The organism is uncultured Clostridium sp. (assembly GCF_934754915.1).
Lineage (GTDB): Bacteria > Bacillota > Clostridia > Clostridiales > Clostridiaceae > Clostridium.
In genome coordinates this window covers 1-47039 of the sequence record NZ_CAKVKB010000014.1, presented here as the reverse complement: position 1 = coordinate 47039, position 47039 = coordinate 1, and the positions used below count along the sequence as shown (strand labels likewise).

Below are 47039 nucleotides of genomic sequence, written 5' to 3'. Positions count from 1 at the left end.
ATCTAAGACTCATATCATCATCTACAAATAAAACATTATACATTATTAATCACCTGCTTTTCAAAATCTTTAGTGCATTTTCCATATCATAAGATTCAAGGAATTCCTCCATGCTTTTGAATTCTTCTTCTTTAAAATATTTCTGCAGATTTTCCTTATTATTTTGAAATATGTCTACAGCCTCTATATCTCCATTCTCTATAGCCTCCTTAAGTTTACATATAATATTCTCCGTATCTTTAATTTCATTGTCTGTTTCATTTGAATTATCCTTACTTTCATTTGCTATAATCTTATTTATTTCATCTAAAGTACTTTTATATATAGATGAAAATTCATAAATATTTTTACTTATATCATCATACTGTTCATGTTTTATGTACTCTCTAAATTTAATTATTGTATCATAGAGTTTTTCTGCTCCTATAGAACCGCTAATACCTTTTAATGTATGAAGAATATCATCCATTTTTTCATATTCTTTATTATCAAATATTTTCTTTATTTCATCTGCTGATTCACTATAATTTTTTACAAATCTTTTCAATATATCCACATATAGATTTTTATTGTTTCCAAGATTAACAATTGCTTTTTTCATATTTATATAATCATATAAATTGTCTTCTCTATTATCAAACAAATTTAAATTTTTGCTCTTTTCATTATCACAGACCCTATATTGAAATACCTCTTTTAATTTTGATATCATGACATCAATATCTAAAGGCTTTGTTAAAAAATCATCAATTCCTAAATTCTTTTCCTTATTTTTCATAAAACCTATCCCATCTGCACTAAGAGCCATTATATATGATTCTTTGCACAATCCATTTTTCCTTATCCTTTTTGTAGTTTCATAACCATCCATTTCTTCCATACGTATATCCATTAATATAAGATTAAAAAATCTCTTTCTGCACAATTCCACTGCTTCAAATCCACTATTTACAATCCATATATCAAATCCATAATCTTTAAGAAGTTCCTTTTCCATAATGCTGTTTATCTCATTATCATCTACAATTAATACTGTAATATCATCAAAATAAACCTTTTCTTCCATATATTCTTGCAATTCAATTTCTTCTTTTTCTTCATTAGTTGCTCTTTGAAGAACTACAGTTACATAAAAAGTGCTTCCAACACCATACGTACTCTCAACAGTAACATCTCCATCAAATAACTTAGCAAGTTTTTTACATATAGCAAGTCCTAATCCTGTTCCACCATATTTTCTTGTTATAGAAGCGTTGGATTGTTCAAATGGTTCAAATATATTCTTGATTTTATCCGGCTTTATTCCTATTCCAGTATCTTGAATTTCAAATATAAATTTTATTCTGCGAAAATTTATATTCTTCCATGAAACTTTAAGAGTTATTCCTCCTGTATTCATAAATTTTAATCCATTAGATATAATATTCATTAAAATCTGATTGAGTTTTGTAACATCTCCATAAACAAATTTAGGTGTATCTTCTTCCATAAAAAGATTAAAATATAAACCTCTTTTTTGTGATTCATTTAGAAATACTTTTCTAAAATTAGTCATATAATTATGAAAATCAAATACAACATTTTCAATTTCAAACTTGTTATTTTCAAGTTTTGAAAAGTCCAATATGTTATTTATTATATTCATCAGGTTCTTTGCTGCAAATTTAGACATATTTACTGCATTCATCTGCTTATCAGTAAGAGTTGTATTTGAAAGAATCTGATTATATCCTATTATAGTATTTAATGGTGTTCTTATTTCATGACTCATAGTAGCTAAAAATTCACTTTTAGCATTATCAGCTTTTACAAGATTTTCATATAGTGTATTAAACTGCTCTGCTAGTATACGAAGTTCTTTTGAACCTTCAGGTTTTAGATTATATTTTTTTGTTCTAGAATAAGTATCATTGAGTATTTTAATATAATTTGTTATTGGAAACATAAATGCTTTATAAAAAACAATAAGTACAATTATTACCAATACAAAACTTAATGACAAAAGACATGTTTGCACTGTTAATGCTTCAGTTGTACTTTTAATAGATTTATTCATCTCCATTGTTAATCTGTCATTAATACTTGTTTGGAAATTTTTTATTGAACCTGAAATTACTTTTTTACCTTGAAGATATTCTTCATTAAAAAGAATTTCCAATGCCTTTTGCTTTTTTTCTTCCTCATTCAGTTTTTCATCAGACACATTAAGTTTATATTTTAATAATTTATCAGGTAAATTTAAATTCTCTATCTTTAAACTTTCTATTATAAGTTTCATAGCTCTCAATTCTGTATCCATCAAATAATCTGAATATTCCTTTGCAAGACTTACATTACGCTTTTCACTTTCTGATAGTTTCATTGTATTCAGCTTTTCAATTACTTTTTCTCTATTCTTATTTATCTCAACTTCTTCCCAATAATCATCAAGATACCGAAAATCTTTAGTTACAACAAAATTTCTAACTTCTTCTGTCATATAATCTGATGTCTGAACTAAAGTCTGACTTATCTGCTCATATTCATATCTCAAGGTCTCTTCATTTTGCTCATTTTTTATGCATATGTGTATGTACATAACACTGTATATTATTGAATATATAATCAAAAATAACAGACATGAGATTAAAAGATTAATCCATTTCTGACTTATAGCAAATTTTTTCACATTACCACTCCCCTATTATTTTTATTGAAATATATATTTCAATTGACAATGAAGAATAAAATCATTTCAAGATTTCTTTAATTTTTATATATATTAAACAATTTGCAATGTAATTTTAATATTGAAACATATATATACAAAATTCTATAATATATCTATAAAACAGCTATAAAATTCCAACAAGAAAGGATTGCTTTTATGAATAATAAAAATGAAGATATTAACATATTGATAGTAGATGATACTCCAGAACACATACATATTGCCAGTTCAATATTAAAATCACTAAACTATTCTATAAGAGCTGCTAATAATGGTACTACTGCCCTTAAGCTTATTGAAAAGAAAATCCCTACTTTAATTCTTCTTGATGTAAATATGCCAGATATTAATGGTTTTGAAATATGCAGCATGCTAAAATCAAATCCTCTTTATGAAGATATTGCAATAATATTTATCACTGCTTCAGAAGATGAATACAGCATAAGTAAAGGATTTTCATTAGGTGCACAGGACTACGTCGTTAAACCTTACAATTCCTCTGAACTCCTTGCAAGAGTAAATACACATATAAAATTAATCTTACAGAAAAGAGAACTTAAAAAAGCATATGATGAACTCAATAAATTCTGTCATACTGTTTCTCATGATTTAAAATCACCACTTCTTGTTATAATTCAACTCATAAATCTTTTATGTTCAGAGCTTGAGCCTAATCAATCTGAAGACGTAAAAAACATACTTCACCAGCTTACTTCTAAATCAGAAGATACCATTCTAATGATTGAAAGATTGCTAGAACTATCAAAAATAAATCAGTTTCAATGCAATTTTGAATCTGTTAATCTTACAGAAATAGCTGAAACAATTTATAATGAATTATCTTCTTTAGAACATTCACGTAATATTAAATTTAACTGTTCAAATCTTCCTGTTATAAAAGGAGATAAAACTTTAATTAAGCTTCTATTTCAAAATATACTTTCAAATGCATTAAAATTTTCACGTAATTCAAACCCATCTATCATAGATATAACCTGTAAAAAGACTTCCAAATTTATTTACATATATATTGAAGATAATGGAGTAGGTTTTAATATGAAATATTCAAATAAACTGTTTCATGTGTTTGAGCGTCTTCACAATAAAGAAGATTTTGAAGGCTCTGGAGTAGGACTTAGTATAATAAAACGAATCATGGAACATCATGATGGACAAGTTGAAATATATAGTGAATTGAATAAAGGCACTAAAATAACTCTTGCTTTTCCATTATATTCATTAATTGCTGATAAATTTTAATACAATAACATTATTTATATGGTGATTTTTTTTCATTAAAATCTCATTTTCACAGCCAGCCATAATTATTATTACTATAAATTATCTGATTAAACAAAAAACGTGCTACGGAAATAAATCCGTAACACGTCTTCGCATTACCTCTAATAAAATTATTATAAATCTATATTATTTGAAGGTCAAACAATTTTTAACAACCGGCTATTAATCCCAGCCTAATTTTTTTCTTGCTTCTTTAAAATCTTCTACTATCTTATTCGCAAGCCCCTTAGGATCAACAACAACATTCATGGTAGATCCCAAAATGTCTTTTGTTCCAGTCTTAAGGAATTCAGATACTTTTTCTGATCCTTGTACTGGTGCCTCAACACAATGATAAGAATTTACACCAAATAACCTGAATGCTAATGCTGCACCTATTCCTTTTTCATTAGACCATTCAGGACTTGCTAATGCATAAGGCATGTCCTTAATATCATGTCCACTTGCTGCTGCCACTCCAGCAAATACTCCTGATGCTCTTGTATTATCTATACATTCACCCATATGCCATACTGGTGGAAGATCTGTTTCTAAGAATTCTTTTAAACCATCTCCACACTTATTTACAGCATCTAAATTACAGAATCCTAGTTTTAATAATGGGAATGATGCACATCCATTAGTCAATACTAAAACATTATTTTTAAGAAGAATTTCTGTAACATCCACTATAGCTCTTTCATAAATAACTCTTGGATTATTACATCCAACAAGATTTACTATTCCAAGTATTTTTCCTGATTTTAACGCATCAGCTAATGGCTGCATGCTTCCAAATCTCTTATTTATGTATTCTACTGAAAATCCTATTTCAGCAGTTGTTTCATATGGTGGAATAAATACAGGCATTCCCTGTCTATCCTTAAAACTTTCTATTGCTCTATCTACAATCTTTCTAGCTAATGCATTAGTTTGATCCATATTTGAATGATAATGATCATATGCATAATGTTCTGCTCCTGGAAGTCTAGCACTATCACTTGTTGTTACAACTGTAGTTTTGTGACATCTAGCAACATCCATTATTGAAGGGAATACATCTTGTACATCTGCAACCCATAAATCCAAAGCACCTGTTCCTAAAACAAGTTCTGCTCCAACAGCATTAGATAATGGAATTACTCCTGCATATCTGTACATTGCAGAAAGTCCACTGCAGCATATTCCATAAAATTGTATTCCTTTTGCACCTGCTTCTTTTGCTTTATTGATAAATTCTTCTGTTTGTCCAACCTTTACTATCTCACTTACTAATGTAGGAAGATGTCCATGAACTGCAATATTAACATATCCTTTTTTCAAAGCCCCAACATTTACTTTAGAAGTAGCTCTGCCTCCTATTCCAAATAGACCATCTGTAGCGATTGCTGAACCTACAACTCCTGAAAATACAAATGTTAACCCACATCTTAAAAATTGTTCCATTACATTTTTCCAGTCTCCATCAGTGGCTGCACCTGTTCTATGATATGCTTCAAAAACTTCATGATAAGCACTTATAGGAAGTATACCCAAATCACTCCATACTTTTTGTCTTTCTGGTGGAGCACATGCAGTTATTGTTTTATATTCCCCGGGTACTGTTCTTGATAAATCTTCAAGAAGAACATCAGCAAGCTGAGAAGCTATCTTTTTTATGCTCTTTCCTTTTGTTTTGATTCCAAATTGTTCTGCAGTTGCTTTAACCTTTTCCTTTCCTATTATAGGAAGATCTAAAGTTCCTTCTCCTGCTTTTTTTAATGATAGCATTACTTCTCTTGCATGCATACCATGCTGAGCAACTCCAGCTGCTAAATTTCTTAATAAATTTCTTGCAACTATTAAATCTGCATCAGCCCCACAAACTCCTCTTGAACTTTTAGGAGTTATCTTACAAGGCCCCATATTACATATTTTACAGCACACACCTGCAAGACCAAATGTACATTGAGGTTTCTGTTTATCAAATCTGTCAAATGTTGTATCAAAACCTAATTGATTCATATTCAAAATCATCTGTTTTACTGCTGGATCTGGGGTCTTATCTAATACATCCTGTTTACTTGCAAATGTCTTCCTATATTCATTTACAGCCTGTATATAGTCCTTAACTTCATGACCCTTTTCATGATGATGGTTGTGAGGATCATCCCCTTCTATAAGTTCATGGTGATATCTTACTTTTCCAAATAAATCAGTTATGTTTTTATTTTCCATAAATTCCTCCACACATTATAGTTATAATTAACAGTTGAATATTCAACTGTTTAATTTATCAATTTTTATTAATTATTAAACAAATACACACAATATTTTTCAATTTATTTTAAAACATTTAACTTTTTTATCCTTATAATATATAATATACATTATTTTTGATACAATAACAAATATTCCACTTAAAAATTGACAATTCCAATAATTTTATTCAATACAGATTTCATATCTCTTCTCTGTTCTTATTTCATTTTGCTTTTTGAAACATATAATAATTTTCTTCACCAATATTTCAAAATACTACTTAAAATATAAATTCATATGTTCTAATAATAAAACCACATAATAATTAAAGAAATCATGAAAAGATTTCATCCTTCATTGTCAATTGTACTTTGTTAATTGAAATATATATGTTCCAAAAAACTCATTTTAAATATAGAATTCAACATTTTTATTTAGATTTTGTTCAAGAATATGGAAAATCTCATCTTTCTTTAAATAGAATGAACTGCTTGATCTTTCATCTGTCCTACTCAAATCATTTTCCATGACTTTTGTTATTTTCCCTGGATTTGGAGATAATATAACTATTTTGCTTCCAAGATAAACAGCTTCTTCTACATCATGTGTTACAAATATTACGGTCATCTTCTCTTCTTTATGTATTTTCAATATATCTTCCTGAAGTTTTATTCTTGTTATAGGATCTAATGCACCAAATGGTTCATCCATAAATAGAATTTTAGGTCTGCTGGCAAGAGCTCTTGCTATTGCAACTCTCTGTTTCATTCCTCCAGATAATTCAGAAGGATGGTGATTTTTAAATTTTTCAAGACCTACAAGCTTAATATATTTCTCACTTATTTCTTTTCTTTCTTTCTTGGGAATCTTTAAACTTTCAAGTCCAAGTTCCACATTTTTCTCTACACTTCTCCATGGAAGAAGTCCATAATCCTGAAATATTGTTAATCTATCTATTCTTGGTTTGTCCACTTCTTCATTATCAATTAAAATTTGACCTTCTGTTGGTTTTTCAAAACCTGCTATCATATTTAATAATGTACTTTTTCCACATCCACTTGGACCTAGAAGGCATACAAATTCTCCTTCATCTATCTTTAAATTTATATTATCTAATGCTTTATATTCTTTATTATCACTTTTAAAAATTTTTGTTACATTCTTAATTTCTATACTGCTCATCGATCCACTTCCCCAAAAAATATTTTATGACTTCTATCTTATGACTCTATGACTTTACCCCATCTTATACTTATAGTTCTTTCAATTTTTCCTATTAATTTATCTAATATAAGACCTATTACTCCAATCAAGATTATTCCAGCTAAAAGCATATCAGTTCTCAAATTATTTCTAGCATCTATTATTAAATATCCTAACCCTGATTGTGCTCCAACCATTTCCCCTGCAACAAGGAAAATCCATGCTGTTCCAAGAGCTATGTGCATAGCATTTGCTATATAAGGAAATATTGCTGGAATTACAATCTTTGTTATAAGGTAAATTCCCTTAATTTCAAAATTTCCTGCCACTTTCAAGTAAGTTTTATCTATTTTTTTTACTGCTGATACTGTTGATAGCAATACTGGGAAAAAACCTGCAATAAATATTATTGCAATAGCTGGAAGATTACCTATTCCAAAAGCAATTACTATAAATGGAAACCACGCTGTTGGAGATATTGGTCTAAGTACCTGAACAATAGGATCAACTATATCCCATATTTTTGTATACCAGCCCATTATAAGCCCTAAAATTATTGCAACTAATACTGATGAAATATATCCAACAAAAAATCTATAAAGACTAATTCCTATATACTCAAATAAAAGTCCACCTTCAAACAGTTCCTTAAATGCTTCAAAAACATCTTTAGGAGATGGAATAACTGTATTTCCTGTCTTGCTTGATAATGAAGCAAATATCCATAGTAATACTAATATTCCTAAACCTATTGTAACATTTATACATTTCTTCTTATTCATTATTCCACCTCTTCCAAAAGTGAATTATCAACAAAATCTTCATATGAAATTTCACTATCTAAAAGATTCATTTCTAAAAGATATTTGCTTAATGTGTCATAATCCTCTTTTTCAATCTTTAATTTATCAAATTCAATCCATCCAAGAGATAATTCTAATGCATCTCCACTGACATTAAGAAAACTTTTTGATAATTTTTTTGTGTCTTCTTTATTCGCAGATATATATTGTGATGCCTTTTTATATCCATTCACAACTTCTTTAGCTTTTTCCCTATTGTTTTCTATAAACTCACCTCTAAGAACTAATGAGCAGCATATTGAATTTGGAATTATTTCTCCAGATTGTTTTAATACTTTTCCATTATTAACTGCAACTGATTTAGCTCCAAATGGTTCTGCAACACAATATCCATCTATTCTTTTTTCTTGAAGTGCAACAGGCATTTCTGCTGGTGAAAGTTCTACAATATTAATATCGTTATAAGTCATGTTTTCACTTTTTAATAATTGATATAATAAAATATTATGTGTTGAAAGTTTATTAGGAATTGCAAAATTCTTTCCTTTTAAATCTGATACACTATTTATATCATTTGAAACAATTACTGCATTTCCATCTGTATGACCAAGTGCCACTGCCTTTAAATCTATTCCTTGTGATTTTGCTTTCATTGCAAGTTCAATTAAAACTGATGCCCCATCAATTTTTCCTGAATTTAAAGCTTCCATAAGTTCTGGCCATGAACCAAACTTAACTAATTCTATAGCTGAATTTTCTTTTTCTTTCTCAACATAAAGTGGTATTGCATGAGTTATTGGAAGGTATCCTATTTTTATTGAATTTTCATTTCCAGATGCACTTCCATTATCTGATTTATTGCTGTTTCCACATCCAGCAAAAATGCTTACTATGCACATAACACACATAATTAATGAAAATTTTCTGAATAATATTTTAAGTCCCCTTTTGTTTACATTATTGCTTTTTACATTGCTTACTTTCTTTTTCATTAATCTGCCCCCTATAATTATGAAATATGTTGATATAATTACTCTGATTTAAATTCAATAAAAAAGCTGTTCCTCAAAATAAGAAAACAGCATAAAAAACTTCGACGCTTACATTCTTATCTCTCAGACATATATCATATCTGCAGGAATTAGCACCTTAAATTAAATAAAATGATATATAATTCAGGTTGCCAGACGTCACAGGGCCAGTCCCTCAGTCTTTCTTGATAAAAATTATTTATTTAATTTTAGTAATCATATCACTTTGATATGATTAATTATATAGATTCATTTCTCTCATGTCAACATAAAAATGGAAAATATTCAAAAAATAAATTTTTATTACTAAATTCAGGTTATTCTCCTAGCATTGTGGTTCCTTTCCAAAAACCTGTTCTTTAAGTTTTAGACCTGAAGGTGTTATTGCAATTCCTCCAAGAGCTGTTTCCCTTAATTCTACTGGCATAGATCTTCCAACTTTATACATTGCACTTACAGCATCATCAAAGGGTATTTTTGCTTCAACTCCTGCCATAACCATATCTGCTGTACATAATGCTGTTACAGCTCCTTGAGCATTTCTTTTCGCACAAGGAATCTCAACAAGACCTCCTACAGGATCACATACAAGACCAAGTACATTTTGAAGAATTATTGAACCTGCATCAAGACTCATTTTAGGAGTTCCACCCATCATTTCCACAACTGCTGCTGCCCCCATAGCTGAAGCAGAACCACATTCTGCCTGACATCCTCCTTCAGCACCTGATAGTGTTGCATTCATTCCTATTATCATTCCAACAGCAGCTGCCGCAAGAAGACCTTTTATAAGTCCATCTTCATCAAGTTCAAGCTGTGCACCAGCTGCAAGTATTACTGCTGGAAGAATTCCACATGATCCTGCTGTTGGACACGCCACTATCTTTCCCATTGAAGCATTAACTTCAGATGATGATAACGCCATAGCCATAGCAAGATTTGTTGCTGTTCCTGTCAATGTCTTTCCTTTTCTTACATAATTATTTATTTTAAATCCATCTCCACCAATTAGTCCACTTACAGAATGTACTTCTTTATGTCTTCCTTCTGATGCAGCTGAAATCATTACTTGAAGATTCTTTCTCATTTTTTCTATTACTTCTTCTCTTGTCATACCTTTTTCTTCAACTTCACACCTTATTGCATATTCGCTTAATGAAATATGGTGTTTTTTGCATATTTCTAATAATTCTTCTCCTGTTTTTGCAAGCATCTTTTTCATCCCTTTATAGTTTATTTTTATTATTGATATTATTCTTTTGCTGGACTTATTGAAATAACATTATACACAAGTTCAATTTCTTCAATTTTCTTTTTTGTCTCTTCACTTACTTTGCTGTCCATTTCAAAAATCATAGTAGCTTCCTGACCTTTTCTATCTCTAAAAACTTTCATGAAAGCAACATTTATATTTTGACTGTAAAGTATATGTGTAACATCATGAATTACCCCAGGTGCATCTTTGTGAGTAACTATAAGTGTTTCATACATTCCTGTAAATTCCACTTCATTATCATTGACTTCACAAATCTTAATATTACCTCCACCTATTGATGATCCCATGACTTCACAATATTTATCATCTGATGTTCTCATTATAAATTTAACAGTATTAGGATGAACATCTCCCAAATCTGCTTCTTTAAATAAAAATTTAATTCCTTTTTCTCTAGCAATATCCATAGAATTTCTAAGTCTTTCATCACTAGGTTCCATTCCAAGTATTCCTGCAACTAAAGCCCTATCTGTTCCATGTCCCTTATAGGTTTTGGCAAAAGAACCATGAAGAAGAAATGTAACTTCAGCAATATCTCCTCCAGCTATACTTCCTGCAATTTTGCCAAGTCTGGCAGCTCCTGCTGTATGTGAACTTGAAGGTCCAATCATAATTGGCCCTAGTATATCAAAAATTCCTATACCTTTCATAATATACTCCTTAATCTTCTTGTATTTTAAAATATTCTTTAGTATATTCAGCTAAATAATTACATAGCTTTGACAATAAATCAAAATCATCCGCTCAATTAATAAACAAAAAATCTTAAAAAGATTTCATCATTCATTATCACTTGTAAATTGGAAAATACATATTGTTAATCTAAAATATATTCTTTAATATTTATTAAAGCATAATATATAAAAAGTATCTATACTTTATTTTATCCTTTACTAATGCAAAATATAAATTTTTATTAATGATATTCTTAACTTACTCTTTATAAAAATAGTATTTATATACACTTTGTTAAAAGAATAACCAAGCAGACTAATCTTTTAGGATTAAACGCTGCAATAGAATCAGCTCGCGCTGGAGAATATGGTAAAGGCTTTAGTGTGGTTTCAAATGAAATACGAAAACTTCCACAATCAACTAAAGAATCTGTTTATAAAATAAATGTTATCTTAAATTCAATTTCAAAATCTGTATCTGAAATCAAAGAAAAGTTCAATAGTTCAAACAATATATTAATTGATCAATCTAAAGCACTTGAAAACATAAACTTAGAAATACAAAACTTAAGCTCAGATGCAGAATCATTAAAAAATTTTGCTAATATTGATTAACAAAAAAGGAACTGCCTCATAAAAATTATAATTATAATCTTTATAAGGCAGTTTATTATTAATATCTATAAAAACATGATCCTCCAATAAATTCTCTTAATATGGAATTCATAGGAACCTCATCCACATTTATTTCTCTAAAAAAGTTTAGGAATGCTTTCAATCTTCTTGCTTCAGCATAAACAGAACTTTCCTGTGGAATCTTTTCTAATTCTCTGACAGCAAAAGGTTTCAATACTCCAAGTTCATATACAAGTGTAGAATTAAATACAGCATCGGCTTCTTCCTGATATATAAATATGTTTTTCTTTTCTCCTCTTTTTATTGAAGGCCACATCTTCAACGTTTCTTCTGCACCATATCCCCTTGATATAGAATCTCTTACTATCCTTCTCACTTTTCTTGAATCAGTAGTTGAAATTCTATTATGATTATCAATATTTAATTGTGTAAGTGCAGATATATATATCTTAAATACATTTTTCCTTAATTCTTTTGATATAAGTTTGGGATTTAGTCCATGTATTCCTTCTAATATTAAAACTCCATTCTCAGGAAGTTTTACTTTATTTCCATTCCATTCTCTTTTTCCTGTTTTAAAATTATATTCTGGAAGTTCAACTTCAATGCCTTTCATAAGATGTTCAAGATTACTGTTCAGAAGTTTTAAATCAAGCGCTTCAATGGATTCATAATCATAATCTCCATTTTCATCTAATGGCGTCTTATCACGATTAACAAAATAATCATCTAAAGAAATTCGAATTGGAATCATTCCATTTACTCTAAGCTGTATGCCCAATCTATTTGCTAAAGTTGTCTTACCTGAAGAAGATGGACCAGCAATAAGAATTATCTTGATACCTTTTCTGTTATTTACTTCATCAGCAATATTAGCTATTTTCTTTTCATGAAGAGCTTCTGCAACCATTATTACATTCTGCATTTCATTATTAGCTAATTTTTCATTTAATGTTCCGACATCACTAATTCCTATTATGTTTAGCCACTTTTTAGTTTCTTTAAATATTTTTGAAAGACTTTTCTGTTCCTTAAAGGGCTCTAATGTAACTAAATTATTCATATCTGGTCTTCTTAGTATGAATCCAGATTCATATTTTTCTAAATCAAACAGATTAATTACACCTGTAGAATATGCCATACATTCATAGAAATAATCATACATGCCATCTAATTCACAAAGCTGAATCTCTTCCATATTACAATTTTCAAAAAGTTTTACTTTATCTTTCATATTATAACCAGAAAATATCTTTATAGCTTCTTCTTTTGAAACCTTCACTCTTCTTATTGGTATATCAGCATTAATTATTTCTTGCATTCTATTTTTTATTTTTATCAATTCTTCTTCTTTAAGTTCAGTGTCCTTATATATCTCTCCATAAATTGCTTTGCTTATTGAATGTTCAATAGTTATTTCTGCATTCTTGAACAATTCAAGTGCTGCTTTGATAAATATAAATTGAAGAGTTCTTGTGTATATATCCATTCCAAGTTCAGTATTAAATCCAATTATTGAAATATCTCCATCTTCACTTATAGACTCATTTAATTCATGATTTTTTCCATTAAGTCTACATATGGCTGCATTCTTAAGGACTTCTGTTCCATTTTCAGAAAGCAGTTCATAAAATGTCATACCTTTTTTAGCTTTAAATGTTCTATATAAAATATTATCTTTGTCCTTTAACATGCATTTTTCAGCTCCCTCTACAAGATTATCTAATAAAAAATATAATTAATAAATCAATTATATTTTTTATAGTGTCCAAATTAAAAATATAAATTCTACAATTATATAAATTAAAATCAATAGTACTATACCTAAATATTTTATTATTCTCTTCTAAAATCTGCAAATGTTCTTCTAAGTATATTATAGTTTTTCTTCTATAAATTGTTCACATCATTATAAATAATGTTTCCATGTATAATAATTCTACTTTTACAGATATTATAATTAGAGGTGTTTAGTTTATGATTATTGTATGTATAAGAACAATTTTATTATATTCTATTGTAGTTTTGGTTATGAGATTAATGGGAAAGCGTCAGATTGGTGAACTTGAGCCTTATGAATTTGTAATAACAATAATGATTTCTGATTTAGCTTCATTGCCAATGCAAGATCAGAGATATCCACTTCTTCAAGGAATTGTACCAATTATAACCTTATTATTCTTAAAAACCTTAATAACTCAAATAGAATTAAAAATTCAGAGTGCTCGTAATATATTAGATGGTTCTCCATGTATTCTCATATATAATGGAAAAATCAACTATGATGCATTAAAAAAACAACAGATAAATCTTGACGAATTATTCGAAGAGTTAAGACTTGCAAAATGCTATAATCTTAATGAAATTCAATATGCCATTTTAGAAAACAGTGGTCAATTATCAATTCTGCCTAAAAATTATAATACTAACAATAGCAGTAGTGACAAGACATCAAATTCAAAGTTAATCTTTCCTAAAATCCTTGTAGCTGATGGAAAAATAAATAAAAATTCCATAACATCTATAAACAAAGATAGTGAATGTATTATGAACACACTGAAAAAACATGGAATTGATAATATTGATAATATACTTATAGCAATGTACGATACTGAAGGCAAATTTTTTGTGCAATATTATGATGACTACGAAAAGGAGTGTGCTCTATGAAAAATGCAATAATATCAATAATTATTTTTTTCAGTTTATTGATTTGTATTTTCTTTCTAAATAATTCTGTAGTCAATTTATGTGATTCTATCATTGCTACGACTGATGATTTAGAAATAATGCTATTAAATGGAGATTATGATACAGCTTATGAAAAATCAACAGAACTATTAAACTCTATTGAAGAAAATATATTTTCTGCTTCAATATATGTAAATCATCAGGATTATGATATCTTGAAATATGAGACCGCAAAATTATGCATATACATTTCCAAAGATGATATAAGTGAAGCTTTTGCTTCATTACATTATATAAAATACGGAGCAGATACAATTAAAGATCTTCAAAACGTTACTATAGGCAATATATTTTAAAATATTGTCTATTATTTTTTCTCTTCTTTTGCATATTTATTGCATAAATATATTGTACATTATAATTTTTTATGCATAAAACTTTATTTTTTATGAATATTTTTACACAAAGTGTTGATTTTTATGCATAGCGGTTGTATAATTATAAAAAAAACAAGTTAATTTAGTAATTTTATTATTTTTTTACATAACTAACAATGTATTATAAGAGGGGGCTTTTAAAATGGCAAAATATAATAAAGTAGTTTTAGCTTATTCAGGAGGATTAGATACATCAATTATAATTCCATGGTTAAAAGAAAATTATGGATGTGAAGTTATAGCTGTATGTGGTAATGTTGGACAAAAAGATGAATTAGACGGACTAGAAGAAAAAGCAATAAAAACAGGAGCATCAAAATTATATATAGAAGATTTAACTCAAGAATTTGTTGATGACTATATCTTCCCTACTATTCAAGCTGGTGCAATATATGAAGGAAAATACTTACTTGGAACTTCATTTGCAAGACCTTTAATTGGAAAGAGATTAGTTGAAATAGCTAAAAAAGAAGGTGCAGATGCAATATGTCACGGATGTACTGGTAAGGGAAATGATCAGGTTAGATTTGAACTTGCAGTAAAGGCATTTGCTCCAGAAATGCCAATAATAGCTCCTTGGAGAGTTTGGGATATCAAATCTAGAGAAGAAGAAATTGAATATGCAGAATCAAAAAATATTCCATTAAAAATAAATCGTGAAACTAACTATAGTAAAGATAAAAACATCTGGCATTTAAGTCATGAAGGATTAGACTTAGAATTTCCAGAAAATGAACCAAAATATGATAAAATCTTAGAGCTTTCTAAAACTTTAGAAGCAGCACCAGATGAACCTACTTACATCACTTTAACATTTGAAAAAGGTATTGCTGTTGCTTTAAACGGTAAGAAAATGAACAGTGTTGAATTATTAGAAGCACTTAACAAAGTTGGTGGTGAAAATGCTATAGGTATTACTGACATGGTTGAAAACAGACTTGTTGGTATGAAATCAAGAGGTGTTTATGAAACTCCAGGTGGAACTATCCTTTATGCAGCTCATAAAGACCTTGAAGAAATCTGCTTAGATAAAGAAACAGCTCACTACAAACAACAAATCGCTTTAAAATTTGCTGATTTAGTATACAATGGTCAATGGTTCACTCCTCTTAGAGAAGCATTAACTGAATTTGTTAATAAAACTCAAGAAACTGTTACAGGTGAAATCAAATTAAAATTATATAAAGGAAACATCGTAAATGCTGGTATGACTTCACCATACTCATTATACAGTGAAGAATATGCTACATTTGGAGAAGATGGTGTTTACAATCAAAAAGATTCAGCTGGATTTATAAGTCTTTATGGACTACCATCAGTAGTTAGAGCAAAAATGCAAGCAAGCCTTAAGAAAGAGGTTAAATAATATGAAACTTTGGGGCGGACGTTTTAAAAAAGGAACTGACAAAAGTGTTAATGATTTTAACTCTTCTATTCCATTTGATTCAAGAATGTATCGTGAAGATATCGAAGGAAGTATTGCTCATGCTTCAATGCTTGGAGATCAAGGTATAATTTCAAAAGATGCCAGTGACAGAATTGTTTCTGGCCTCCTTGAAATATTAAAAAGAATTGACAGTGGTTCAATTGAAATAGATATGACTTCTGAAGATATCCATAGCTTTGTTGAAGGTACTTTAACATACTACATTGGAGAAAATGGTAAAAAACTTCATACTGGAAGAAGCAGAAATGACCAGGTTGCTTTAGATTTAAAGCTTTATTTAAGAAAATCATTATTAACTGTAAAGGAAGAACTTATAAGTCTTGAAAAAGTTCTTTTAAAGAAATCTAATGAAAATATAGATACAATAATGCCAGGCTATACTCATCTTCAAAAAGCACAGCCTATAACTCTTGCACTTCACTTTTTAGCTTATGCTGAAATGTTTAAACGTGATATTACAAGAATTGAAGACTGTCTTGAAAGAATGGATACAATGCCACTTGGTGCAGGAGCTCTTGCTACTACTACTTATCCTTTAGACAGAGAAGCTGTAGCCAAAGCCCTTGGATTCTCAAGACCTACTGTAAACAGCTTAGACAGTGTATCAGACAGAGATCATGCAATTGAAGCATTATCTGCATTTTCAATGATAATGATGCATCTTTCAAGATTTTCAGAAGAGATTATTCTTTGGTGTTCAAATGAATTCAGCTTTATAGAACTTGATGATGGATATAGTACAGGAAGTTCTATAATGCCTCAGAAAAAAAATCCTGACGTTGCAGAACTTGTAAGAGGTAAAACAGGTAGAGTTTATGGTGATCTTATGACACTTCTCACTGTTATGAAAGGTATTCCTTTAGCATATAACAAAGATATGCAGGAAGATAAAGAATGTCTATTTGATGGACTTGATACAGTTCTTCTTGCACTTACAACATTTACTGGAATGATAGACACAATGAGAGTTAAAAAAGATAACATGAGAAAAGGTGCTGCAAAAGGATTTACAAATGCTACTGACCTTGCAGATTATCTTGTTAAAAAAGGAATGGCATTCAGAGATGCTCATGGTGTTGTAGGTGAGATAGTTCTTGAATGTATAAAACAAGATAAGATGATAGAAGAATTAAATCTTGATGAACTTAAGAAATTCTCTCCTATCTTCGAAGAAGACGTGTATCATGCAATTGACCTTGTTACATGTGTAGAAGAACGTAAGGTTATAGGTGGTCCTTCGAGAGAATCAATTAAATCTCAAATTGAATCATTAGAAAAGTTTATAAATAATCATATGAACTAAGGATAATTTAATTAAAGATAATTATACAAAAATAAGTTTTAAAGAAGAATTTTTAAACTTTATTTAAGAGTTCTTCTTTAAAAATATTTCTATGGAAAATATATATTCCAATTGACAATAAAGGGCAAAATCTTTTCAAGATTTCTTTAATATCATGGATTTTTATTATTTGGAATATATAAAACTATATTTCAGCTAATCAATTAACTTAAATCAACAAGTTGTAAAATTTATTTTTTAAACTGTTTGATTGTTAACTATTAACTGTCAAATAAAATCTGGAGGCTATATAAATGACAAAAATAGGAATAATCGGTGCTACTGGATATGTTGGTGCTGAACTTTTAAGATTATTATTATCACATCCAAAAGTTGAAGTTGCAGCTTTAAGCTCAGTTTCATTTGAAGGACAGGAAATAAGCAATGTATATGTTAACTTTTTAAACAAAACAGATTTAGTATGTGAAACTGCTGAAGATGTTATTGCAAAATCAGATGTTATCTTTACAGCATTACCTCATGGATTAAGTGAAGATATAGCAAAAAAAGCCGTTGAAAACAACAAAATCTGTATCGATATGGGTGCTGATTTCAGATTATCTAGTGAAGCTGAATATGAAAACTGGTACGGAAAAAAATTCAATCAGCCTGAACTTCATAAACAATGTGTATATGGACTTCCTGAATTAAATAAGGATAAAATCAAAAAATGTAAGCTTATTGCTAATCCTGGATGTTATCCAACTACTATTAATTTAGGATTAATGCCATTATTAAAAAATTCATTAATAGAAACAAAAAATATAATCTGTGATTCAAAATCAGGTACAACTGGTTCAGGAAGAGGTCTTTCTCAGACTACTCACTTCCCTGATGAAAATGAAACATTTGCTCCATATAAAGTTGGTGCACATAGACATACACCAGAAATTGAAGAAATCCTATCTACAATGGCAGATGAAAAGGTAACTGTAACATTCACTCCTCATCTTCTTCCAATCAACAGAGGTATAGTTTCAACAATATACTGTACTCCTAAAAAAGAAGTAAATCTTGAAGAAATACATAAACTTTATGAAGAATGTTACAAAGACATGCCTTTTGTACATGTACTTCCATTAGGTCAAACAGCTTCTATAAAAAATGTAAGATTTTCAAATGACTGCTATGTTTCACTTCACTTAAATCATAGAAAAGATCAAATAATAGTAGTAAGCACAATTGATAATATGATAAAAGGTGCTGCCGGACAAGCTATTCAAAATATGAATATAATCTTAGGTTTTGATGAAACTGAAGGATTAAACTTAATAGCACCTGCGTTTTAATCAATATCAAATAACTAAAGAGAAATCAATTATCTATTGAACTAAAAGGGGGTTTTTATTTATGGAAATAAAATTTATAGACGGAGGAGTTACTGCTCCAAAGGGGTTTCTTGCATCAGGTATCCACTGTGGTATCAAACAAGGTTCTTCTTCAGTAAAAAAGGATTTAGCTTTAATTTATTCTGAAGTACCAGCTAATGCTGCTGGCATGTTCACAAAAAATAAAGTTAAAGGGGCTCCTATTTACATATGTAAAGAACACTTAGCAAATAAAAAAGCTCAAGCAATAATAATAAATAGTGGTAATGCAAACACATGTAATGGTGATGATGGTTTAAATAAAGCAAAAAAAATGACAGTTCTTCAAGCAAAAGCTTTAAATTTAAAAGCTGATGATGTTTTAGTTGCTTCTACTGGAGTTATTGGTGTTCCTTTAAACATTGATGCAATAAAAGATGGAATTCCTCTACTTACAGAAAAATTATCTAAAAACGGAAATGAAGATGCAGCTTCTGCCATTATGACAACTGATACTTACATGAAGCAGTTAGCTGTTGAATTTAATGTAGGTGATAAAAAAGTAACAATTGGTTCAATGGCCAAGGGTTCTGGAATGATTGAACCTAATATGGGAACTATGCTTTCATTCTTAACAACAGACCTTTCAATATCTCCTCAGCTTCTTGATGAAGCTTTAAAATCAACTGTTACTGTTACTTACAACAGAGTAAGTGTTGATGGAGATACAAGCACTAATGATTCTATTTTCATCTTAGCTAACGGACAGGCTGGTAATCCTACTATAACTGAAAAAGATGAAAATTATGATGCTTTTGTAAATGCATTAAAAGAAGTAAATACAATTATGGCTAAGAATATTGCCAAAGATGGTGAAGGTGCAACAAAACTATTAGAATGCCAGATTTCTGGTGCTGCAAGCGAAAAAGATGCAGTACTCTTTGGTAAAAGTGTAATAAATTCAAGTCTTGTTAAAACAGCAATGTTTGGAAGTGATGCTAACTGGGGAAGAATTTTATGTGCTCTTGGTTATGCAAATGTTGAATTTGATCCTGAAAAAGTTAATGTTTCCTTTGCAAGCTGCGGTGGAGAAATTGAAGTATGCAAAAATGGAAGCTCAGTTGCTTTTGATGAAGACTTAGCTAAAAAAGTTTTAGACCAAAAAGAAGTAATAATTAAAGTAGACTTATGTCAAGGCAATTTCAGTGCTTATGTATGGGGATGTGACTTAAGTTATGATTATGTAAAGATTAATGGAGATTATAGAAGCTAAGAAAACTATTATTTAATATATTTCTTATTACAGGATGAAAATTATTTTTTCATCCTGTAATTCAAAAACGGGGGGTTTATTTTGAATTATTCAGAAAGAGCTGAAATATTAGTCAATGCACTTCCATATATACAAAAATATCGTGGAAAAATCGTTGTTATAAAATATGGTGGAAATGCAATGATAAATGAAGAATTAAAAGAAACAGTCATTAATGATATTATCTTGATGAAATGTGTTGGTATTGAACCTGTAGTAGTTCATGGTGGAGGTCCAGCTATTTCAGATTTAATAAAGAGATTAAATCATAAGAGCGAATTCATTAATGGCTTAAGATATACAGATGATGTAACCATAGAAGTTGTTCAAATGGTTCTTGGCGGAAAAGTAAACAAGGATTTAGTTTCATTAATTCAAAAGTTTGGTGGAAAAGCTCTTGGATTATGTGGTATGGATGGCGGTTTAGTAAAAGCCAAAAAATTAGAATCGGATGTTGATTTAGGATATGTTGGTGAAGTTACTGAAGTTAATACCGATGTATTGAAAACTGCTATGAATTCAGGATATATTCCTGTTATTGGAAGTGTTGCGCTTGGTGAGGATGATGATAAACCTTACAATATAAATGCAGATACATGTGCATCAAAAATAGCATCTGCTTTAAAAGCTGAAGAATTAATACTTCTTACAGATGTTCCAGGAGTTATGAAAGATCCAAGTGATCCTTCTTCTTTATTAAGCACATTAAGACTTCATCAGATACCAAAATTATGTCTTGAAGGAGTCATCAAAGGTGGTATGATTCCTAAGATAGACTGTTGTGTTGAAGCTGTAAGAATGGGTGTTGAAAGAGCCATAATATTAGATGGACGTATACACCACTCTATTTTACTTGAATTATTTACACCTGAAGGTGTTGGAACAATGATATATTAGTTACATCAATTGACAATGGACATTTGTCAATTATAGAAGAAATATTATGAGATTTCTTTGATTAAAGTTTTATTATGAAAAAATATAAATTTATATTTTGCATAATAATATTTTGAGTTTATTTATATAAAAAATCTATATGTATATTTCATATAAAAAGGGGGATTAAATAAATGGCATATGATTTTAACGAAGCAAAAAATCATTTAGTAAACAGTTATGGTCGTTTAGATCCAGTAATAGTTAAAGGTGAAGGCGTTTATCTTTATGACCAGGATAATAATAAATATTTAGATTTTACAAGCGGAATCGGTGTAAGTTCACTAGGTTATGGAAATAAAAAATGGGTTGAAGCTACTTCTAAACAATTAAATACACTTGCCCATGCTTCAAACATATTTTTTACAGAACCAAGTGTAAAACTTGCAAAAGAATTAACTGAAAAAGCTGGAATGAAAAAAGTTTTCTTTGGAAACTCTGGAGCTGAGGCCAATGAAGGTGCTATAAAATTAGCCAGAAAATACAGCTTTGATAAATATGGTGAAGGAAGAAGTACAGTTCTTACTTTAATACAATCTTTCCATGGAAGAACTATTACAACTTTAAAAGCTACTGGACAAGAAAAATTTCATAAATTCTTCTACCCTTTCACTGAAGGATTTAACTATGTAAAAGCTAATGATATTGAAGATTTCAAAGAAAAACTTACACCTGATGTATGCGCAATAATGCTTGAAGCTATTCAGGGTGAAGGTGGAGTTATTCCTTTAAATAAGGATTTCGTTCAAGAAGTCGTTAAAATATGCAATGAAAAAGATATTCTTGTAATCTTTGATGAAGTTCAATGTGGTATTGCTAGAACTGGAAAATTATTTGGATATGAAAATTTTGATGTCAAAGCTGATATCGTAACTGTTGCAAAAGGCTTAGGTGCAGGACTTCCTATTGGTGGATTCCTATGTAATGAAAAAGTTCAGGATGTATTCCAACCTGGTGATCATGGTTCAACTTTTGGTGCTAATCCTGTTGTATGTTCAGGTGCATTAGTGGTTCTTGATCAATTATGCAATGAAACTTCTTATAAAGAAATTGCTGAAAAAGGCTCTTATGTAAGAGAAATCATTGAAAAAGCAAACAATCCAAAAGTTGTTGATACACGTGGAATGGGATTAATGATTGGAATAAAAGTTACATGTGCTCCTTCTCTTGTTCAAAAAGAATGTCTTAAAAAAGGATTATTAGTATTAACTGCTGGAAAAGATGTTGTAAGACTTCTTCCACCACTAATAATCAGCAAAGAAGAATTAAAACAAGGTGCAGATATAATCCTTGATGTATTATCAAATATAAGTGAATAATTAATAAAAATTTTGCAATTCAATTGATTATTAGGACACTTTCATTATTTAATCATCAAATAAGCTGTCATATATTGAAACTCATTATAATGGTATTTTATTATTAACATGTATTTATGAAATCATTTCATAATTTCTATTGTCCTTTATCAATTGCAATTGCCTTTGGGGGTATTTTCGTGAAAAAAGATTTGTTAAAAATGGACGACTTATCAAAAGAAGAAATTTTAGATATATTAAATTTAGCTGATCAGCTTAAATACGAACAGAAACATGGCATAGAACATCCTCTTTTAAAAGGAAAAAGTTTAGGCATGATTTTTGAAAAAGCTTCAACAAGAACAAGAGTATCTTTTGAAGTAGGTATGTATCAATTAGGAGGAAATGCTTTATTTTTAAGTGATAAAGATTTACAGATAGGACGTGGTGAACCTATTGAAGATACTGCAAGAGTTCTTTCAAGATTTATTCAAGGAATTATGATTAGAACTTTCTCACAAGAAGAAGCTGAAACATTAGCTAAATATTCTTCTATTCCTATTATAAACGGATTAACTGATGAAGAACATCCATGTCAAGTCTTAGCTGATCTTATGACAATAAGAGAAAATAAAAACATCCTTGAAGGTTTAAAAGTTGCTTTCGTTGGAGATGGAAATAATATGGCTCGTTCACTTATGATTGGCTGTCTTAAAGTTGGAATGAACTTTTCACTTGCTTCTCCTGAAAAATATACTGTTTCACAAAAATATTTAAATCGTGCAAAGGAAATTGCTGAAAAGGAAAAAGTTCAATTCATATCAACAACTTCACCTGAAGAAGCTGTTAAAGATGCTGATGTAGTCATTACTGATGCTTGGGTTAGTATGGGACATGAAGATGAAGCAAAAGAAAAGATTCCACATTTTCAAGGCTTCCAGGTTAATTCTGAACTTCTAAAAGCTGCAAATGAAGATGTTATGGTTCTTCACTGTCTTCCATGTCATAGAAACGAAGAAATAACTCCTGAAATTCTTGAAGCACATGCTGATGAAATATTTGATGAATCAGAAAACAGATTACACGCTCAAAAAGCTGTACTTGTTAAGTTAATGAAATAACATTGATTCTTTAATATGATAAATGAAGTCAATTAATAATATTTAATACTATTAATTGACTTCATTTTTTATTCATATTTATTAAATAATAATGTTCATATTTTTATATTTAATTATTTTATTCCCCCTGCTGCTTCACGAGAAGAATTATATATTTTCTCTAAATCAGAATCTGAAAGATCTATATTATAGAATTTTTTATAAAATTCCTTCATCTCTTTATCCATATCAATATCTGCAAAAAGCTGAGGTTGATTTTGTTTTGCCATCCATAATAATACTAATGGTGAATCTGAGCAGCATACATACCATCTATACATTCCAAGTGGCATCTTTCTTACTTCTTTATTCTGAACTGCAGATACATTACTCCAGTCATAATTTGATAATGTATTATTATAAAGGTCTTCTGGCATAGCATCATTGAAATTGGTTATAAATATCTTGTCTGGATTCCACTTATATATCTGTTCCATATCAGTTTCAAGTGTTCCTTCAACAGCATCTTTTGCAACATTTCTTCCTCCTGATGCACTAATCCAATATTCAGCCCATGACTTATCCCCCGGAATTGTTAATGTAGATTCACTATATTTATGAATGAACATATCTCTTGGTTTATCTTCTTCCTTAACATCCTTAAGACGTTCAGCAACCATATTCTGCATATCAGTTCCATACTTGATATATTCTTCATTAACCATGTCTTTTCCCATAACTTCACCTAGCAATTCCATCCAACTGTTTATAGTTTCAATAGCATTATAATCCTTAATGCTTAAGCTAAAACCTACAGCTGGAATTCCAGCTTTCTTAGCAACTTCATAATCCTCTGGAACTCCTGATGCATACAATACAACATCTGGCTTTAATTTTATCAGTTCTTCTACACTTAAAGAACCATTGTTACTAAAACTACTATCTATATCAACAATATCTGGCGCAACCTTCATAAGCATTGAATTTTTTGCTGCACTAATTATGGCTGGATCAAGTCCAACTAATTTATCTGTTGATCCCATTGATAAACAGTATACTGATGCCAAAGGCCATACTGATGCAATAACAACTCTATTTACTTCTTTAGGAAGAACAACTGTATTTCCCATTTGATCTACAATAGTTCTTGTATCGCCTTCTTCTGCTACTACAGATGTATTTTGATTTGCAATGCTATCAGCTTGATTTGCATTTTTACATCCAGTTATAAGTGCTACACTAAGACACATAGCCAATCCAATTGATAATATTTTTTTAAGCATTCTTATCCCCCTAAATTTTATATAATATATTTTTTATTAGACTTTTTATATACATTGCTCATTTGTAACAAACTTTATCGGAAATACATAAGTGAAGTTTTTTCTTTCAATCTGTATATTTTCAATTGCTACTTCTACTCCAAATGCTTTTCTCATATTTTCGCTATTTATTATTTCTTCTGCATCTCCATAAAATTTATTGTAATTCCTGCATAAAATGAGTGCTTTATTTCCCACCCTTAAAGCATGTTCTGGATAATGAGTATTTATTATGCATGATATTTTATATTCCTTTGAAAGTTTTTCAATTGTTTCAAGTATTATAAGCTGATTTTTAAAATCCAGATTTGATTCTGGTTCATCCATAACAAGCATCTTAGGTTTAGATGCTAGTGCTCTTGCTATAAGAACCATCTGGAGTTCTCCTCCACTCATTTGATTGCAGTATTTATTTTTCAAATAGCTTATTCCTACTATATCCATTGCTTCTTCTGCAATTTTTAAATCTTCCTTTTTAGGCTGTTTAAATAACCCTAAATGTGCTGATCTTCCAAGCAATATCATTTCCTCAGCTGTATATGAAAATGCTGAATTTTTTGCCTGAGGAACATATCCAATTTTCTTCCATATCTCTTGATAAGGTATATCTTTTATATTCACATTATCTATAAGGGTTTCCCCTTTATTCCACTTAAAAAGTCCCATCATACACTTTAGCAGTGTAGTTTTCCCAACTCCATTAGCACCTAAAATTGTTAATACTTCTCCTTCATTAACTTTTAAGTTTATATCTTGAAAAAGATTTTTACCTTTTTCATATCCATAATATCCATTTTTTACTTCAAATATCATACCCATCCACCTCCTGTTTTTCTGAGCAGATATGCAAATACTGGAGCTCCTATAAGAGCCGTTAATATTGATAATGGTATTTCTGTTGCAACTATGCTTCTTGCAAATGTGTCAATTATAATCATATAAGAAGCACCAAGACTTATACTCACAGGAACAACTCTTTTATGATTTGTTCCAACCAGCATTCTTGAAATATGTGGAATCAAAAGGCCTATCCATCCAACCTGACCACACATAGAAACAGCTGATGCTGTAACAAGAGTTGCTGCCAGTATAACTATCCATCTAAGCCTTGATACCTTAACTCCCATAGTTTTAGCTTCATCTTCACTCAATGCAAGTATATTAAGTCTCCATCTGAGAAGATAAATAATGATAACTCCAATAAGAATAAATGGAATTCCTGTTGCAATTGTTTTATATGACACACTTGCCATACTTCCCATGAGCCAGTAAGTTATTGCTGGTAGTTTTGTTTCTGGATCTGCCACATATTTTATTAATGATATTAATGCCTGAAAAAATGATGATGTTACCATTCCAGACAAAACAACCATTAGTATAGTTGTTTTTCCTTGAATCTTACTTATCATATAAGTTCCACCAACTGCAATAAGACCAAAAATAAGTGCAATAATTTGAACTGCAAACATATTTTCAGTTATCAATAAACCAAGAGCTGCGCCAAAACTTGCTCCTGCTGCTACACCAAGTGTGTCTGGTGTAGCGAGGGGATTGCTAAATAATCCCTGAAAAGCAGCTCCTGATACTGAAAGTCCCATTCCAACAAGCATTGCAAGTATTATTCTCGGCATTCTCACATTACATACTACTGAAATATTAGTTTCCGGAACATTTACCGATGAATTTATAAATTGATTTACTAATACATCCCTTACTTCTCCTAATGTAAGTACATATCTTCCAACACATAACGCTATAATTCCTACTATTATTGGTGATACTAAAAGTAATATCTTTATAAAAACACTTTTCTTCCTAATTATTTCTTTCATTTTTATACCCCATCAGCAGCTTCTCTGCTTGGATTAAATATTTTTTCTACTTCTTCATCTGTCAATTCTAATCCATAAAATTTAACATAGTAATCTTTAACTTCCTTATTCATATCTACATCACTAAAAATTTCAGGATAATTTTCTTTTGCAATCCATTTAAGCATCAAAGGTGTATCTGATGAAGGTGGAAACCATCTGTACATACCTAATGGAATTTTATAAACTTCTTTGTTTTGAACAGCTTTTACATTACTCCAGTCATCACCTTCAATAGAATTATTGTAAAAATCTTCTGGCTGCAAAGGCGTAAAATTAGTAATATATATTTTTTCTGGATTCCATTTATATATTTGTTCCATATTTACTTCCTTAGGTCCATTTATCTCTTCGGCAACATTAATAGCTCCTCCAGATTTTAACCAAAAATCACCAAAGAAGTTCTTACCTGATACTTGTAAACTTCCATCCTTGTATTGATAAATCATAAGAGCTCTAACTTTATCATCATCACTTACTGATGATAATTTTTCCTGAATTTTGCTTAAAGTTTCATTTCCATAATTCATTATCTCTTCTGCTCTATCTTCTTTGTTGAAAATTTCTCCCAATAGTTTCATCCATTGTCCCACTGATTCTATTGCATTACCTGTTCCTGTTGGATTTGCAACAAATTGAACATATGGTATTCCTGCTTTTGTAACCATTTCATATTCAGCATCATTTGATCCAAATACAACATCTGGTTTAAGCTTCATTAATTCTTCTACATTCAATTCCCCATTTTGAATAAAATCTGTATTTGCTTTTGATACTTCAGGTGCAATTTTCATTAATAAAGAATTTTCTGCTGCACTTTTTGATGCTGGATGCATTCCTACTAATCCTTCTCCAGAACCTTGAAATAAGCAATAAACTGATGGAAGTGGCCAAAGTGAGCTTATAACTACACGATTTATTTTTTCAGGTATTTCAACTTCATGACCCACTTGATCCTTTATAACTTTCTTTCCTGTATTTTCTTCCTGTTGTACATTATTCTTTTCTTCATTTTGCGATTGATTAGAACTGCTCCCTCCACATCCAATCATCACTGTGCATATCATAACACTTAGCGCTATAGCAAAGATGTTAAATAATTTTTTCATTTTTTCTCCCCCTTGAAATTTATTAGTTATTGACATTGTCTAAAATCTCATATACTCCCTTTCCCATAATATCAACAGAATTATTCCAGCATATTTTGCTTGATACAGCTACATGTGGAATTTCAATAAATTTTACTCTGCTCTTTTCTGGCAGCAATTGCTTTATAAGTGGATCTCCAATGATAAAATCATAAAGATCTTCTTTAAATTTTCTTATCAAACAATTCTCATTCTCAATAACAAAGTCTTTTTCACCCTTTATTTCTTTGTCCATCATGAAAAATGTTGCTACATCAACTGACTTAAAACCATATTCATTAATCAGCACATCTCTAATAGCATTACTAGAAACCTGTTCACCTATAATTAAAACTTTCTCTTTTCTTAAAGTTTTATTTTGAACTTCTTTTTTTAATTCAGAATTGCCTTTCATTAAATCCACACATTTATTTATTCCATATTCCCCAACTGGCATTCCAATATGATAAGGTATATTATACTTCTTTTTCAAATATCTAGCAAGCTCAATTCCACTCACTGATACAACTAAATTCATTTCTGCTTTTGTAGTTTCTTTTATTTCTTTCAAAGAAGTCCCCATACTCCAGCAGGAATTAATTTTTATATTATTTTTTATAAATATGTTTTTCAAATCTTCAGCATTATTTTTTATGCCAAAATCTAATGGCGTAACTCCTAATAAGTTAATACTATTTTTTATTTTTTCATCTGAATCTGATAAAAATCTTTCTGCGACTTTCAAATAGGCTGTCTTTATACCAACATCATAATAATTTAGTCCTGTTGTATCGAATCCTAAACAAGGTTTTTGCAAATCATACTCCATTTCTTTTGCAATTCCTTTCATATCACTTCCAATCACCATGGGTACTGGACTTCCAAGAACTGCAATAAACTCTGGTTTTAATTCTTCATCTGCTTCTTTTACCTTTCTTATTAATTTTTCATCATCTCCAAGAACTGCATCTATTTCTCTAAGTCCTGAACAAAAGACAAATCTCTGATTATCATACCATCTTGGCTCATCAAACCCTGTATAATTTCCTGTACATCCTGATGCATCATGTATTATACTCATTCCATTTAATTCATATAAAGCTGAGCATACTCCAGAATAATCTGGTGCCAAGGGTGGCAGATAAATGCATAATTTATTCATAATTATACCACCAATCCATATCCTGTTATTAATTTCTTCAAATCTGTTGGATGTGTATATGCCTCAATCAATTTGTCCATCAATAAACATATGCCACTAAACCCAAACATTTTTTCATCAAATACTAAATCAACCACATATTTAGCTTTTGTCATATATCCTGCATTATATCCAATAGCAATTTTTTCATCATTACCACTGTCATTTCTTAATATCATGACTGGATTCTCTGAAGGATAAATCTTTACTTGTGGTGAATTTTTTATAAGCCATTCATAAGAATCCTTTTCAAATTCTGGTAATCCTTCCTCATAAATAGATTCAACATTAAATCCATATTCAATTAAAGCTCTAGCTAAACTATAAGGCCTGCATACTGAAGAATTGTCTATTGAAATAGGAATATCTTTTATACATTCTCTTGCTTTAGCAATCATCGAAATAGCCCCTTCTTCATATTTCTTTAAATCTATTTTTTTATCTGGTGCAATCATATTTTTTATTATCTCATATTCCTTTTTAATCTGACTAATTTGATATGATATAGGAACAAAACAATATTCTATCTTATTATTTATTTTCATATCTTCAGCTGCTCTTCTCGCTTCAGGTCTTAATACCAAATTGTATCTGCTATTTCCCATATCCTGAAAATCTTCATATCTGCTATAATTAGAAATATGTTTTACTTTATTAATTCCCATTTCTCTAAGTATTTCTAAAAGTTCATTGTTTTCTTCAAGCATTACATAGTTTCCAATTAGATTTAATTCATTGTCTCTATTTTCTGATGTTTTTACAAGTTCATATATTTTCCTTTGAATGTTTATTCCTGGTGGATTTTTAGAATCAGAAGAAATAGGATTCATATGCAGAACTTGAAAATCAATTGGGTAATCTGCCTTTAATCTGCTCAATAAAGCCTTATGATCTGTTCCAAGCAAGTCATCAAGACAACTTACCCCTATAAATATTACTTTGGGCTTTTCCTTTAAAGCACTCAACAACTCACCCACAGCCTCATGTATAAGTTCTTCATAGCTTCCCGATATTATATCTGCTTCATCAATAAATAAATATGACAATCTCTTTTTTGTCCCTTGTTGAAATGCACCTAAAGCCCCATGTCTTCCACATGCAAAAGGACATACAAACAATTGATAACTTTCAGGAACAAGCATTCCTACTCTTACAATTCCCCATCCACCATGAGCTGGAGAGCAATAATGCAAAGTAGAATTGGCTTTGCATACATTTTTATTCATTATTTACAACCTCCAGTACTTTTTCAGCAAGAGATCTATATTCATCAGCCATGCTGCTTTCTGGGAATGCTTCTATAACAGTCTTTCCTTCAGTTTCTGCCAATTGTACATGGTTATCTCTTGGAATCTTTTTAATTACACTTGTTCCAATTTCCAAAACTGCTTTTTCCACAATTTCATCTTCATTTTCTATATTTCTTGCATTCAAAATCAATCCTGATAATTTAGCATATCCACGTGTTCCAAAATTTTTTATAGCTCTTGAAATATTATTTGCTGCATAAAGCGCCATCATTTCTCCTGAAGAAACAATAAATACATGATCTGCATATCCTCCACGAATTGGCATTGCAAATCCTCCGCATACTACATCTCCAAGAACATCATATATTACAATATCTGGCTTATATATACTATAAGCATCAAGTTCTTCAAGTTTTTCAAATGCTGTAATTATTCCTCTTCCAGCACATCCAATTCCTGGTGTTGGGCCACCTGCTTCAACACATAAAGCACCCCCAAAACCTTTAACTACTATATCATCTAAATTAATATCACTTCCCTTTTCTTTAATAGTATCTAAAACAGTGGAAATATTTTTTCCACCTAAAAGGTTCTTTGTTGAATCTGCTTTTGGATCACATCCTATCTGCATCACCTTATATCCTTTTTTTATAAGTGCTGCTGTAAGATTTGATGTAGTCGTAGATTTTCCTATTCCACCTTTTCCATAAATAGCAATTTTTATCATATTCACACACCTCTTGTTATTTTTCAAACTTTAGTATACTATATAGTTAATTGATAAACTGTGCCAATTGAAACATTTTATCATTTTATATTATTTTATTCAGAAGGGAGACTTATAATGAATTTAGAAAATTGTGAGTTGTTTTCTGGACTATCTTCAGATTACATAAATGAACTATTAAAAAAGACTCCTCATAAAATCATGCATTATAAAAAAAATGACTTCATATATACACATTTAAATTTTTCACATGAGTTGGGAGTAATTTTAAAAGGCAATGTATTTGTTTATAAAGTACTATATAATGGTGACCGTTTTTTACTCAATAAATTAGATAGATATTCACTTCTCGGTGCAAGCTGTATCTATGGAAATACAGATATATTTCCTGCTGAAGTACAAGCTAGAAGAAACACTGATGTATTATTTTTATCTCAAGATTCTTTAAAAGAACTTTTTTTATCAGAACCATTAATAATGACACATTTCTTAAACTTTATGAGCAATAAAGTTTTTTTCCTTAATAATAAAATAGAAATGCTGGCACTGCCTTCAATCAAAGAACGTTTAGAATTGCTCATTGACAAAAAAGTATATACCCTTGATAATTTAAATAAAATTAGTAAAACTCAACTCTGTTATGAACTTAGTACAAGCAGATCATCTTTATATCGTGCATTAAATGAATTATACGAAACTTCTAACTCTTAATATTTGTGGATATTTCATAATTATAATTTCACATGATTCAGTTCAACATATAGTACCTATCTTTATTGAAGGTATACTATATGTTGAGTTTAATCTTATTTGCTTCCTGTTTTATTTTATTAGATTCTTCTTTAACTTTAATTAATATTACTATATTAAAAAATCAATTACACTCAATAATAAATTTTCTTAAATATTAATCGTCATTTGAACTGCTTTTATCCAAATCTACAATTATTTCATCAAAAACACTTTCTGAATTTTTAGGAGTTATAATTAATTGTGTTGCTTTTTCATCTATGTCTTTAAAAACATCTATTAATTCTGTCTTTTTGCCATCTCCATCTCCATTAAAATTTCCAGATGAAACATATTCATTTCCAAGATTATCTTTAACTTCAAGTTTGACAAGTTTATCAAATTCCATTTGCGCAGATTTATTCATTTTATCTTTCATATCTTCTGGAGAAATATCCTCTTTTTCATAACCATACATCTTATCGTATAAATCATCTGAAATTTCCTGAGAATAATTGATTTTTAATGATATAGGAGATTTTGTAATACTCTTTATATTGATTGAAATATCATCTTTTTTAGTTGATTTATCAACATTGATTACTTCATTTTTTAAAGATGGTATATCTTTAATGTTAAAATTCCATTCTCCTTTTATATCATCTACTTTTTTATGGTTTTCATCATATCCTGTTACACTATTAAACATCAGTTCCAAATCTACCTTTTCAAGATTTTCTACTCTTTCTATTGTAATTTGTGCTCTTCCTAAATAATTATTATCACTTACTTTTTTGCATTTACTGTAGCAACTTCCTGAATACTTTCCATTAACCATTGTAAAAATATTTTTAGTTTCTGGATGAAAGCTAACATATTCTCCTAAATCTTTATCAGTTTTAACTTCATAAGTATATGAAATAACAGTACCATCAAAAACAATATCCTTAATCATTAAACTAACACCATGACTTTTTTTAGCAACATTGATTTCATTTGAATTTTCTTTATATTTATCAAAAGCTCCAGTCCTTCCATTGTCAATGTATCTAAATATATCTCCTATAATAGGTATATCAGAAGCATAAGCAGGATTAATTATTCCTATAGTCCCTATTCCCCCAATAAATGCGCAACATATTGCAGCTGCTATTAATCCATTCTTCTTATATTTTCTTTTCCTTAAATGCTTATTAAGATTTCTTTTTACTTTCTCTTTTTCTATTTCAGATACATCAATTTCAGGTATTTCTTCATTATCTATTTCAACATAATTTAATAATTCATATATATCTTTCATGATTTACCAAACCTCCAAACCTATATTGTCTTTATTTTTATTAAGTACTTTTTTGCTTCTATAAATTCTGTTATCTACAGCAGCCTTACTGAGTCCAATCTTTACTGCAATTTCACTTGAACTCATTCCTAATAAAAATTTCATAATAAAAATATCCCTATCTGTTGGTTGAAGTGTATTGATTAACTTAATTAATTCCCTTTTATTTTCACTCAGTATAAATTCATCTTCACTAGATATACTTTCTCCATAATTAATTTCTTCTTTTGAGATTTCTTTTTTTCTAATTTCTTTTCTATAATAATCAATTGCTCTAAATTTACATACTTTATAAATCCATTTTTTAAAGTCGTCATTATTAGCTTTAAATTTTGATGCATTCTGCCATACTGACAAAAAAACATCATTGATACATTCTTCAATTAATTCCTCATTGTTAAAATTATACAGAATTTTGACCACTGTTGCCTTAACAATAGAAAAATACTTATCTACAATATAATTCAAGGCATCTTCTTTTTTCTTTTGTAACCTTTCTACATAATTTTCTTCATTACATTTCATTGACTTTCTCCTATCACATTTTTTGCAAAAGCTTCTACATATAATAATAACGTACGCATATGATTTTTTTCTCATTTTTTCTGTAATAAGTAAAAAGCTGCATTAAATCGAATCTTAATCTTTCAATTTAATACAGCTTTCTATTATATATTGCAACTAATAGTTAAAGAAACCTTGAGAAGATTTCATCATTCATTGTTAATTGGAATATATATTAATACAAATTAAAAAATTCATCTGTAAGATCTTGTGGTGAAAATGCCATAAACACAATATCTAAATCTTCAATTCCATTAACATAATCTAATATACTTTCTTTATAATATCTTGGATCTATCAAGTAAATTTCTGAACATACGTTAGACATAAACGCAGCAAGAGGAACTGAAAACGAATCCTTTATAAATAGAATTTTGGGGCCTTCAGTATTTTCTTTATTTACAACATGTACTATTCCTCTGTTTCCAAATAAATATGAAGAATATTTATCAGCTTCTAGTGAATATATACCTTTTTCAGTTCTAAAAGGAGATATAGTTAATAAAGCTTCTTCAAATCTTCCTTCCAATTCTGCTTCTTTATCGTTTGTTTTTGAATAATAATAAAATGAAGTTTTAAATTTAGGATAAATCAATGTAAAATCATCAACTCCACCATATATTATTCCTGTTTTTCTTCCCATAGATCCTATATATGAATTTGGATAGCTTATAAAATTATAATTTTCTTTATCTATATAGTAACTTTCTTTATCCAAATTCATATTATAATTAGTATTTAACTTATTTATTAATTGTCCAAATTCCCAAAACACAGTTTCAATTTTCCAATGATGGTCTGTTTTATAGAATAGATTTTCAGGAACAATTCCACTTTCCAATAAATTCTCTCTTAAATCAATAGTATCAATATTTTTCTCTTTTAAAAGCTGCAAATATTCATCTGCTGTTTCATTTGCATAATTATAAGGAATTCCTCTTGAAAATTGTGTATATCCTTTAATATATTTATCTGGCATCATCATATATATGTATTTTGAATCCTTATTATTTATCTGGCTCTTAAATTTTTCTGTCTTTTCAACAAGATTGGTCACTTCATTAGCTTTATCTCCAAAAAATGTATAATGAAGAAATCCATTTTCATCTTTTACAACTTCAAAATTATTTTCTTCATCTTTTCCCATAGCCTTCTGAAGAAAACCATATCCTTCTACAAATACATATTTACCATAAATATTTTCATTCACAGTGTTTTCAACAGTGCTTATTACTTCATCAATATTATTCAAAGTAATAGGCTTATCTTTTAATACCTGTATAATATTTTCATATGTTTTTACAAAGTTTAATGCTGAAAATATAATTATTATACCTATAAAAATCATTGAAGTTATTATCTTCTTTCTAAAAAAACTTTTCATAAAATACCTCTTTTAATAAATTAGAAATTAAAATAAATAAAAGGATTATATGTTCCTTTTACAAGATAACATACACAAACAAAGAATAATCCCATAATAGCAATTGGATAAATTAAGCTTATTTCTCTATAAAATACACATTTTTTTATTAGATATTCATTGCACTTTCTCGCAACAGGTGTTGAAAATACAACTGCTGCAACCCAAAAAATTATATTTTCTTTAAAAAACATATATGTATAATCGCTCCATAACGAATTTCCATTCATTCCGAACATATTAGAAAAATATTTTCTTGCTTCTATCAAATTCTCAGATCTAAATAATACCCACCCTAGATTTATAATAAACAATGCATAAATATGCTTAAACCTATTGTTTATTTTCAACTTGTCAAAAGACAGAACTTTTTCAAATGCAATGAATATGAAATTTAAAAGTCCCCACATTATAAATGTCCACTCTGCTCCATGCCATAATCCAGTCAAAAGCCATACAATAAACAAATTACGTATTATTTTGTCTTTATTTTTTACTCTTGATCCTCCAAGTGGAAAATACACATAATCTCTAAACCATGAGCCCAACGACATATGCCATCTTCTCCAGAATTCTGATATTGATTTTGATATATATGGATAATTAAAGTTTTCATTAAATTTAAATCCGAACATAAGTCCTAATCCTATAGCCATATCTGAGTATGCTGAAAAATCAAAAAATATTTGAAATGTATATGCAAATGAACCTATCCAAGCAAGGCTTACAGGAATGCTGGCATTTGAATTCATTTGAAAAATTCTATCTGTAATTATAGCCATACTATTTGATATGAGAACCTTCTTACCTAATCCAGCAATAAATCTACAACATCCTACTCCGAATTTTTCAAATGTTTCCACTCTATTTTTTATCTGATCTTCTATTACTGAATATCTTACTATAGGTCCTGCTATCAATTGAGGAAAAAACGAAATATATAATCCTAAATAAAAAATATTCTTTTGAACCTTTACCTCATTTCTATAAACATCAATCACATATGATAATGCTTGAAATGTAAAAAATGAAATCCCTATTGGAAGAGTAAGAACAGGTACATTTAATATGTCATATCCTATTAATTCATTTATATTACGCACAAAAAATCCTATATATTTAAACACAAATAATATGCTTAAATTAACTGCACACATAAAAAATATTATAATTTTTGCATATTTTTTATTATCTCTATATCTATCAACCATAATGCCAAATATGTAGTTTAGTATTATGGATATAATCATTATTAATACATATTTTGATTCTCCCCATGCATAAAAAACCAGACTGCTTATAAGAAGAAATATATTTTGAACAGTTCTTGAAAATTTTAGTATATAATATAACACTAAAACTATAGGTAAAAAATAAAATAAGAAAATAATACTTGAAAAAAGCATTAATTCAACTCCCTCCTATTCAGATATTTTTTCCAAATCATTTTTCTTCCATTTCCAATACAATATAACTACTGCAAGAATACTTAAAATTAAAATAACTCGAAAAATCACAATGGATTTATTTACATATGCTGATTTTTCTGGAGTCATTAGAACTTCTACTTCATTTTCCTGTGGAATACTCTTGATTGTCCCATCTATTTCTTTTGCTGTCAGCATCCATGACTTTAGAATTTTTATTTTAGTAGTCTTTGATATTTTTTTATCAATTACAGCTTCAATTTCTATATCCTGAGGTTCTGCATCAGGATATAATTTAAGTCTTCCATCTCTGCTCAAACTCACACCTTCAATATTATTTTTCAAATTAAATTCAACTGATGTACCTTTTTCTGATATATTTTCATTTTTTTCTTTATCAATTACCTTATAATCTGAAATTCCTTCTCCTGCTGTAGGTATTTCAACTTCTTTATCGCCAGTTATATCTAAATTATGTTCAAAATAATTTCTTAAATTAGATCCTTCTTTTATAAGCTTAAAATTTCCTAATGCAAATTCTTCATTTTCATTTTCAGATAATGTAACTGTAATTCCCCATGAATTTATTTCTGATATTCTAACTGTCTCATTTATTTCATTTCCCTTTTTTCTTAAACTATTAAAAGGTATATATACTGTCCCATTAAAGTTTCCTGGAACTTCAAAAGTTCCATATTGAGGATTATACATCTTTAGCTCATCATCCCCATTTTCGTTCAGCATTACAATATTGTTATCTGATATAGAAAGTACTGTCTTATTTTCAGGGATTATATTTAAATTCATCCTTATAGACAAATCTGTTTTATTCTCTATGCTAAATTCAATTCCTTCATAATTACTCCAATCACATTTTGAATTTTCATATATATACGTTGTATAGTAACCTTGTTCTAATCCATTAGTATTTATGGCAAAGTTATACATATTATTTTCATTAGATTTCATTGTAACATTTCCGCCATTATTACTTTGCTCAATGTTTTCAGGTATATAATTAACTATATCTTCTTCATTTATAGGATATATCTTAATTGGATATATCATAAATAACATCACTATAAAAAACAATGCCTTGAATATTATCTTCTTATCTGTCAATTTGAACATTTATAGATACTCCATTTCATTAAAAATATTCTCATCTTTAATATTCTCATTTTTATTCATTTTCAACATATTTTCTTTATTCCATTTATTTAATACCTCTAGAAGTTCTTCATTTTCTGCTATATCTTTAAAATTTGAAATTTTATACAATATGCTATCGTCTTTATTATCATGTGATGAATTAGTTTTTCTACATTTAAGTTCTATATTTTCACTTATTTTTATTTTAATATTATCCATTGCCTTATTTATTTTTATAAGCATATATTCATAGTTAAAATTAATTATTGTAATATCTCCATACTCATGTGTATTTAAAGTTTTATTTAAAATAATACGTGGAAGTTTTCTATTAAATGCAGTTATTGACTTACTTCTTTCTAAAAGATTTATTCTTATGTCATCGAATATACTGTTATTATTTTCAATAATATCAGGTAATCCTGACACTCTGTCATAAACTATTCCTAAAAGTTGTTTATAATTATAATCATCTATATTACATATTTTCATTGCATATTTCCATTTATCCTTTATTTGAACAACATAAACTATTTCTGCTGAAAATTCTGTTTTGTATCGTTCAGTCTTCAGCATTATAACTATAGGTTCATCATATACTATGTATCGAGGTACATCTAACAATATAGATAGTCCATTTTCTGAAATATCATTAGTCATGCATTTGATTTCTTTATTATAAAACTTAATCATACATTCTAAATTTATAGTAAATCTTTCTGCTTTTCTCAAAACTCTTCTTCCAAGCATAAAAAATAATGCCATCAATATATTATAAGCATTTATAACTAACCAGAATATTAAAATCATATATGCAGGAGTTCCTGTAATAAATGTCCACCTTATGCAGTTTATTATTCCTATAATAGAAAGAATAAATAATATTATGTGTGGAACAGCTTTCTTTATTTGATAATTCTTATCCTCAACTGCTCCCCCTTTTCTTGTTACATTAAATTTTTTTTGTGATACCCCGATACTCTCTAATATAACTGGAATTATCAATGATGGGAAAAGTATTGTTTCATATACGTTTGTCCATTTTACAGTTCTTATTTTTCCAGAAACTAATTTTAATGACTCAGAACTAAATATATACATAGGCATCCAGAATAGAAGTACTTGCAAAAGTGTGCACTTTACAACTATTATTCCAAAAACAGAAAAAAGAATTGGTGCCATAATATATATAAATCTTTTTAAGCATCCATACCAATATGTTATTGCTGAAACATAACTCAGCTTCTGGCTCAATTTGAGTCCTTTTCTAAATATAATATTCAGCTTTTTCCCTGTTTGTATGCATCCTCTTGCCCAACGTTGTCTTTGCTTTATCAATCCTTTTAAATCTTCTGGCGCAAGTCCTGATGCATGAACTTCATTAATTGCATAGCATGTATACCCTTTACTCTGAATTAACATACCAGTTGCAAAATCTTCAGTTATAACTTTAGTATAAAATCCACCTATTTCTGCTAATGCTTCTCTAGATATTACTGTATTAGTACCTCCATATATGACTGAATTACTTTTGTTTCTTGATATCTGTATATCTCTATAAAAATAATCCTGTTCATTTGGTATTCTACTCTCAGAAAAAAGATTATATTGAAATAAATCAGGATTATAAAAACTCTGAGGTGTCTGTATAAAACCTATTTTTCCAGACCTTTTTTTCCTTTTTCCTATTCCATATTCTTTTTCTATATTTTCAGCCTTAACTAAATCCTCTACAAAATATGGAACTGTAGCCATTAAAAAATCATGCATTGGTATCATATCTGCATCAAAAGTTACAACAAGAGGTGAATTGGTTTGTTTCAATGCATTATTAAAATTTCCTGCCTTTGCATCTTTTCTATCAGTTCTAGTTATATAATTAATGCCCATTTTTTCTGCTAATTCTTTCATTTCTGCTCTATTAGAATCATCACAAATATAAATATGAACTTTCTCTGTATCTGGATACTCCATATTTATACATCCATTAATAGTTTTATATAATAGTTCAACTGGTTCATTATATGTTGCTATAAATACATCTATATGTGGAAATAGATCAAAATCAACAGTTGGACATTCTGGATATTCAATATTTGACATATTATTATAATGTACAGCTTCTTCAAACATCCCAACTATTTCCACTATAAGTAAATACACTCCAGCTACTAGGGCCACAGTTCCTTCTCCAAAAGGAATAGTAAAAAAGATACGCCATATTAAATAAATTATTGAAGTTATTACTGTTCCTATAATTAAAAATTTATTTCTAATAGTTTTTATCTTCATAATTAATACTCCTAATAAAATTTTATTCAGCAAAAATACTAAAAAGTAAAAATCACACTTATATCTATTATACATAAAAAAATCATATTTTCGAATTATTTGTCGTGTATTGTTGTAAAATAAAAATAAAGTCATATTTTGTTAATATAACTTTATTTTTAAATTACTAATCATTTCAATTAAAAATATTAATTGACAATGAATTATGAAATTTTCACATGTATCATCTACATTTTAATCTTACAACAACTATATATGAACCAAATTTCAAATATTATTTTTCTATATAGTTAATAACATTTTTAACTACTAAGTTTATGCTTCCATCACCATTTCTCACAATTTCAAACTTTTTAGGATCATGATATGTTTCTTCATTGATGTATAGATCTATTTCTTTATCTATATTAAGCCTTATTCTTTTCATTTTCTTCTCAACCCAGGTTTTATCTACTGAGACTTGAGATTCAAGCCCTTGCTGTTTTATATATGTAGAAAATTCTTCTTTTTTATTAGCATCCTGAGAAAATAACTCCTGAGAAAAATCATCAATATTTATTGTATCTTCTTCTTTTAATTTAGTTTTTATTGTACTTCTTATCTCTTCTGCTTTGCCAGCATCTTCTGTAATATTTTTTCTTGTCCAGTTTTCTACAGCCTTAACTAATGTTTTAGTCATATCTCTTTCATTAACTACAATAGATGCACCTAAAAAATTATTTATAAAATAATTTGCTCCAAATTCATCATCTTTGCTTCCCTTTTGTTTATCAAGAATCATAAGATTATAATTTTCATCTTCTTTTACAGGTTTTATAAATGCAGCTTTCTGTATTTTCTGACCACTGCCTGGAAGTCCTGCACTTTGTGGAACTATTCCTATCCCAATTTTATTGTTAACAAATTGAACTTCATGAGTAAAGTTTTTAACGTAATCCATTTTCAAAATTCCTATCATAGGCCCATGATCTGTTGTTAGTGATACTACTATAAGATCTCCTGCTGGAATATTTACATTTCCTTTCATTATTATAAAAAGCTGATTGGCAAGTTCCTTTGATACCTTTATCAGATTATCTTCCGATCCATTCAAATAATCCTGAACTACTTCTTTCACAATATTTCTTTCTGGATTAAATTTTCCATATTTAAGATCATCATCTTTAAAACATTTCTCAATATGTTTATATAAAAATTTATATATATCCTCATCAAGATCAAGACTAAATTCATTTAAAACTGGATCATCAACATTACTATCTAAAATATGTATCACTGCTTCATTTATGTTAATATCATTAATGTATTCCATCACTATTCACCTTCCCAATAATTTTCTCACTTTAGATATTATAAACTCATCCAGCTTTAAAAAAAACATTTATTTATATACTATACAATATTAATTATTAGAATAAAGATATATAATCATATTATAAAGTACATTGTAAAATTTAATTCTTAATAAATAATATATATTCCAATTAACAATGGCCACTTGACAATAAAAGTTGAAATCTTTTCAATATTTCTTTAATTATCATGTAGTCTTATCATTGGAACATATATATTAAATCAACATATACTTTATAATCACACAATTATTTTTAAATTGGAGGAAATACAATGAAAGAATTAGAAACACGAATTGTAGATATTGATGTTGACAACATAAGAAAAATTCTATTAGAAAATAATGCTGAAAAAGTGAAAAGTGAAGACCAGGTTAATGATATATATGATTTTGAAGATGGAAGACTTCTTGCTCAAAAAGGATATGCAAGAATAAGAACTGTTAATGATAAAATCAATAATAAAACTATAGTTTTTATGACTACTAAAAAGATGATTTCTCAAGAAAGATTTAAGGTCATGGAAGAAAATGAAACAATAATTGAAGATAAAATTATGGGAGAAGGTATTTTTAAATCTCTTGGTTTGATAAAAAAAGAATCTATAAAAAAATACAGAGAAAGTTATAAATTATTCAATTCACTAATTGAAATTGATATAAATGATAAAAATTTCTGCCCATTTCCATATCTTGAAATTGAAACATCATCCGAAGAAGAATTAGAAAAAATTGTATCAGTGTTAGGATATACATTAGAAGATACTACTTCTGCAACTATTTATGATATTTTAAAGGAACGAAATTTATCTTCTAATAATAGTAGAAACTTATAAACTTATTTTCCAAAAAATATTAATCAAGGAATAGGACTGTTATATTATTGATTATATCTACACAATAAGTCCTATTTCTTTGAATCTTTAACATTTTGAATATGGCTCAATTAAATCTTATGCTATCTTTCTCATATAATAAAAAAATATGCCTTAAAAAATAAAAAGAGTGAATATACTTTCTGAAATTAAATATTAATTTCAGGTATTCATCTCTTTCATTAACATTTTTATTGATATATTAAACTATAATTTTTAATAAACTATCAAAATAGAAAATCTATTGTATAAATCAGATTACTTAAAACTTATACTTCTAAATTCTATTTTATCCCCTCTATGATGTGATAATGAATATTCAAATGGCTGGCCATTATCTAAAAATCCTACCTGTTCAACTTCAAGAATGGGAACAACCTTGTCTCCTAAATTTAAATATTCTTTTTCTTCTTCTGTAGGCTCAATTGCACGTATTGTTTTATGAGCACTTTTTATCTTTAGATTTAAGTCTTTTTCAATATATGCATATATTGATTTATGTAATATATCAGTCTTTATTCCTGGTATAACCCCAATTGGCATATATGTATACTCTACTACTCTTGCTTCACCATCGCAATAACGGACTCTTACTATATAATACACAAAATCATCACATGTCATTTTTAATTTTTCAGCAATTTCTTCATTTGGATGAATAACTTCAAACTTAATTACCTTAGATTCAACTTTACTATTTTTATTAGTTTCTGAGAACCCTGAAAACTGCTTAGACATACTAAATCCTTCAACATCTGAATTATCAAATGCTTTTACAAATGTTCCAGCACCTCTTCTTTTAATAACAAGTCCTTCATCAACTAATTCATCTACAGCTTTTTTTATTGTTATCCTGCTGACATCATAATGTTGGCACATTTCTTTTTCTAATGGTAGCTGTTCATTAGGGTTGTATTTTCCATCAAGTATACCCTTTCTAATATCTTCTGCTATTTCTTTATACTTTGACACCAACAAGCACTCCCCTTTTTATAAATATTTTATATTAATTATAACATGTTTGAAAATAGTTACCATGTAATATTTAAAATTTAATCATTAAAATTGGAGAAAACATATCTTTCTCCAATTTTAACAAAAATTTATTAAAATTATTTTCTTACAACGCTCAATATATCTTTTTCTTCTTTTTCAACATCTGGAACATAACTCTTTAATAATGTAAAGTTACCTTTTAATTCATATTCGCCAAGAGTTGCTGGTATAAATATACTGTCACCCATTGCTATCTTTTCTTCTCCACCATTATACTTAATTGTTCCTTCACCATCAACACAAGTAAATAAGAAGAATCTATCTTCATCACTTGATTCTTTAACAGAATCTCTGATTTCATATTTTTGGATTGTGAAATATTCACCTAAACAAAGATAAGTTTTATCATATCCTTCATTTTTTAATGTTATTCCATGGCTGTTTTCACCTTTTAATGAGAAGTTAATTACGTCTAATGCTTTTTGAACATGTATTTCTCTTCCTCTGTTGTAATCATATACTCTATAGGTTGTATCACTGCTCTGTTGAATTTCAGCAATAAGAATTCCTTCACATATTGCATGAACTAATCCACTTTGAACATAGAAGAAATCACCTTTTTTAACTGGAATCTTATTTAAATATGGTTCAAGATTTTCATCATCAATTGCTTTTTTAAATTTTTCCTTATCACAATCTTTTGTTCCAACTATTAATGAAGCACCTTCAGCTGCATCTATTACATACCATGCCTCAGTTTTTCCAAGATCATTTTCTACTCTTCTTGCATATTCATCATCTGGATGAACCTGAACTGATAATTTATCTTTAGCAGTTATTAATTTTATAAGTAATGGGAAATCTTTTTCAGTGCTTATTTTATTTCCTAAAAGTTTATGTCCAAATTCTTTGATTATTTCATCAAATCCTTTACCTTTTAATTCCCCATTTACAACTTTACCAGTTCCATTTTTATGACATGCAATATCCCAGCTTTCACCAATAACTCCTTCTGGAACATTATTTCTGAATTTTTTTAAATCTTCTCCTCCCCATATTCTTTCATAATATAGATTTTCAAATTTAATTGGATACATTATACCTACCTCCATTATATATAAATCACCTGTTTTATTAGTGATGAATTCAAATTCACTCTCATCATTACTTATTTTTATACTTTAATACAATTATTATAATAGAAAAAAATTTGAGACTTTTCAACTTAAACCATATAAAAGTTTTCATCAAAAAGCCTCATAATCATTACATTACCTGCTACAACAATTTACTATTAGAAACCATTGTTTTGTGCAACTTTTTTAATCCATCTTCCTGATTTCTTTATAGTTTTTATTTGTCTAGCTAAGTCAACAGCTATAAATCCATATCTATTTTTATATGCATTAGACCATGACCAACAGTCTATTGGAGTCCATGTATGATATCCAAAACAGTTTGATCCTTCTTCAATACCTTTATGAAGATATTCTAGATGTTCTTCAAAGAATTCAATTCTGTAATCATCTTCTATTACTCCATCTTTATTGATATACTTTTCTTCTCCTTCAACACCCATTCCGTTTTCTGAAATGTACCAAGGAATATTATTATAGTTATCTCTAATGTTTATAGCTATATCATACATACATTGTGGGTATATTTCCCATCCTCTATATGGATTCATTCTTCTTCCTGGCATTTCATAATCATCAAAGTATTTATTAGGCATCCATCCTTGTGATTCATCAAATGGTGTTTCTTTTGCTTTTGCTCTTCTTGGTTGATAATAATTTACACCTAAGAAATCAATTGTATTTGCTTTTATTATATCTAACTCTTCTTGTGTAGATTCCCATAAAACATTATCTTTCTTTAATACTTCTACTAATCTTGGTGTAAATTCACCTTTAATAGCTGGATCTAAAAATGAATTATTGAAGAAATCTTCAACGAATTGAGCTGCTTTAACATCTTTTTCATCTTGTGATCTTGGATAAGATGGAGTAAGGTTAAGAATTATACCTATCTTTCCACCAGTCTTACTGCATTCGCTCTTTTTAAATTCTTGTATTGCTTTTGCAGATGCTAAGTTTAAGTTATATAAAACTTGAACAGCTTTCTTTCCATCAACTAATCTAGGATAATGGAATTGATATAAGTATTCTCCTTCAACAACAACCATTGGTTCATTGAATGTTGCCCAGTATTTAACTCTATCACCAAATAATTCAAAACATTTCTTTGCAAATAATGCAAATAAATCAACAACTTTCTTTGATTCCCATCCGCCGTATTTATCATATAATTCAACTGGTAAATCAAAGTGATGTAAGTTCATAACTGGAATTATGTCATTTGCTATTAATTCATCAATTACAGCATTATAAAATCTTACTCCATCTTCATCAACTTCTCCAGTTTCAAAATCTTTCATAAGTCTTGTCCATTGAATTGATGTTCTAAAACTGTTTAATCCAATTTCTTTAACTAATTTTATATCTTCCTTATAACTATTATAGAAATTTGATGCTACATTAGGACCTACTCCATTAAAGAATGCTTCTGGTTCTACATCAAACCAGTGATCAAAAACACTGTCATGTCTTTTGTTAAATCTACCTTCTGATTGTGGGCCTGAAGTTGCAGAACCCCACCAAAAATTTTCTGGGAATTTACATTTCAAAGTCATTAAAAAACCTCCTAATTTATACATTATAAAATTGATATTCCTTAATCTTTAAATAATAAATAAATTGCACTAAACCACATGGAAATCCAATCATCTTCAATTCTGGCTCCTATAATGCCTTCTCCCGATGTTATACTATCTCCTATAAATTCAATTTTCATGTCTTTATTTTGAACTGTTTCAAATTCTCCATCAGTTTTTAATCCATGTATTAGAAACATATTCTTATCATCCATATTCATTGCCTGAACATCTTTATATACTCTGACGTTTTTAATAAGTTCACTATTCATTCCTCTAAAAAGGCATATTGAATGGCATCCTTTAGTAATCATCTGCCTGCTTACAAATTCACCATCTATTTCTACACTTATCCATTGCTCATATAGATCATAATCAACTTCAACATCCATCCATAATTCAAAACCCCTAACATTAACTTCAAATCCGCTTGCTGTCCAAAATAACACCAAAGATGATGAACTCCAACTATTTCTTCCATAAATATTTATTTTATCAACATCTTTCAATTTTACATATTTTAAATTTTCACTCATAATAATTCTCCTCTATTATTGCATTCTTATCGTTTTCATATAGAATAAATTTATCTATCAGTATACTTTATTAAGTTATACTATGTATAAAAATAGGACTGTCATCCTAAAATCAAATTCTGCTATATTCAATATGGAACTTCTAATCAACGCCACTTTTGAATATAGTAGTAAAAATATTTGATGCAACAGTCCTCTTTTAAATTATCATATTAATTCTTACTAATTTCTTTCCTTGCAGAATTCCATTTTGAATTCCACTCACTGCACATTTCATCATAATCTCTATTATTTTGTGAAACGTCATTTATCAAATTAAACGCAAAACTTCCCCCATATATACGTAAGCGTCAAAAAATCCACGACTACAAAACATATAAAGCTTCCTGTTAAAATGAAAATAAATTCATTTTAACGGG

39 protein-coding genes and 1 riboswitch are annotated in these 47039 nt (G+C 28.8%); of the genes, 13 read left to right on the top strand and 26 right to left on the bottom strand.

Going from position 1 to position 47039, the window contains the following annotated elements; genetic code table 11:
• Positions 1 to 49 precede the first annotated feature (49 nt).
• Positions 50 to 2668: an ATP-binding protein gene (locus tag Q0F58_RS04370; protein ID WP_294373003.1), complete on the bottom strand. Its 2619-nt coding sequence runs from the start codon at positions 2666 to 2668 to the stop codon at positions 50 to 52.
• 198 nt (positions 2669 to 2866) lie between these two features.
• Between Q0F58_RS04370 and Q0F58_RS04365 the strand changes: the two genes are divergently transcribed.
• The gene (locus tag Q0F58_RS04365) at positions 2867 to 3970 is read left to right on the top strand and encodes a hybrid sensor histidine kinase/response regulator (RefSeq protein WP_294373001.1); all 1104 of its coding nucleotides are present in this window, start codon (positions 2867 to 2869) and stop codon (positions 3968 to 3970) included.
• A gap of 204 nt (positions 3971 to 4174) precedes the next feature.
• Here the strand turns inward: Q0F58_RS04365 and cooS are convergent, their stop codons facing one another.
• The 6 genes from cooS to sdaAB form a co-directional block, all read right to left on the bottom strand.
• Positions 4175 to 6208, bottom strand: a complete 2034-nt coding sequence (gene cooS, locus Q0F58_RS04360) for an anaerobic carbon-monoxide dehydrogenase catalytic subunit (protein WP_294373000.1) — start codon at positions 6206 to 6208, stop codon at positions 4175 to 4177.
• A gap of 432 nt (positions 6209 to 6640) precedes the next feature.
• Complete coding sequence (locus Q0F58_RS04355) at positions 6641 to 7414, bottom strand: ABC transporter ATP-binding protein (protein ID WP_294372998.1); 774 nt, start codon at positions 7412 to 7414, stop codon at positions 6641 to 6643.
• Positions 7415 to 7452: 38 nt separating this feature from the next.
• A complete protein-coding gene (locus Q0F58_RS04350; protein ID WP_294372995.1) occupies positions 7453 to 8217 on the bottom strand; it encodes an ABC transporter permease in 765 nt (254 codons plus the stop codon).
• On the bottom strand, positions 8217 to 9230 hold the full coding sequence (locus Q0F58_RS04345) for an ABC transporter substrate-binding protein (RefSeq protein WP_294372993.1): 1014 nt from the start codon (positions 9228 to 9230) through the stop codon (positions 8217 to 8219). The genes Q0F58_RS04350 and Q0F58_RS04345 overlap by 1 nt, the downstream gene beginning before the upstream one ends.
• A 113-nt stretch (positions 9231 to 9343) precedes the next feature.
• Positions 9344 to 9464, bottom strand: a riboswitch (SAM riboswitch).
• A 130-nt stretch (positions 9465 to 9594) separates the two neighbouring features.
• Positions 9595 to 10482, bottom strand: coding sequence for an L-serine ammonia-lyase, iron-sulfur-dependent, subunit alpha (gene sdaAA, locus Q0F58_RS04340; protein ID WP_294372991.1), 888 nt, complete (start codon positions 10480 to 10482; stop codon positions 9595 to 9597).
• A 38-nt stretch (positions 10483 to 10520) separates the two neighbouring features.
• Positions 10521 to 11195 (bottom strand): L-serine ammonia-lyase, iron-sulfur-dependent subunit beta, encoded by a 675-nt coding sequence (gene sdaAB / locus Q0F58_RS04335; protein WP_294372988.1) that lies wholly within the window; start codon positions 11193 to 11195, stop codon positions 10521 to 10523.
• A 303-nt stretch (positions 11196 to 11498) separates the two neighbouring features.
• On the opposite strand from sdaAB, the gene Q0F58_RS04330 reads away from it, so the two are divergent.
• Positions 11499 to 11834 (top strand): methyl-accepting chemotaxis protein, encoded by a 336-nt coding sequence (locus Q0F58_RS04330; protein WP_367118150.1) that lies wholly within the window; start codon positions 11499 to 11501, stop codon positions 11832 to 11834.
• Positions 11835 to 11892: 58 nt separating this feature from the next.
• Here Q0F58_RS04330 and Q0F58_RS04325 read toward each other — a convergent pair whose 3' ends face one another.
• Entirely contained in the window at positions 11893 to 13548 is a 1656-nt protein-coding gene (locus tag Q0F58_RS04325; protein WP_294372986.1) for a nucleoside kinase, read from the bottom strand.
• A 284-nt stretch (positions 13549 to 13832) separates the two neighbouring features.
• Between Q0F58_RS04325 and Q0F58_RS04320 the strand changes: the two genes are divergently transcribed.
• The 9 genes from Q0F58_RS04320 to argF all read left to right on the top strand — a co-directional run bounded on the left by Q0F58_RS04320 (position 13833) and on the right by argF (position 23746).
• Entirely contained in the window at positions 13833 to 14525 is a 693-nt protein-coding gene (locus Q0F58_RS04320) for a DUF421 domain-containing protein (RefSeq protein ID WP_294372985.1), read from the top strand.
• The gene (locus Q0F58_RS04315; protein WP_294372983.1) at positions 14522 to 14902 is read left to right on the top strand and encodes a DUF4363 family protein; all 381 of its coding nucleotides are present in this window, start codon (positions 14522 to 14524) and stop codon (positions 14900 to 14902) included. The genes Q0F58_RS04320 and Q0F58_RS04315 overlap by 4 nt, the downstream gene beginning before the upstream one ends.
• 223 nt (positions 14903 to 15125) lie before the next feature.
• Positions 15126 to 16349, top strand: a complete 1224-nt coding sequence (locus Q0F58_RS04310; RefSeq protein WP_294372981.1) for an argininosuccinate synthase — start codon at positions 15126 to 15128, stop codon at positions 16347 to 16349.
• A 1-nt stretch (position 16350) separates the two neighbouring features.
• Positions 16351 to 17733, top strand: a complete 1383-nt coding sequence (gene argH, locus Q0F58_RS04305) for an argininosuccinate lyase (protein ID WP_294372979.1) — start codon at positions 16351 to 16353, stop codon at positions 17731 to 17733.
• A 293-nt stretch (positions 17734 to 18026) separates the two neighbouring features.
• Positions 18027 to 19061 (top strand): N-acetyl-gamma-glutamyl-phosphate reductase, encoded by a 1035-nt coding sequence (gene argC, locus Q0F58_RS04300; protein WP_294372977.1) that lies wholly within the window; start codon positions 18027 to 18029, stop codon positions 19059 to 19061.
• A 61-nt stretch (positions 19062 to 19122) separates the two neighbouring features.
• Positions 19123 to 20352, top strand: coding sequence for a bifunctional glutamate N-acetyltransferase/amino-acid acetyltransferase ArgJ (gene argJ / locus Q0F58_RS04295; RefSeq protein ID WP_294372975.1), 1230 nt, complete (start codon positions 19123 to 19125; stop codon positions 20350 to 20352).
• Between the two features lie 78 nt (positions 20353 to 20430).
• Positions 20431 to 21288 carry an acetylglutamate kinase gene (gene argB, locus Q0F58_RS04290; protein WP_294373005.1) on the top strand — a complete coding sequence of 286 codons (858 nt, stop codon included), beginning with the start codon at positions 20431 to 20433 and terminating at the stop codon, positions 21286 to 21288.
• A 173-nt stretch (positions 21289 to 21461) separates the two neighbouring features.
• Positions 21462 to 22646: an aspartate aminotransferase family protein gene (locus tag Q0F58_RS04285; RefSeq protein WP_294372973.1), complete on the top strand. Its 1185-nt coding sequence runs from the start codon at positions 21462 to 21464 to the stop codon at positions 22644 to 22646.
• A gap of 179 nt (positions 22647 to 22825) precedes the next feature.
• Positions 22826 to 23746 (top strand): ornithine carbamoyltransferase, encoded by a 921-nt coding sequence (argF, locus tag Q0F58_RS04280; RefSeq protein WP_294372971.1) that lies wholly within the window; start codon positions 22826 to 22828, stop codon positions 23744 to 23746.
• 113 nt (positions 23747 to 23859) lie between these two features.
• Here the strand turns inward: argF and Q0F58_RS04275 are convergent, their stop codons facing one another.
• The 7 genes from Q0F58_RS04275 to Q0F58_RS04245 are packed head-to-tail and all read right to left on the bottom strand — an operon-like array spanning position 23860 to position 31223.
• Positions 23860 to 25008, bottom strand: coding sequence for an ABC transporter substrate-binding protein (locus tag Q0F58_RS04275; RefSeq protein ID WP_294372969.1), 1149 nt, complete (start codon positions 25006 to 25008; stop codon positions 23860 to 23862).
• A gap of 45 nt (positions 25009 to 25053) precedes the next feature.
• Positions 25054 to 25860: an ABC transporter ATP-binding protein gene (locus tag Q0F58_RS04270; RefSeq protein ID WP_294372967.1), complete on the bottom strand. Its 807-nt coding sequence runs from the start codon at positions 25858 to 25860 to the stop codon at positions 25054 to 25056.
• Positions 25857 to 26879, bottom strand: a complete 1023-nt coding sequence (locus Q0F58_RS04265) for an iron ABC transporter permease (protein ID WP_294372964.1) — start codon at positions 26877 to 26879, stop codon at positions 25857 to 25859. The genes Q0F58_RS04270 and Q0F58_RS04265 overlap by 4 nt, the downstream gene beginning before the upstream one ends.
• A gap of 2 nt (positions 26880 to 26881) precedes the next feature.
• Complete coding sequence (locus Q0F58_RS04260) at positions 26882 to 28027, bottom strand: ABC transporter substrate-binding protein (protein ID WP_294372962.1); 1146 nt, start codon at positions 28025 to 28027, stop codon at positions 26882 to 26884.
• A 22-nt stretch (positions 28028 to 28049) separates the two neighbouring features.
• On the bottom strand, positions 28050 to 29207 hold the full coding sequence (locus Q0F58_RS04255) for a nitrogenase component 1 (protein ID WP_294372960.1): 1158 nt from the start codon (positions 29205 to 29207) through the stop codon (positions 28050 to 28052).
• A gap of 2 nt (positions 29208 to 29209) precedes the next feature.
• Positions 29210 to 30472: a nitrogenase component 1 gene (locus Q0F58_RS04250; RefSeq protein WP_294372957.1), complete on the bottom strand. Its 1263-nt coding sequence runs from the start codon at positions 30470 to 30472 to the stop codon at positions 29210 to 29212.
• Positions 30465 to 31223 carry a nitrogenase iron protein NifH gene (locus Q0F58_RS04245; protein ID WP_294372955.1) on the bottom strand — a complete coding sequence of 253 codons (759 nt, stop codon included), beginning with the start codon at positions 31221 to 31223 and terminating at the stop codon, positions 30465 to 30467. The genes Q0F58_RS04250 and Q0F58_RS04245 overlap by 8 nt, the downstream gene beginning before the upstream one ends.
• 117 nt (positions 31224 to 31340) lie before the next feature.
• Here Q0F58_RS04245 and Q0F58_RS04240 point away from each other — a divergent pair, with 117 nt between their 5' ends.
• Complete coding sequence (locus Q0F58_RS04240; RefSeq protein ID WP_294372953.1) at positions 31341 to 31934, top strand: Crp/Fnr family transcriptional regulator; 594 nt, start codon at positions 31341 to 31343, stop codon at positions 31932 to 31934.
• 196 nt (positions 31935 to 32130) lie between these two features.
• On the opposite strand, the gene Q0F58_RS04235 is transcribed toward Q0F58_RS04240, so the two are convergent.
• The 7 genes from Q0F58_RS04235 to Q0F58_RS04205 all read right to left on the bottom strand — a co-directional run bounded on the left by Q0F58_RS04235 (position 32131) and on the right by Q0F58_RS04205 (position 41461).
• Positions 32131 to 33252 carry a DUF4179 domain-containing protein gene (locus tag Q0F58_RS04235; RefSeq protein WP_294372951.1) on the bottom strand — a complete coding sequence of 374 codons (1122 nt, stop codon included), beginning with the start codon at positions 33250 to 33252 and terminating at the stop codon, positions 32131 to 32133.
• A 3-nt stretch (positions 33253 to 33255) separates the two neighbouring features.
• Entirely contained in the window at positions 33256 to 33816 is a 561-nt protein-coding gene (locus Q0F58_RS04230) for a sigma-70 family RNA polymerase sigma factor (protein WP_294372949.1), read from the bottom strand.
• A 214-nt stretch (positions 33817 to 34030) separates the two neighbouring features.
• Positions 34031 to 35239, bottom strand: a complete 1209-nt coding sequence (locus Q0F58_RS04225; RefSeq protein ID WP_294372947.1) for an alginate O-acetyltransferase AlgX-related protein — start codon at positions 35237 to 35239, stop codon at positions 34031 to 34033.
• 20 nt (positions 35240 to 35259) lie between these two features.
• The gene (locus Q0F58_RS04220; protein WP_294372945.1) at positions 35260 to 36684 is read right to left on the bottom strand and encodes an MBOAT family protein; all 1425 of its coding nucleotides are present in this window, start codon (positions 36682 to 36684) and stop codon (positions 35260 to 35262) included.
• A gap of 15 nt (positions 36685 to 36699) precedes the next feature.
• Complete coding sequence (locus Q0F58_RS04215; RefSeq protein ID WP_294372943.1) at positions 36700 to 37836, bottom strand: hypothetical protein; 1137 nt, start codon at positions 37834 to 37836, stop codon at positions 36700 to 36702.
• Complete coding sequence (locus Q0F58_RS04210) at positions 37837 to 40149, bottom strand: glycosyltransferase (protein WP_294372942.1); 2313 nt, start codon at positions 40147 to 40149, stop codon at positions 37837 to 37839. It lies immediately after the preceding gene.
• 274 nt (positions 40150 to 40423) lie between these two features.
• A complete protein-coding gene (locus tag Q0F58_RS04205) occupies positions 40424 to 41461 on the bottom strand; it encodes a nucleoid-associated protein (protein WP_294372940.1) in 1038 nt (345 codons plus the stop codon).
• A 314-nt stretch (positions 41462 to 41775) separates the two neighbouring features.
• On the opposite strand from Q0F58_RS04205, the gene Q0F58_RS04200 reads away from it, so the two are divergent.
• Positions 41776 to 42336 carry a class IV adenylate cyclase gene (locus Q0F58_RS04200; protein ID WP_294372939.1) on the top strand — a complete coding sequence of 187 codons (561 nt, stop codon included), beginning with the start codon at positions 41776 to 41778 and terminating at the stop codon, positions 42334 to 42336.
• Positions 42337 to 42633: 297 nt separating this feature from the next.
• Here the strand turns inward: Q0F58_RS04200 and Q0F58_RS04195 are convergent, their stop codons facing one another.
• The 4 genes from Q0F58_RS04195 to Q0F58_RS04180 all read right to left on the bottom strand — a co-directional run bounded on the left by Q0F58_RS04195 (position 42634) and on the right by Q0F58_RS04180 (position 46620).
• On the bottom strand, positions 42634 to 43347 hold the full coding sequence (locus tag Q0F58_RS04195) for a GntR family transcriptional regulator (protein WP_294372935.1): 714 nt from the start codon (positions 43345 to 43347) through the stop codon (positions 42634 to 42636).
• A 140-nt stretch (positions 43348 to 43487) separates the two neighbouring features.
• Positions 43488 to 44468, bottom strand: coding sequence for a type I phosphomannose isomerase catalytic subunit (locus tag Q0F58_RS04190; RefSeq protein WP_294372934.1), 981 nt, complete (start codon positions 44466 to 44468; stop codon positions 43488 to 43490).
• A 197-nt stretch (positions 44469 to 44665) separates the two neighbouring features.
• Positions 44666 to 46063 carry a glycoside hydrolase family 1 protein gene (locus tag Q0F58_RS04185; RefSeq protein ID WP_294372933.1) on the bottom strand — a complete coding sequence of 466 codons (1398 nt, stop codon included), beginning with the start codon at positions 46061 to 46063 and terminating at the stop codon, positions 44666 to 44668.
• Between the two features lie 41 nt (positions 46064 to 46104).
• Entirely contained in the window at positions 46105 to 46620 is a 516-nt protein-coding gene (locus tag Q0F58_RS04180; RefSeq protein ID WP_294372932.1) for a hypothetical protein, read from the bottom strand.
• Positions 46621 to 47039: the final 419 nt, after the last annotated feature.

Coding starts and splice junctions, on each gene's coding strand:
- Q0F58_RS04350 (WP_294372995.1), bottom strand. CDS start 8,217: ATGAATAAGAAGAAATGTATAAATGTTACAATAGGTTTAGGAATATTA.
- Q0F58_RS04270 (WP_294372967.1), bottom strand. CDS start 25,860: ATGATATTTGAAGTAAAAAATGGATATTATGGATATGAAAAAGGTAAA.
- Q0F58_RS04275 (WP_294372969.1), bottom strand. CDS start 25,008: ATGCTTAAAAAAATATTATCAATTGGATTGGCTATGTGTCTTAGTGTA.
- Q0F58_RS04315 (WP_294372983.1), top strand. CDS start 14,522: ATGAAAAATGCAATAATATCAATAATTATTTTTTTCAGTTTATTGATT.
- Q0F58_RS04365 (WP_294373001.1), top strand. CDS start 2,867: ATGAATAATAAAAATGAAGATATTAACATATTGATAGTAGATGATACT.
- Q0F58_RS04265 (WP_294372964.1), bottom strand. CDS start 26,879: ATGAAAGAAATAATTAGGAAGAAAAGTGTTTTTATAAAGATATTACTT.
- Q0F58_RS04230 (WP_294372949.1), bottom strand. CDS start 33,816: ATGAAATGTAATGAAGAAAATTATGTAGAAAGGTTACAAAAGAAAAAA.
- Q0F58_RS04260 (WP_294372962.1), bottom strand. CDS start 28,027: ATGAAAAAATTATTTAACATCTTTGCTATAGCGCTAAGTGTTATGATA.
- sdaAB (WP_294372988.1), bottom strand. CDS start 11,195: ATGAAAGGTATAGGAATTTTTGATATACTAGGGCCAATTATGATTGGA.
- Q0F58_RS04180 (WP_294372932.1), bottom strand. CDS start 46,620: ATGAGTGAAAATTTAAAATATGTAAAATTGAAAGATGTTGATAAAATA.
- argJ (WP_294372975.1), top strand. CDS start 19,123: ATGGAAATAAAATTTATAGACGGAGGAGTTACTGCTCCAAAGGGGTTT.
- Q0F58_RS04255 (WP_294372960.1), bottom strand. CDS start 29,207: ATGAATAAATTATGCATTTATCTGCCACCCTTGGCACCAGATTATTCT.
- Q0F58_RS04205 (WP_294372940.1), bottom strand. CDS start 41,461: ATGGAATACATTAATGATATTAACATAAATGAAGCAGTGATACATATT.
- Q0F58_RS04225 (WP_294372947.1), bottom strand. CDS start 35,239: ATGAAAAGTTTTTTTAGAAAGAAGATAATAACTTCAATGATTTTTATA.
- Q0F58_RS04220 (WP_294372945.1), bottom strand. CDS start 36,684: ATGCTTTTTTCAAGTATTATTTTCTTATTTTATTTTTTACCTATAGTT.
- Q0F58_RS04240 (WP_294372953.1), top strand. CDS start 31,341: ATGAATTTAGAAAATTGTGAGTTGTTTTCTGGACTATCTTCAGATTAC.
- Q0F58_RS04200 (WP_294372939.1), top strand. CDS start 41,776: ATGAAAGAATTAGAAACACGAATTGTAGATATTGATGTTGACAACATA.
- Q0F58_RS04245 (WP_294372955.1), bottom strand. CDS start 31,223: ATGATAAAAATTGCTATTTATGGAAAAGGTGGAATAGGAAAATCTACG.
- Q0F58_RS04215 (WP_294372943.1), bottom strand. CDS start 37,836: ATGTTCAAATTGACAGATAAGAAGATAATATTCAAGGCATTGTTTTTT.
- Q0F58_RS04310 (WP_294372981.1), top strand. CDS start 15,126: ATGGCAAAATATAATAAAGTAGTTTTAGCTTATTCAGGAGGATTAGAT.
- Q0F58_RS04235 (WP_294372951.1), bottom strand. CDS start 33,252: ATGAAAGATATATATGAATTATTAAATTATGTTGAAATAGATAATGAA.
- cooS (WP_294373000.1), bottom strand. CDS start 6,208: ATGGAAAATAAAAACATAACTGATTTATTTGGAAAAGTAAGATATCAC.
- Q0F58_RS04250 (WP_294372957.1), bottom strand. CDS start 30,472: ATGAATAAAAATGTATGCAAAGCCAATTCTACTTTGCATTATTGCTCT.
- Q0F58_RS04325 (WP_294372986.1), bottom strand. CDS start 13,548: ATGTTAAAGGACAAAGATAATATTTTATATAGAACATTTAAAGCTAAA.
- argC (WP_294372977.1), top strand. CDS start 18,027: ATGACAAAAATAGGAATAATCGGTGCTACTGGATATGTTGGTGCTGAA.
- Q0F58_RS04285 (WP_294372973.1), top strand. CDS start 21,462: ATGGCATATGATTTTAACGAAGCAAAAAATCATTTAGTAAACAGTTAT.
- sdaAA (WP_294372991.1), bottom strand. CDS start 10,482: ATGCTTGCAAAAACAGGAGAAGAATTATTAGAAATATGCAAAAAACAC.
- Q0F58_RS04190 (WP_294372934.1), bottom strand. CDS start 44,468: ATGTATCCAATTAAATTTGAAAATCTATATTATGAAAGAATATGGGGA.
- Q0F58_RS04210 (WP_294372942.1), bottom strand. CDS start 40,149: ATGAAGATAAAAACTATTAGAAATAAATTTTTAATTATAGGAACAGTA.
- Q0F58_RS04345 (WP_294372993.1), bottom strand. CDS start 9,230: ATGAAAAAGAAAGTAAGCAATGTAAAAAGCAATAATGTAAACAAAAGG.
- Q0F58_RS04320 (WP_294372985.1), top strand. CDS start 13,833: ATGATTATTGTATGTATAAGAACAATTTTATTATATTCTATTGTAGTT.
- argH (WP_294372979.1), top strand. CDS start 16,351: ATGAAACTTTGGGGCGGACGTTTTAAAAAAGGAACTGACAAAAGTGTT.
- Q0F58_RS04355 (WP_294372998.1), bottom strand. CDS start 7,414: ATGAGCAGTATAGAAATTAAGAATGTAACAAAAATTTTTAAAAGTGAT.
- Q0F58_RS04185 (WP_294372933.1), bottom strand. CDS start 46,063: ATGACTTTGAAATGTAAATTCCCAGAAAATTTTTGGTGGGGTTCTGCA.